The following is a 56,402-nucleotide window of genomic DNA, read 5'->3' on the forward strand; positions in this document are numbered from 1 at the left end:
CTTATAAATCAATATCTTACACTCAACTAACTGTTAGGGTCATTCAGATATAGCGACGGCTGCGTGATTGCCCGGTCGTACGATGCGAAGCCGTTCGTGAAGATGGGGGAGCCTTACTTCCAGGCGAAGGAAAAGCTACGCCGGCATGGGATCGTGGCGTTCTCCTCGAATTACGCGCTGTATGGCGACATGAGCGAGCGGGTCATGTCTCTGATCGAGTCGATGGTACCGGCGGCCGAGGTCTATTCGATTGACGAGTGCTTCGCCGATATCACCGGCATGACGGGTGGCCTCACTCAGTTCGGCCGAGATGTGCGCGCCAAGGTGCTACGTTGTACAGGAATCCCGGTCGGTGTTGGGATTGCCCGCACCAAGACCCTGGCGAAGCTCGCCAATCACACCGCAAAGCGCTTGCAGGCGCAGACAGGTGGTGTGGTCGATATCACCGACGACTTCAAGCGCGACTGGGTGCTGCGTAACACCGAGGTGAAGGAGGTGTGGGGCATTGGCCGGCGGATGACGGTACACCTTGAGTCCATGGGGATTCACACGGCGATGGAGCTGGCCAAGGCAGATCCGAGGATGTTGCGGGACAAGTTCAGCGTAGTTGTGGAGAAGACCGCTCGTGAGCTCGCCGGCACGCCATGCCTTGAGCTGGATGAGGCAGATCCGCCGAAGCAGGAGATCTGCTGCAGCCGGATGTTCGGCAAGCGTCTGACGGAGCTGACGCCGATCAAACAAGCTGTGGCCACTTATACGGGGCGGGCCGCCGAGAAACTGCGTGCTCAGGGCTCGGTGTGCAAGCGCATGCGGGTATCTATTCGCACCGGCATGTTCAACCCTAACGAGCTGCACTTTGCCAAAGGTGCTCTCGTTGACCTGCCGTACCCAACCAATGACACCTTGCTACTCACCAGGGCCGCAACGGGGGCCGTGGAGCGGGTCTACCAGGCCGGCTATCGGTACAGCAAGGCCGAGGTACTGTTGCTCGATCTGCGACAGCCGGGTGAGTTCACCGACGATTTGTTCGCGGTGACTCAGCCTGTGGCCAGTGGACGACTGATGTCAGCACTCGATGAGATCAACGATCGGTATGGTAGAGGAACCGTGCGTGCCGGGAGCGTCCCCCGCACCCCTGGATGGGGGATGCGCCGGGAGATGATGAGTCAGTCATACACGACGCGGTTTGATCAGCTTTGGACCGTTCATGCCCGCTGAAAGAATGTTCTGAATGGGCCCAAGATGGGACAAACCCACAGACATCGAAACTCTTTAGCCGGATCACTGACAGTTTTGGTTTTCTAGCATAATAGGATTACGCTTAGTGGCTATGTGCCGCAAGCTAAGAAGTTGAGATTAAAGAATGGCGATAGATAATCTGTGGCCGCCGGTGTCAGGCGTATTTTGGGCAACGCCCCCGTCTATATTGGATGGCGCTAGGTGGATAGCAGGCCTGGATGGGTCATCATTTTTCATAACAATTTTTGGGGCATTGGCAGGAGCGTTTGCAGGTGCTTGGGCAGCACAGCGGTCAGCAAAGAATGGAAAGCGGCGTGATGAATTGACAACTGAAATTCGAGTTGTGAATGCTGCAATTATTTTGAGTCATGCAATTTTTGATTCTGTTTTGTCGGCGAAAGTTCAATATATCGGCCCTGCGATGGATATCTACAAGGCAGGGCGAGAAAGGTATTTAAAGGAGCTAAGTTCGAGTCATTCTGTTGGTGAGAAGTCTGTTAGTTTCAATTTGCATCGTTTCCCTGAGTTGCCAATTGCAGTGGAGCAGTTACAGCTGCTTGTGCTGCAGCAGGGGTCCATACAGGCTCTGCGGGCGGTCGTACGATTAGTTGAGTACGGAGGGTTATTGCGTGAGGCGATTGACCTCAGGAATGAATATATTGGGAAATTTGAGAGAAAAGAATTTTCAATTGGTTTTACTTATCCTGAGATGTATTTTGGCCTGGCGACAAAGGATGGCTGTCATCAGCAGTTTAGTAGTACTATGGATGCGATAGAGATGTATGGTGATAATATTGTTTATTTTTCGCGCCGACTGTGTGAATGCCTTAGTCAATATGGTGGTATTTTAAAAAAGGAATTGAAAAAGATTTCTTCGGAACCGGTGGGTATTGTTGAGTTTGACTTTAAGAAGTTGGGCAGGGAAGGCCTTTGCCCTCCGCCCGCTGGTTATAAGGGCTGGGAGGAAAGTTTTGTTGAAGTGCACCGGCGGCCGCGTTGGTGGAGGCGGTTGATTGATTAGCAGATTGCAAAAAATGCCCAAGCCCCGTCAACTGGGACTTGGGCGCCTGTTCTTTTATTCACTGCCGTGCAAGGGGGCACAGAAAGATTAGGCTTCTAGTATGCGAATTATTGGTCCGTTGGATTTTCTGGTTCGGTAGGGTCCGGTGTTAAACCCAAAAGTTCAATGACTAGCTCCGCTAATTCAGGCTCGATCTCGGTAACCCATCTGTTTACAAGCGACAAGTAGAAGGCGTTGACGTCGTCGTCTGTAATAATCCACCGGATTTGATTGTTGTTAAGCGCCGCTCTGAACAATAGCTCCGCATCATCTTTTGTTAATTGATTCAGATAAGTTGTAGTATTCGATATTGCCCAGTGGGTAGTAGAAAAACTGCTGCTTTCTGCTAATTCCGAGATGGCTTGGATCACTGGCTCTCGTGGTCTTTCAGGTTCGGTAGCCGGTGGTGGCTGATCATCATTCACCTCTGGAGCTTGAGTTTCGGGGGTAAGAGGTTGAGTGGCGGCTTCCGGCGAAGGCTCTTGCAACTCCGCCCGTTGCTCTTCAAGGTTCTCGGGCTGAGATTGGAGATTCTTGTAATACTCAAGTACTTCAGCGATCGTTTTGAATACGGTTAATTTACCTTGGTTTTTCGTCTCGCTCCATTCATCTGAAAGAAACGATAGAGGGCGTATCGTTTTGTCTGTTGTTAAGGGTGAAGCATAGTCTCCATCTTTGGATACTATGAATAGATCTCCATCGGGTATACGGGCGAGAAGAGTCTCCCAGATGTAACGGTCGCCGATGTTGCCCTGCTTGCCAGGAGGGTTGCCTTTATGCATTCTTGTGATGGCCTGGTTGTACAAGTCATCGTCTTCGGCGTGGTGAGTAGCCTTTTCGAATAATTTCTTTATTTTGGTATCGACTTCGAGCTGGTTGCTAAGCGCGAGAGATGCTGCGTTAGCAATTAGAAGCTTCTTGGCTTTTCTGGCGCTTTTTATCGCTTCATCATACTGTCTCGCGGCTTCTGTGCCGCGCATATGATGAGGCACTCCTGTCGGAAGCTGGGCGTTATTGAAGTTATTTATAGCGACCTGCAGTTTTGACTCTCGATTGCGTTTAAGCTCATTTTCAACTTGCTTTGGGAGGTGGAGGCTGATTGCGTTTGGGCCAACAAGCTCAGTGAATTCATCGAGTGTCTCAAGCTTGTCTTCTGAAAATTCATAGAAGTTAAGTAGGATGTTAGTGTCAATGAATACCTGTAAAGCCGGCATCTGAGATGGTCCTTCAGCAAGATAGTTGGCCGACATGGCGAGCCTTGAGCTTAGAAGGGGAGCAGCATTGGTGACAAGACAGATTTTGCTAGAAAAAGGCTGGCTGATTTTTTGAGTGGTACAAAGTTGGTACAAGGCTTGGCGTTAAGGTTTGAAGGCCTTGAAAATAGGGGGGTTTGAAAAGACTATGCCCAATCCATCATCGGCGCAACGCTGAAGCGGCGGGACGGCTCAGGCCTTGTGGTGCTTGTGTTAATGGTCTGTTCTAGGGGCATTGGGGTCTAGGGCAACAATCGGAACAAGGACAAAGGCCGATGGCGCGGTCAGTGACCTCGCAGATCGGCCTTCAGGAAAAGTTGCCCCAGTTTACCAAGAGTGGCTGGCGCGTGCCTGCCCACTGCCAGGATGGCGACGCAATGTCGGTTTTACCTCTCAGCCCCGCAGCCAACCCGCCCTGATAGGCACTGCCATAAGGCTGCGATAGCACCGCTCCGCCAGATCGGTGACAGACTGGCCGATACGTCTCCAGATTGGCGAGAACCCTGAATAAACCAAGAACGAAACAATCACCGCGCCCACCATGTCGAGCGGAAAGTGCACCCCCAGAAACACCCGCGCCCAGGCCACGCTCAAACCGGTCAACAAAATGACCACACCCCACCCAGACAAACCATCCAGCAGCAAGGTCAAGCCCATGCAGGCAAACACGGTCATGTGATCGCTAGGAAATGACGAATCCGGCGCATGCAGCATCCAGTTATGCCCCAACCCGATCATGAACGGCCGTGGATGCGGCCAGACTGCCCAGATGGCCTGATTGACGACCAGCGCGATCACCGTAACCAAGGTCGCCTTGAGTACCAGCCTGCGTTCCCCACGGTGCCCCCACAGCCAGAACCCCAGCATCAACACGGGCAGCAGAAAGATCAGGCCCTTGGCAATGCCGATGGCGAGCAGGACTAGCCACTGCGGCGTATCACCGCCGCCGTTGATCAGCAGGAAGAGGGAGCGGTTGAGTGTTTCGAGTTCGCCCATGATGTATGTCCCCGCCGTGCGTTCAGACGCTGTTTCAATTCCAATTAAAGCCGCTTGCGCGCATTGCACAGCGGCCGACAAGCAAAAAAGCCGATGGCGCGATCAGAGATATCGCCATCGGCTTTCAGACATCTGTATCAGTCCGCGAGCTACTTCTGGTCGTTGGCCGCCGTCTGTTGAACCTGCTCCGCCTTGTCCTGCGGCAACAGGTCGAACTCATGCAACCCATCCTTGCGGTACGGGTCGCCAATCCAGCGTGGCGTTGGCGCGAACTGCGCGTTCACCAGGCTCTTGGCCGGCTCGTACTTGTCGTAGCTCAAGCCTGCCAGATCCGACAGCGTATGAATCAGGTGCGAGCTGCTGTAGGGGCGCTTGGCCATCGACTGCAGGTCCCGTGGGTGCTCGGCCTGCCAGCTCGGTGAAGTCCACAGCAGGAACGGCACGGTGTACATCGGCCGGGTCGGCGCGCCTTCGTTGCGGCCCAGGCGGTCGTGGTTGCCGGAGCTGTATACGTCTTCGCCATGGTCGGACAGGTACAACAGGAAGCCGTTGGGCGTGGCCGCCGAATATTGCTTGATCAGGCTCGACACCACGAAGTCGTTGTAGCGCACGGCGTTGTCGTAGAAGTTGTAGGTTTCCACCTGGTCATCGGTCAGCGCAGCCGGTGCACCCTTGCGATCGGTGAAGTGCTGATAGGCATCCGGGTAGCGGTAGCGGTAGTCCATGTGGGTGCCCAGCAGGTGGACGATGATGAACTTCTTCGGCGCCGGGTCCTTCAGGGCCTTCTCGAACGGCGGCAGCACCACTTCGTCGTACTGGCTGGCGTTCTGGTTGCGCTGGTTGTTCAGGTACACCGGCTCGTCCGTCTGCTGCGAGAAGGTGGTGAGCATGGTGTTGCGCTTGGTCATGGTCTGCTGGTTGGTGATCCAGAAGGTCTTGTAGCCTGCCTGTTTCATCAGGTTGATCAGCGACGGGTCGGTGAGGAAGCGGTCGGGGTGTTCTTCGTCACCGAAGGTGAGGATCTGCTGCATCACCTCGATGGTGTAGGGGCGCGGGGTGACCACGTTCTGGAATACGGTCAGGCTCTTGTCGGCGGCCAGGGCATCCAGGTTGGGAGTGGTGTCGCGGTTGTAGCCGTACAGGTGCATGTGCTCGCGGGTGGTCGATTCACCCAGTACCAGCACCAGCGTGCGCGGGGCTTCGCCACTGCTGTCCTGAAGGTTCTGCAGGGGCGGCAGGGCGGCGTTCTGGGCCAGCAGGTTCTGCATGTTGTTCAGCTGCTGCAGGTATTGGCGGTAGCCGACCACCAGCTGCCACGGTACTGCCGGTTCCATGCGCTGCTGGACCTTCTCCATGGCATCGGCGAAGTTGCGTTCCTGGGTGACCATCTGCTTGTAGAACGGCAGCACGAGGTTGGCGGCCAGCAACAGCACCACCACCGGAATGCGGCTACGCAGGCGCAGGGTGACCGGGCGCACGCGGGTCCACAGCAGCACGGCGCCCGCGGTGTAGGCCAGCAGGCCGAGCATCAGGCCAATGCTGAAGTACTGGCTGAAGTATTCGCCCGCTTCGGCGGTGTTCGACTCGAACATCACGAAGATGACGCTTTGCGAGAATTCCTGGTGGTAGATGCCGAAGTAGCTCAAACCCACCAGCGAGGCGGCCCACAACACCACGCCGATGATGGCGGCGAGGGTGCGGGTGAGGCGTGGCAGCAGCAGCACCGGGACGAACCACAGGGTGCTGAGGAACAGGGCATCGCGGAAACCGGCGAAACCGGTGGTGCCACTGAACAGCAGAAGCGCCTGGGTGACGCCGGAGAAGTACCAGAAGAACAGCAGGAGCCAGCCCAGGCCGGCCCAGTCCACGCGCTTGGGCGCGGATGGGGATGCGGTGTTTGCCACGTTTGCCTCGTAGAACCATGGCGGCAGCCAGAAAAGGAGGGGCTGCCGGAAAGGCAGAGAGGCTAGAGAGCGGATAGTGAAAATTACGTTAACGAAACATGGAAGAAATCTTAACAAAGCATTACGAGGGGGCGGGGAGGGGGTGGTTCCTATAAAGCGGCCCACGAATCTTGGCACTGTCACAGCCATTGCCGTGTCTTCTTGGCAGCCCTTTCGCGGCGTAAAACCCCACAAAGACTGCACGCTGGCTTGGTTTCAGCGCTATCTAGAGGATTGAGAACGGACAAGGAACTCCCGCTCGATCAAAGCGCTCAGCAAAATCAGCAAGAACCCGAGGTCGGTTTCAGGAAGCGCCTGGTCGCTCGCACACTATCGTTTGCCGCCACAAGTGCCATGCTTATGGGATGCCCTTGAGCCCAGTGCGCGCAGACGCACGGCCATCGGCAAGGAGGCCTCCGCGCCCACGCCACCGTGACGTGGCCGGTGTGCCGCAGCAGAACACGCCGGATACCTGCCCTCCACAACAATTCAGGCAGGGTCCGTGATGCCGAGGTCCGCTGTATGCCTGATGAACTGCTTCACCTGCCGGTAATCCAGACCATCCTGACCCGCGAGAAGGACACCCCCGGCGCACTGTTGCCGATCCTTCACGCCGTCCAGGACGCTATCGGTTTCATCCCCGAAGCTGCCGTCCCTGAAATCGCCCATGCCCTCAACCTCAGCCTCGCCGAGGTGCGCGGGGTGATCAGCTTCTATCACGACTTCCGCACCACGCCGCCTGCCCGCCACACCTTGCGCCTGTGCCGCGCCGAATCGTGCCAGAGCCGTGGCAGCGAGGCCTTGGCCGCGCAACTACGCGAACAGCTGGCGCTGGATGATCACGGCACCAGCGCCGACGGTGCCATCAGCCTGCGCCCGGTGTACTGCCTGGGCGCCTGTGCCTGCTCGCCGGCGCTGGAGCTGGATGGCCAAGTTCATGCGCGGCTCACCCCTGAGCGCCTGCGGGCGTTGGTGAACGGTTGCCTGGAGGGTGAAACATGCTGAAGTTGTTCATTCCCTGTGACTCGGTCGCTCGTGCAGTCGGCGCCGATCAGGTCGCCGATGCCATTAAAGCTGAGGCCGAGCGCCGCCAGTTGCCCATCGATATTCAACGTACCAGCTCGCGTGGCCTGTATTGGCTGGAGCCGCTGCTGGAATGTGAAAGCAGCGAAGGGCGTCAGGGCTTCGGCCCGGTCACTCCGGCAGACGTGCCGTCGTTGCTTGACGCCCTGGCCGGTGAGCCCGGCGGTCATTCGCTGGCGCTCGGCGCGGTCGAAGACATCGCCTACCTGAAATCTCAGCAACGCCTGCTGTTTGCTCGCGCCGGCATCACTCGTCCGTTGTCGCTGGACGACTACCGCGCCCATGGCGGTTTCAAAGGCCTGGAAAAGGCGGTGGCGATGGACGGCGCTGCGGTGGTCGCCACCGTGCTCGATTCTGGCCTGCGCGGCCGTGGCGGCGCAGCGTTCCCGGCCGGCATCAAGTGGCGCACCGTCCGCGACGCCGGGGCAGGGCAGAAGTACGTGGTGTGCAACGCCGATGAAGGCGACTCCGGCACCTTCGCCGACCGAATGCTGATGGAGGGCGACCCCTTCCTGCTGATCGAAGGCATGATCATCGCTGGCCTCGCCGTCGGGGCCGACAAAGGCTACCTCTATGTGCGCTCGGAATACCCCGACGCTATCCGCGTGCTCAACCAGGCGCTAGCCATCGCCCGCGACGCCGGCTACCTCGGCAGCAACGTGGCCGGCAGCAGCCAGGCCTTCGACCTGGAAGTGCGGGTGGGTGCCGGTGCCTATATCTGCGGCGAGGAAACCGCGCTGCTCGAATCCATCGAAGGCAAGCGCGGCATCGTTCGTGCCAAGCCGCCGTTGCCCGCGCTCGAAGGCCTGTTCGGCCTGCCGACCCTGGTGCACAACGTGCTCACCCTGGCCTCGGTGCCGATCATCCTGGCCGAGGGCTCGGCGTTCTACCGCGATTTCGGCATGGGCCGCTCGCTGGGCACCATGCCGTTCCAGCTGGCCGGCAACATTCGTCATGGCGGCCTGGTGGAACGCGCCTTTGGCCTGACCCTGCGCGAACTGGTGGAAGGCTATGGCGGCGGCACTGCCAGCGGCCGCCCGCTCAAGGCAGCGCAGGTTGGCGGGCCGCTCGGCGCCTGGGTGCCGCCCAGCCACTTCGATACCCCGCTGGATTACGAGGCCTTCGCCGCCATGGGCGCGATGCTCGGCCACGGCGGCGTGGTGGTGGCCGACGACGCCCTGAACATGGCCAGCATGGCGCGCTTTGCCTTGCAGTTCTGTGCCGAGGAATCCTGCGGCAAGTGCACCCCGTGCCGGATCGGCTCGACCCGTGGCATGGAGGTGGTCGACCGGCTGATCGCGACCAGTGATTTCACCGAGCGCCATGACCAGGCTCTGCTGCTGCGCGACCTGTGCGACACCATGCAGTACGGCTCGCTATGCGCCATGGGCGGCATGACCGCCTACCCGGTGGCCAGCGCCCTCAAGTACTTCCCCGCCGATTTCGGGCTGACCACCACGGAGGCCGCACAGTGATCAATTACTTCGACCCCGCTTCTGATAAAAGCAGCGACCTCGGCACGCCGGCTCGCGACAGCGATGTGCAGATCAGCCTGAACATCGATGGCCGCAGCATCAGCGTGCCGGCCGGCACCTCGGTGATGCGCGCCGCTGCCATGCTCGGTACCAGCATCCCCAAACTGTGCGCCACCGACAGCCTCGAGGCGTTCGGCTCATGCCGCATGTGCATGGTGGAAATCGACGGCATGCGTGGCTACCCGGCCTCGTGCACCACTCCGGTCAGCGAAGGCATGGTCGTGCGCACGCAAACCCCGCGCCTGGCCGACCTGCGCCGCAATGTGATGGAACTGTACATCTCCGACCACCCGCTGGACTGCCTGACCTGCTCGGCCAATGGCAACTGCGAACTGCAGACCGTTGCCGGCCAGGTCGGCCTGCGCGAGGTGCGCTACGGCTATGACGGCGCCAACCATCTGGCCGAGAAGAAAGACACCTCCAACCCTTATTTCGACTACGAACCCAGCAAGTGCATCGTCTGCAGCCGCTGCGTGCGTGCCTGCGAGGACATTCAGGGCACCTTCGCCCTGACCATCACCGGGCGTGGTTTCGATTCGCGGGTGGCAGCGGCCGGCGGCGACAACTTCCTGGCCTCCGAATGCGTGTCGTGCGGCGCCTGCGTGCAGGCCTGCCCGACCGCGACGCTCACCGAGAAGAGCCTGGTCCAGCTGGGCCAGCCCGAGCGTGCAGTGATCACCACCTGCGCCTACTGTGGCGTTGGCTGCTCGTTCCGCGCCGAGATGAAGGGCGACCAGCTGGTGCGTATGGTCCCGGACAAGAACGGCGGCGCCAACCACGGCCACGCCTGCGTCAAGGGCCGCTTCGCCTGGGGCTATGCCACCCACCCCGACCGCATCACCAAGCCGATGATCCGCAAGCGCCTGGAAGACCCGTGGCAGGAAGTCAGCTGGGATGAGGCGGTGACCTACGCCGCCAGCGAGTTCCGCCGTATCCAGCTCAAGTACGGGCGCGACTCCATTGGCGGTATCACTTCCAGCCGCTGCACCAACGAAGAAGCCTACCTGGTGCAAAAACTGGTGCGCACGGCGTTCGGCAACAACAACGTCGACACCTGCGCACGGGTTTGCCACTCGCCGACCGGCTATGGCCTGAAGCAGACGCTGGGCGAGTCGGCCGGCACCCAGAGCTTCGACTCGGTGATGCAGGCCGACGTGATCCTGGTGATCGGCGCCAACCCCACCGACGCCCACCCGGTATTCGGTTCGCAGCTCAAGCGCCGCCTGCGCCAGGGCGCACGGCTGATCGTCATCGACCCGCGGCGCATCGACCTGGTCGACTCGCCCCACGCCCGTGCCGAACTGCACCTGCAGCTGCGCCCAGGTACCAACGTGGCCATGCTCAATGCCCTGGCCCACGTGATCGTCAGCGAGGGCCTGCTGGCCCAGCGTTTCATTGACGCCCGCTGCGAGACCGAGGACTTCGCCCGCTGGCGTGCCTTCGTCAGCCTGCCGGAAAACGCCCCGGAAACCCTGGGGCCTGTATGCGGCGTGCCCGCCGAGCACATCCGCGCCGCTGCCCGGCTGTACGCCACCGGTGGCAACGCGGCGATCTACTATGGCCTGGGGGTGACCGAACACAGCCAGGGCAGTACTGCGGTGATGGGCATCGCCAACCTGGCCATGGCCACCGGCAACATCGGCCGCGAAGGGGTCGGGGTGAACCCGCTGCGCGGGCAGAACAACGTGCAGGGTTCCTGCGACATGGGCTCGTTCCCCCATGAGCTGCCCGGCTACCGGCACATCTCCAATGAGGGCGTGCGCGCCGAGTTCGAGCAGGCCTGGGGCGTGACCCTGCAACCTGACCCAGGCCTGCGCATCCCCAACATGTTCGAGGCGGCGCTGGATGGCAGTTTCAAGGCGCTGTACTGCCAGGGAGAGGACATCGCCCAGAGCGACCCCAACACCCAGCACGTCACCGCCGCCCTGCGCGCCATGGAGTGCGTGGTGGTGCAGGACATCTTCCTCAACGAGACGGCCAAGTTCGCCCACGTGTTCCTGCCGGGCAGCTCGTTCCTCGAGAAGGACGGCACCTTCACCAACGCCGAGCGGCGTATCTCGCGGGTGCGCAAGGTCATGGAGCCGCTGGCCGGCAAGGCCGACTGGGAGGCTACCGTGGCCCTGGCCAATGCCCTGGGTTACCCGATGAACTACCGCCACCCGTCCGAGATCATGGACGAGATCGCCCGCCTGACGCCGAGCTTCCACCGCGTCAGCTATGCCGAGATCGACCGCCACGGCAGCCTGCAATGGCCGTGCAACGACGCCGCCCCGGACGGTACCCCGACCATGCACATCGACCAGTTCGTGCGCGGCAAGGGGCGCTTCATGCTGACCGGTTATGTGCCCACCGACGAAAAGGTCAATGGCCGCTATCCGCTGCTGCTGACCACCGGGCGCATCCTCAGCCAGTACAACGTCGGCGCCCAGACCCGGCGCACCGCCAACACTGCCTGGCACGATGCCGACCGGCTGGAGATTCACCCCAACGACGCCGAAAGCCGTGGCATCCACGATGGCGACTGGGTCGGCATCGGTAGCCGTGCGGGGCAGACCGTGCTGCGCGCCAAGGTCAGCGAGCGGGTGGCCCCTGGGGTGGTCTACACCACCTTCCACTTCCCCGAGTCCGGCGCCAACGTGATCACCACCGACAACTCCGACTGGGCCACCAACTGCCCGGAATACAAGGTCACGGCGGTGGAGGTGGTGAAGGTGTTCCAGCCGTCGGAATGGCAAAAACGCTACCAGGATTTCAGTGACGAACAGCGGCGCCTGCTTCAGGAGCGCCGCACGGCGGAAAAAGCCGAGGTGCGCCGATGAGCAGTGACAACCTGGTCAAGATGGCCAACCAGATCGCCCACTACTTCGACAGCGAGCCTGATCGGGCGCTGGCGGTGCAGGGGGTGAGGCAGCATCTGAACAGCTTCTGGACACCGGCCATGCGTCGGCAGCTGGGCGAGTGGATTGCCGACCATGGTCAGGAAGGGCTGGATGCCAAGGTGGTGGAGGCCCTGGCATAGCGCTGGCCTGTGCCGGCCTCTTCGCGGGGCAAGCCCGCTCCTACAGGTAATCACCGGCCTTTAGGAGCGGGCTTGCCCCGCGAAAGGGCCGGTACAGAAAAAATGAAATGTCCGTCATTTATGCAAGACGAACCCCACCGCGATGCTACGCTCGCGGAAACACTCGTGACGGATATTTCCTATGGACATGAACTGGCACCAGGCCCTGCAAGAGAGCCTGAGCTGGCTTGCAATCGCCTCGTTCATCACCCTCATCGGCTTCACCGCCGCTGCTTCACTGGCCGTGCGCTACACGCGCTGGGGCAGCCAGTTCTGGCAGTTGGCGGGGCCGTACTTCACCTTCCGGCGCAGCTGGCGCCCGTTGCTGGTGTTCGGCCTGCTGCTGGTACTGACGTTGTTCTCGGTGCGCCTGAACGTGCTGTTCTCGTTCTGGTACAACGGCTTCTACAGCGCCCTGCAGGCACTCGACCAGACGGCCTTCTGGTACCTGCTGGGGGTGTTCGCGGTGCTTGCCACCATCCACGTGCTGCGCTCGCTGTTCGCCTTCTACGTAACCCAGGCGTTCAGCATCCAGTGGCGGGTGTGGCTGACCGAGCGCCTGACCGGCGACTGGATGAAAGGCGATGCCTATTACCGCGGTCGCTTCCTCGCCGAGCCGGTGGACAACCCCGACCAGCGTATCGAACTGGACGTCAGCGCGTTCGTCAGCAACTCGGTGTCGCTGGCCCTGGGCGCGGTCAGCGCGTTGGTCTCGCTGGTGGCCTTTACCGGCATCCTCTGGGGGCTGTCGGCGCCGCTGACGCTGGCGGGGTATGAGATTCCCCGGGCGATGGTGTTTGCGGTCTACATCTATGTGCTGATCGCCACCTGGATCGCCTTCCGCCTCGGCCAGCCGTTGATCCGCCTGAACTTCCTCAACGAAAAACTCACGGCGAACTTCCGTTATGCGCTGATGCGCCTGCGCGAGAACGCCGAGAACATCGCCTTTTACCAGGGTGCGCCGGTCGAACGGGCAACCCTGCTGGGGCGCTTCGGTGCGCTGATCGTCAACGTCTGGGCACTGGTGTTCCGGAACCTGAAATTCAGCGGCTTCAACCTTGGTGTCAGCCAGGTTGCCGTTGTGTTCCCTTTCATCCTGCAGGCACCGCGCTTCTTCAGCGGGGCAATCAAGCTGGGTGACGTGATGCAGACCGCCCAGGCGTTCGGCCAGGTGCAGGATTCGCTGTCGTTCTTCCGTGAGTCCTACGACACCTTCGCTCAGTACCGCGCCACCCTCGACCGTTTGACCGGTTTCCTCGATGCCAACGACCAGGCCAGCGCGCTGCCACGGGTGCTGGTCGAAGACCAGCCGCGGGCGCTGGACATCATCGGCCTGCAGGTACTGCGCCCGGACGGCCACGCACTGATCGCCGACCTCGACTTGCGCCTGCACGGTGGCCAGGCGCTGCTGATCAAAGGGCCGTCGGGCAGTGGCAAGACCACCTTGCTGCGCGCCTTGGCGGGGTTGTGGCCGTATGCCGAGGGCGAGGTCCGGCGGCCGTTGGGCACCCAGGCGTTGTTCCTGTCGCAGCGGCCTTACCTGCCGTTGGGCGACCTGCGCACGGCCATTGCCTACCCGGCCGACAGCCAGCCGGAGGATGAAGCACGCATGCAGCAGGCCCTGCGCGAGGTCAACCTGGCACACCTGGCCGAGCGGCTGGCAGTGAATTGCGACTGGTCGAACATTCTCTCGGTCGGTGAGCAGCAGCGCCTGGCGTTTGCCCGGGTGCTGTTCAACCGGCCGCAGGTGGTGTTCCTCGACGAGTCCACCTCGGCGATGGACGAAGGGCTGGAGCACGCGATGTATGCGTTGCTGCGCAAAGAGATGCCGGAGACCTTGCTGGTGAGCGTGGGGCATCGCAGCACCTTGGCCGACTTCCATACCCACCGGCTGGAAGTGGATGGGCAGGGCGGCTGGGCGCTGCGCCAGCAGGAGGTTCTGGCTTAGCGGTTGTCATTGCCGGCCTCTTCGCGGGTTCTGGCTTAGAGGCCGGCACTGGCAACAAAGATTCAGGGCTGGTGCTCGGCATCCAGCATCACAATCAGTTCAGCCCCTTCATTTCGCACATTCCCCACGTCCTTGCCCACCGCAAACCACTCGAACGCCTCCACCGGCAAGCATTGCTCCCGCGCCAGGCGTTCGGCCTCCTCGGCTGGTACTTCAGGGTCGATCCACGCCCGGGCATGCTCCGGGCTCAGCACCAGGGGCCGGCGATCATGGATATCGACCATCCCCGCATCGCTGGCGGCGGTGATGATGACGAAGCCATCTCCCTCGTTCGGCTCCATCCCCGCATGCACCTCGGCCAGCGCCGCCATGAACATCGGCGCCTGGCTTTTCAGGCGAATGAACCAGGGCTGCTTGCTCTTGGGGTCCTGTGGGTCGGCCACCCACTCATACCAGCCATCGGCCATTACCAAGGCTCGCCCTTGCGGCCAAAGGGCCTTGAAGAACTTGCCGGTGGTCACCGTCTCGACCCGCGCGTTGATCGGTGCCGGCCGTTTACCCGTGGCCCAGAACGGTGCCCAACCCCAATGGCAAGGGTCGATGCGCAGGCCATCGGTGGCGTGATGCAGGACCAGCACGCGGCTGCCGGGGGCAACGTTGTAGCGGCCGATCGGCACGTTGTCGTAGCCGCTGATCACGTCCTGCTCGGCGTCCAGTTCACGCAGGTAGTCGGCCAGGCCCTGGTACTGGGCGAAGCGTCCACACATGGCATGTACCCCCACTTGTCGAAATATCCTACGGCGAAATTGACCGGATACCCGCTACGGCGTTTACTGTATATATATACAGTTTACTATCAAGGCCGTCGCATGATTTCCATCCTGGGTCCCATCACCGGCGGCAGTGCTGCCGTGCCGCGCTACCTGTTCCGTGTCCCGGCGGGCTTTCCGTCGCCAGCCGCCGACCACATGGAGCAACCCATCTCGCTGGACGAGCTGCTCAACCTGCGCGCACCGCACATCTATCTGGTCAGGATAGACGGCGACAGCATGCAGGGGGCCGGTATCTTCGATGGCGACCTGGTGCTGGTCGACCGCTCGATCGAGCCGCGCCATGGCCATATCGTGATTGCCGCGGTCAACGGCGAGCCCTTGTGCAAGCGGCTGCAGCGCGTCGCCGGGCAAGTGCTGCTGCGCTCGGAGAACCCACGCTATGCGCCACGCTACATCATGGAGGGTGACGACTTCATGATCTGGGGCGTGGTGACCTTCAGTGTGCGCAGCCATGACCCGGCAGCCTGAGCCGGCTTAGCGCAGCCGCATCACCCCGACCAGAGTGGCACCGGTAAAGCCCGCCCCGACCAGGAAGGTCGCCTGGAACCCGGCGCCATCCCACAGCAGCCCGGCCACCACGCTGGCGACCAGCAGGGCCACCCCGGTCAGCAGGTTGAACAGGCCGAATGCCGTGCCGCGCAGGTTGGCCGGCGCGCTGTCGGCGATCAGCGCGGCGAAGATGCCCTGGGTGAAGCCCAGGTGCAGGCCCCAGGCCGCCACGCCCAGTGCCAGCCCGGCCCAGCCTGGCAGCAAGGCCAGCAACAGGTCGGCGGCGATCAGCAGGGCCAGCCCGATCATCAGCACGCCACGGCGGCCCACCCGGTCCGACAGCGCGCCGGCCGGGTAGGCCGACAGCGAATAGGCCAGGGCCATGAGTACCAGCACCGCGGGCGCCCACAATGGCGCAACGCCCATGTCCTGGGCGCGCAGCAGCAGGAATGCCTCGCTGAAACGGGCCAGGGTGAACACCATGGCCAGGCCGATCAACCGCCAGTAGGCCGGGCCCAGACGCGCCAACTCATGCAGTGTCAGCGGCGAGCGCACCGGCCGCGCGCCGGGCGCCGTCTCGGGCTCGCGGACGAAGGCAACGAGAATGTACACGGCGACCAACGCCGGGATCACCGCCACCCAGAACACCGTCTGGAAATGGCTCGCGGTCAGCCACATCAGCACGATCGCCAGCAATGGGCCGAGGAACGCGCCGACGGTGTCCAGCGTCTGGCGCAGGCCGAAGGCCGCGCCGCGCAGTTCGGGCGGGGTCACATCGGCCACCAGTGCATCGCGGGGGGCACCGCGGATGCCCTTGCCGATACGGTCGACGAAGCGCGCCGCCGTCAGCCATTCCAGCCCGGAGGCCATGGGGAATACCGGCTTGGTCAACGCGCCCAGGCCATAGCCCAGCACCGTCAGCAGCTTGCGCTTGCCGAGGCGGTCGCTGAGCGCGCCGGAGAAGACCTTGGTGATTGCTGCGGTGGCCTCGGCGATGCCCTCGATGAAGCCGACGGCGACCACCGAAGTGCCGAGCACGGTGACCATGTACAGCGGCAGCAGGGCGTGGATCATTTCCGAGGAAATGTCCATGAACAGCGACACGAAGCCCAGCGCCCAGACGCTGCGCGGAATCTTCGGCAGGACCTTGGCGGTGGTGCTGTGCTCGGTCTTTTCGGCGCTGCGCATCGGGAGTCTCGGCGCGGTTGTCACAGTTCGAAACTGTAGGACTTCGTACGCAGGATGCAAATCGGATGAAGGGCGGGAGGCAGCATTGGGCCAACTGTTTGAGATAATTACACACGAATTAACGGAGAATGACGAAATGCGCCGGGTCAGTTCTCGGCAAATACAGAACGGCCATGGTAGTGAAAGATTTTCCGAGAATTATCCGGCTGCTAGACCGCTGGCGGAATGCGGCGCGAAAAAATGAGCCAAGGCTTTACTACTGCACTAGAAGAGCTTTTTCTTGTTAAGTAAACGAACCCATTAAGCCGGCTCCTCGATACCAGGGCGCCAGCGGCGGACACCCGTCACCCCGCGCTCAGCGCGCCACGTGCAGCGCGGCTGGGAGCATGAGCAGGGCATCACTTGTCGTGGGCGCCGACTTGGAACATCCGTGGGTCGTACATGAAATCGTACATTTCAACCACCTGGATCTGGCTCACCGCTGGGTGGCTGGCGTTGATCACGATGTTGCGTTCCAGCGGCAGAAGGCAATTCGTAGTGGCAAAACGCCAAATAGCGGCCATCAAGGCTAATTCAATACATTGCGCTGCCCGAGCCACTGTTCGAAGTGGGTAAAAGTGTCGATGGCGGCCTGTACCGTGGTGGCCTGCGCCGGCCCTTCAGCCGATGCCTGGCCAAGCCGCTCGAGGAAGCTGCGCCAGTAGCTGCCGGTCAGCGGCCCGTATACATCGAGAAAGGCGGCACCGTTGTCGTGGCCGATGCCCAGGCGCTCGGCCATCACCCGCTTGAGCACCTGGCCACCCAGGGTCGAGCCCTCCAGCACGTACATCACGCCCAGCGCGCTGGCTTCGTCGTGGATGGCCGGCAGTGCCCGGCACAGTGGCAGGGCGTCGATGTCGGCTTTGCTCAGCTTCAGGGCCTGCAGGTCACGGGACAAGGACGCGGTCTTGCGGCGTTCTGGTCCCTGATAATCGCTCAGGTAATGTTCCAGGGGGGCATGAAAACCGTAGTAGGCCTGCAACAGGCGACGGTAGGCAGCACTGTCGAAGCCTGGGCTGAAGAAGGGCAGGCGGGCTTCCAGCGCCTTGTGGCAGTCACGGGTGCCTTCACGCAAGGCGAGCAGCAAGGGGCTGGTTGAGGTGGCGGGCATCGATCAAGGGCTCTGGTGGCATTTCGCCTAGGTTGGAGTGGCGATGCTAACCCGGCGTTCCGCTTTGGCGTGACTTTGTTGCAGTAAAAACGCGGCTGACGTGCTAAACCAGTCGGCCTGACTATCAATGAAGAACGCCATGGTGAAAGCCGTACACCTGACCTTGCTCTGCCACGCCCTGACCCAGGCTCAGAAAAGCGGGCGTCTGGCCCAGCCCGACGACGGCATTTTATCGCTGACCGTCGAGCCCTTACCGATCCCTCCCGCCACGCAGTTGATGGCAGCGCCGGAGCCGCGTGCGGCGCAGACGGCGCAGTGGCTCTCGTCGCAGGCGCAGATCGAGCCGGCCTTGGCCGATTGCGCTCTCGGCCAATGGCAGGGCTTGCCGCTCAAGCAGCTGCAGGCCGAGCAGCCTCAGGCGTTGGCGCAGTGGCTCAACGACCCGTTCAGCGCACCCCACGGCGGTGAGTCGTTCGCGCAGGTGTGCGAGCGTGTGGGGGCCTGGTTGATGGCCTTCGACAGGCCGGGCGAGTGGCTGGCGGTGACTCACCCTTGGGTGATTCGCGCGGCGCTGATGGTGGTATTGGAATGCCCACTGGCTGCCGCGCAGCGGATCGATGTGCTGCCGTTGTCACGGGTCGGGTTGAGCTTTACCGGGCAGTGGCGCTTGCGTCTGGGCTGAGCAAGCGCCGGTTGCCGGGTCAGAACGCCAGCTTGTAGCCGATCAGCAGCAGCATGGTCGCCAGGCAGGGGCGCAGCACGCGGTCGGAGATGCGCCCGGTGAGGTGGCTGCCCAGGTAGATACCGGGCAGCGAGCCCAGCAACAGGTAGCCCAGCAGCGACCAGTCCATGTTGCCCATGCCGGCGTGGCCGATACCGGCGACCAGGGTCAGGGGCACCGCGTGGGCGATTTCGGTGCCGACCAGACGGCGGGTGGCCAGGAACGGGTAGAGCAGGAACAGCGCCACGGTGCCCAAGGCGCCAGCGCCGATCGAGGTCAGGGTGACCATGACGCCCAGGACCACGCCGGTCAGCACGGTGAGGGTGTTCAAACTGCGGTCGCTGAGGTGGTAATGGTCACCCGCGTGACGGCTGGCGAACGCTTGCAGGCGCGACTTGAACAGGATCGCCAGCGCAGTGAGGATCAGCACCACCGCCAGGCCTTGCTTGATGATGGCGTTCAGCGCTGTGGTGTCGGTGTGCAGGGTGCTGAGGAACCACAGGGTCAGGGCTGCCGCCGGCACGCTGCCGAGGCTGAGCAGGCCGGTGATCTTCCAGTCGATGTTCTTGTTGCGCGCATGTACCCAGATACCACCGCCCTTGGTGATGGCGGCATACAGCAGGTCGGTGCCCACGGCAGTCGCGGGGTTGATGCCGAACCACAGCAGGATCGGGGTCATCAGCGAGCCGCCGCCGACGCCGGTCATGCCGACGATGAAACCCACAACCAGTCCGGCAATGGTGAAACCGAAAGATCCTACATCCATACGCTACTCGACTGCCCAGCTTTGCCCGTTATCGGATGGGTGCCAGCATATAGGGAGTTTTTATAGCCAAATAGACTTGTTCGTTATTAGGTTATAACCGGCGTCAGCGGTCGGTCATCACCACCATCACATGGGCATCGCCGCCATCCACGCTTTCCGACAGGTAGATGTGCCCCACCTGGCTGTCGAAATACGCCGTTTCCTGTGGCCCGATGCTGACCGCTTCGCCGGTTTCGAATTCGATGCGCACCCGGCCGCTCAGCACCACTGCGAACTCCTGGCCCGGGTGGCGGATAAAATCGTCGAACTGGCCGCGTTCGCGAGCGATGATGCGGGCGTAGGCAGGGGTCATGCGCCGTTCCGGAAAGGCCCCGGCGATCGGGTGGTAATCGTAGGTGCCGGTGGAATATCCGGCGGCGGCTGGCAACGAGTCAACCACCACGGTCACCGGCGCCGCCACGGCTTCCGCCACTGGGCCACTGGCACGGAACAGGTGGGCGATGTCGACATTCAGGGCACGCGCGGCAGCGGCCAGTTTTTCGTAGCTCACCGAAACCTGCGCCAGTTCCATCTTCGACAAGGTCGACACCGGCACACCACTGAGCTCGGACAATTGCTTGAGGGTCATCTGGCGTGCCTTGCGCACCTGGCGCAGGCGCCCGCCGACTTCGGCGCGGTCTAGCAAGGGCAGGGCAGCGGGGCGGGCATCAGGCATTCGCGGGTCTCGGCATACGTCATGGGTCGCGCATCTTAACTCGCGCGCTTGCATGTTTCGAAATTCTCATATATTAGAATTCTCATAAATGATAATTTGCGCAGCAGGAACGTGCATGACCCAGATCTACGACACCCTGATCATCGGCGCCGGTATCGCTGGCGCCTCGCTGGGCTATCGCCTGGCCGGTGAACGCCGCGTGCTGTTGCTCGAACGCGAAGCGCAACCGGGCTACCACTCGACCGGGCGCTCGGCTGCGATGTTCATGGAGGCCTACGGCACCCCGCAGATCCAGGCCCTGACCCGCGCCAGCCGAGCCTTCTACGAAGCGCCGCCAGCTGGCTTCTGCGAGCACCCGTTGCTCGAACCGCGTGGCTGCCTGTATGTCGCCAGCCATGAACAACGCGAGCTACTTGAGCACACCCACGCGCAGAACCTGGCCAACGGCACTGCGGTCAGCCTGCTCGACCGCGACGCGGCGCTGGCGCTGGTCCCCAGCCTGAACGCCGACAGCCTGGCCGGTGCGGTGCATGAGCCGGGTGCCATGGACCTGGATGTGCACGCCCTGCACCAGGGCTTCCTGCGTGGCTACCGTGCCGCTGGTGGCGAATTGCGCTGCAACGCTGAATTGCTCCGGGCCTGTTACGTCGATGAACTGTGGCAGGTGCAGCTGGCTGATGGCAGCCAGCTGCAGGCGCACACCCTGGTCAATGCCGCGGGTGCTTGGGCTGACCGGGTGGCCGAGCAGTGTGGTGTGGCCCGCGTCGGCCTGCAGCCGTGCCGGCGCAGTGCGTTCACCTTCCCTGGCCCGGCCGATCAGGACTTTGCCCGTTGGCCTGCGGTGATCGGTGTCGACGAGAGCTTCTACTTCAAGCCCGACGCCGGCCAACTGCTGGGCTCACCGGCCAATGCCGACCCGGTCGAGCCTCAGGATGCCGCGCCCGAGGAGCTCGATATCGCCCTGGGCATCTACAACATCGAGGCCATGACGTCGCTGTCCATCCGCCGCCCCAGCCACACCTGGGCGGGCTTGCGTTCGTTCGTCGCCGACGGCGACCTGGTGATTGGTTTCGACCCGCAGATGCCGGCGTTCTTCTGGCTGGCGGCGCAAGGTGGCTATGGTATCCAGTCGGCAGCCGGTGCTTCGCGCCTGGCCGCCGACTTGCTGCTCGGGCAAGCGCTGTGCCCGAGCCTGACCGCCCAGGGAGTGGCGCCCGAGCGCCTGTCCCCGGCACGTTTCCAGTAACCCTGAAAGGAGTTTGTCATGAGCAATCAGATCCAGCGTTTCCCCAGCAGCCTGCCGTTCCCGTTTTCCCGTGCGGTGAAGGCCGGCGGTTTCCTCTTCCTGTCCGGCCAGGTGCCGATGAGCACGGCTGGCGAGGTGGTGCGCGGTGACATCCAGGCCCAGACCCGCGCCGCCTGCGAGCGCATCGCCGAGAGCCTGGAGGCCTGTGGTGCGCGCTTCGACCAGGTGGTCAAGGTGACGGTGTGGCTGTCGTCGATGGACCATTTCGCCGGTTTCAACGAGGTCTACAAGGCGTTCTTCGGCGCCGCACTGCCGGTGCGTTCGACCGTGGCCTCGGCGTTGGCGCTGGGCGTGGATGTGGAGATCGAAGTGCAGGCATTCGTCGGCGAAGGCTGAGCCAGCCGCAGTTCGCGGCCAAGCCCTGTGAGGCCACAACAACAATAACCAGAGGTTCACATGCAAGAGCAACTGAAGATCGCCGGGGCCTTCGTCGGCGTGATCGTGGGGGCGGGCTTCGCGTCCGGGCGGGAACTGCTGTTGTTCTTCGTCGATTTCGGCCTCTGGGGGCTGTTGGGCGCCCTGATCAGCGCGGCGCTGTTCACCTTCCTCGGCATGGCCCTGGCCGGGTTGGGCAACCGCCAGCGCGCCACCTCGCACAAGGATGTGATCCAGGCCATCTGTGGGCGTCACCTGGGGCTGTTCGTCGATTGGCTGATTACTTTCTTCATGTTCGCCGTGACCGTGGTCATGCTGGCCGGTGGTGGAGCATTGCTGGAGCAGCAGTTCGGCATTCCGGCACGGACCGGCAGCGTGCTGGTGACGCTGCTGGTGGTGGCGATCGTGTGCCTGGATGTGCGCAAGGTCATTGTCGCCATTGGCGCGATTACGCCGTTGCTGATCCTGGTGGCCTCGGCGATTGCCCTGTACGCGGTGTTCACCCGTGGGCAGAGCCTTGCCGCGCTCGACCAGCTGGCCAGCCAGCAACAGGCCGGCACCCGGCACTGGTTGCTTGGGGCGTTTCTGTACGTGTCCTACAACATCGTTGCCGGGGCACCGATCCTGGCGATCCTCGGCGGCTCGGCCAAGGGCGAGAAGGCTGCCGTGTGGGGCGGCCTGCTCGGGGGCGCTGCGCTGGGCTTGCTGATGTTGGTGATGAGTGCCGGGCTGCTGTCGCGCCTGGACAGCGTGGCCGACTTGCCCATGCCGATGCTGTCGATTGCCAACGAAGTGTCGCCGCTGCTGGGCGTGGTGATGTGCCTGATCATCTTCGGCATGATCGTCAACACGGCGGTTGGCACTTTGTTCTCGTTCCTGTCGCGGCTGTTGCCAGCGGGCACGGCCAAGTTCCGCTGGGGTTCGGTGGTCACCGGAGTGGCGGCGTTCGTCTGCAGCCTGGTGGGGTTCATCAGCCTGGTGGGCGAGGTGTATCCGCTGTTCGGTTACCTGGGCTTCGTGCTGATGGCGGCGGTGTTGCTGGCCTGGGTGCGGCGGGGCAGGAGTGGCCAGGCGGCGGTCGCCTAGCGCGCAAACCCTCGTCGGCGAGCGCCGACGAGGGGCGCTGCATCAGATGCGGAAGCTGCCCACCAGCTGCTTCAGGCGCCCGGCCTGCTGAGCCAGGGCATCGCAATGCTGCAGGGTCTGGTTGAGGTTCTCCACCCCTTGCTGGTTGAGCGCGTTGATCTGGGTGATGTCCAGGTTCAGGCTCTCGACCACCGCCGTCTGTTCCTCGGTTGCCGTGGCCACCGACTGGTTCATGCCGTCGATTTCACCGATGCGCTGGGTCACGCTGGCCAGGCGCTCGCCGGCCTGGTTGGCCACCTGCACGGTCTGTTCGCTCGATACCTGGCTGGTGTTCATGGTGTGCACCGCCTCGCGCGAGCCTACTTGCAGGCTGGTGATCATGCGGTGGATTTCTTCGGCCGATTCCTGGGTGCGGTGTGCCAGGTTGCGGACCTCGTCGGCAACCACGGCAAAGCCGCGCCCGGCCTCACCGGCACGGGCGGCTTCGATGGCGGCGTTCAGCGCCAGCAGGTTGGTCTGCTGGGAAATGCCCTTGATCACGTCAAGGATCTTGCCGATCTCGTCGGTGCTGGCATTGAGGGTTTCGATCTGTTCGCACGACTCGCTGATGCGCTGGGACAGCGCGGTCATGGCGTTGATTGCCTGCTCGACCACCTCACGGCCGCCATGGGCCTGGTCACTGGCGCCGCTGGCGTGTTGCGAGGCATCGGCCGCGTTGCGGGCGATCTCTTGTGTCGCGGCGCCCAGCTGGTTGATCGCCGCGGCCACGCTGTTGGTGCGCATGCTCTGTTCTTCGGAGCCGATGATCGAGGCGTTGGAGGCGTTGACCACTTTTTCCGACAGGTCGTGCACCAGGCGGGTAGCCGAAGACACTTCGCTGATCGAGGCATGGATGCGTTCGACGAAGCGGTTGAACGAGCTGGCCAGTTCGCCGAATTCGTCCTTGTGCTGCACGTCGAGGCGGCGGGTCAGGTCGCCTTCACCTTCGGCAATGTCGCGCATGGCGCGGCCCATGGTGGTCAGCGGGCGCATCAGCACCGGGATCAGCAGGCCGAGCAGCACGGCGATGGCGATCACGGCGATGAGCATGGCGATGATCGCCGAGGTGCGGAACTGGCTGATGGCAGCGTAGGCTTTGTCCTTGTCGATCGACAGGCCGATGTACCACTGCGCCGATGGCAGGCCGGCGACCGGGGCGAACGAGATCAGCCGTTCTTCGCCGTTGAGGGTGACGTCCTGCATGCCGGCAGTCACGCGCAGGCCGCTGCCTGGGTAGATGTCCTTGAGATTCTTCATCAGCTGGTCTTTGTCCGGGCTGACGATCACCTGGCCATTGCTGTCGGCGAGGAAAGCGTGGCCGATGCCGCCGAAGTCGACCGAGTTGATGATCTCGACCAGGGTGTCGAGGGTCAGGTCGCCGCCCACCACGCCGATCAGTTCGCCGCTGCGCTTGCTTTTCACCGGTACCGCGATGGTCACCATCAGGCCACCGACGGCGCCCTGGTACGGGGCGGTGAGCACGGTCTGGCCGGCGCTTGCCGCACTGGCGTACCACGGCCGCTGGCGGGGGTCGTAGCCGGCCGGCATCTGCGTGTCAGGGCGCTGGGTGAACACGCCATTGGCCTGGCCCAGGTAAGTGAAAAGGAAATTTCGCGTGTAGGAAGGCTGCTCGATCAGCCCGCCCAGGGTCTCTCCTGCCCCTTGTTCGGCAATGTCCTGCGCCAGGTTTTCCAGCACCAGAATGCGCCCGCTCATCCAGTTCTGCACGCTGCTGGCGGTCAGCGCGCCGGCCTGCTGCACGGAAGATTCGATGTTCTGGCGAAGGGTGTTGCGTTGCAGATAATCGTTGTAGAGCGTGAACAGCGCAAAGGCCAGCACCACGACACCGCAGGCGCTGAGGAGGATCTTGTGGCGAAATTTCAGGTTCATGTTTCGAGACCTTGAGCCATGGAGGGGAGGGCGCCGCGCGCTTGTGGCACGATGGCGGGGCCTGTCTCCTGGTATATCGGCTTGCCCGGTAAAATGTTGAAACACTTACCTATTTTTTGCGGCCCCGGTCGACGGACGGTGAGCTAGCCGGCGGCCAGCAGGTCGATCAGCAGGCGTGCGCCCTGGCGCAGGGGCTGCTGCTTGCGCCAGAAGGCATGGATCGGCAGCTGCAGTTCGTTGCGGGTATTGCGAAACTGCAGGCGCACCAGGCGCCCGGCAGCGACCAGCGGCGCCACCCGGGCCAGTGGCAGGTCGCCCCAGCCAAGGCCGGCTTCGACCATCTGCAGGGCCAGGTCGAAGCTGTCGGTGGACCAGTGCGTGGCGCCGATCAGCGGGCGTGGATCGAGCAGTGGCAGGTCGCGGCTGCGGACCAGGATCTGGCGCACATTGACCAGGTCTTCGAGGTAGTGGATCCGGCCCTCGCGCAGGGCCGGGTGGGCCGGCGCCAAGGTGGCCACCAGCGACTCCATGCCGATGTGCTGGAAGCTGCGGCGGGCATCGACCTGCAGGCCGGCAAAGGCCAGGCACAGGTCGGCGCGGCCGCTGTCGAGCAGGTGCAGAGCTTCTTCCTGAGGGGCGCTGAGCAGCTGAATATCGAGCAGTGGGTAGCGTGCGCCGAGGCTGGCAATGGCCGCCAGCAGCGGGCGGTGGTCGATATCCGGCACCACGGCAAGGGTCAGGCTGCTTTCCAGCCCTTGGGAAAGCTCCAGCGCATGCACCTGCAGCAGGCCCAGCTGTTCGGCGATCAGCCGTGCATGGGGTTCCAGTGCCAGGGCCTGGGCGGTGGCGCGGACCTCGCGTGAGCCGCGCTCGAACAAGGTGTAGCCCAGTTCGGCTTCAAGGTTGCCGATGGCCATGCTCACCGCCGAAGGCACGCGCTGCAGGGCGCGGGCAGCGGCGGAAAACGAACCGCGGTCGAGCACGGCGAGAAACAGCTGGATGTTGTCGCTGGAAAAGTTCATGGCAGCCTCCTGTCAGTCAATCTGAAAGCTGCTGACTTTTTCTGTCAAGCGGATTGAATCATCCTTTCGCCTCATCGCATTTCGACACATGAGGTAACCCGTGCAGGGCGTCAAACGCAAACTGGTCTACGTGACCTTCTATGAACTGATCGGCCTGTGCATGTCGACACTGGGGCTGGCCTATCTGTCGGACACCCAGGCGTCACACACTGGGCCGCTGGCGGTGATGATCACCACCATCGCCATGCTCTGGAACTTGATCTACAACAGCCTGTTCGAGTCGTGGGAGAGCCGCCAGGCCAAGCGTGGGCGCAGTGTGGCGCGGCGGGTGGTGCATGCCGTCGGCTTTCAGCTGACCTTGGTGGTGTACCTGATTCCGCTGATTGCCTGGTGGCTGGACATGAGCCTGGTGGAGGCATTTCTGGTGGACCTGGCGTTCATCATTCTGATCCCGTGTTACACCTTCGCCTACAACTGGGCGTTCGACCGGATCTTTGGCTTGCCGACTTCGGCCATGGCTGCGGCCTAAGGCAGGCGAATCAGCAGCGGCTCCTGTGCTGTCGGCACCTGCCGCTGTTCGCTCTGCTGCTCCACCAAGGGTTGTGGCATGGTCGCCAGCAGGCTGTCCTCGACCTGCCCAGACAGGTAGTACACCCCCGCCAGTGCGCCGCTCTGGCGGTTCTCCATCAGCTCCTGCCATTCCTGGTTGAGTGCGACATTCAGGATCACCCGCAACTGCTCGATCATCTGCGGCTGGTCACGGTTATGGGCCATGATGCCGTAGCCTGTCGATACGATCGAAATCATCGCCCCGGCCACCTTGCCCACGGCGCTGGCCACGGCGCTGGCGATGCCGCGTGGGGCCAGCGTGGCGCCAATTTTCTCGCTGGCATCAGTCGCCACCGACGACAAGCCTGCGTCGGTTTTGCCAGGGCCTTTGGCGGCCTGCTTGTGCAAATGGTCGCGCAACGCCAGCCAGGCCGGTTGCTGCTCCAGTGACTTGGCCCGTAGCAACTCATACAGCGAGGCATTGCGGGCGGAGGGTGGCCCCAGGTGGATGGCCGGGATGCGGTTCAGGCGCTGGCTGATTTGCTCTGGGGCGGCATTGTAGCGCTGGATGATGGCGGGCAGTTGCTGGCCGAACAACTGTATGTACAGCTCGCAGGCACGATCGCGGATGCCCTCGGGGTTGATCTGTTCGGCCACCGGTTCGATGACCCGTTGGTGGTACTGCTCCTGCAGGTACAGCGCCAGGCGTTTTTCCGCAGGCTCGCGGCCCTCGCCGCTGTCGAGCTTGTACCAGGCGACCTTCATGGTAAGCCACTGCTGGGTCCAGTAGCCGGTGAACCAGGGGATGAAGTCTTTTTCGGTGCGTTGCTGCACTTGCTCCTTCCACACCCGCATCGAGCGCCGCGCATAGTCGTTGGCGGAGCCCGCGGCGCTGGCCGAAGCCTCGATCAGCTCCTGGTCGATGCGCTGCCAGGCGGCAGGGTCGAGCACCGCCGGTGGAGGTGGGGCAGGCGGGCGTCTGCCGGCGCAGCCGGCGATGGCCAGCAAAAGGCACAGCATGATTAACAGCCGCGGGCTCACTCGGCGGCCTCCCTGCAGATAGAGGCTGGGGGTTATCCGAGTATAGGGGCACGGTTTGGCGGCTGCTGTGCAGCCCATCGCCGCCCCGGTTTAATCGAGGTCGAGCTTGTCTTCGAGGCGGTCGAGGTGATCATGCATCAACGCCAGCGCCGCCCCGGCATCACCGGCTTCCACAGCATCGATGATCGCGGCATGTTCCTCCCAGGCGCAGTGGTCGCAGCAGGGCGACTCATAACGGGCGATGATCAATGAGGTCATCGGCACAAGGCCGTTGAGAAACCGCGCCAGCGGCTCATTGGCTGCGACCTGGGCGAGCTTTAAGTGAAACTCGCCACCCAGGCGGATGGCGGCGCAGCGCTCGCCGCGCTCATGGTGCTGGCGCTCGCGCTCGACCAGTTGGCGCAGCTGGCGAACCTGCGCTGGCCGGGCACGCTGGGCGGCCAGGCTGATCAAGGTGGTTTCGGCCAGGCGCCGGGCGCTGAGCACCTGGCGCGCCTGCTCGGGGTCGGGGGCGGCCAGGTGCGCGGTGTGGCTGGGGCGCTGCACCACGACTTGCTGATCCGACAGGCGCCCGAGCACCCGGCGGATCACCGTGCGGCTGACCCCGAAGGCATTGCCCAGGGCCTGTTCGGGCAACAGGCTGCCAGGCGGCAGGCGCTGCTCGAGAATCGCGTCGAACAGACGAGGGTAGATCTGCTCGGCCGACAGGCGGGTTTCACCGGCGGCGAGCAGGGCAGGCAGGCGGGGGGCGGCTTGGGCGCAGGCGGTCATGGTCGCTCTCCTGGGGTCATTGGCCGGGCTGGTCGTCCGGGATGTTGAGTTGAATGCCCATGCGCTGCCCCTCGGCGAGGATGTGCTGGCGCATCTGGGCACTGGCCTGGGAGCTGTTGCGTTCGCGTATCGCGCGCACCACGGCTTCGTTTTCCTTGAGCCGCGCGGCCAGGTGCTCGGGCGAGTTGTGCAGCATGCTGGCGCTCTGCTTGAGGGCATTGCCGGTCTGTTGCACCACGCTCTGGAAGATCGGGTTGGTGGTCAGTGCGAACAGTGCTTCATGGAAGGCGATGTAGGCCTTGACCCCGGCTTCGCTGTCTTCGGCTTCCAGGGCTTCGCGCATGTCCATCAGGGTCAGGCGCAACTGGCCGATGTCCTGGTTGTTGGCCGATTGCGCGACCAGGCCGACGATGAACGGCTCCAGGGTGTAGCGCAGCTCCAGCACGTCGGCCAGGCTGGCCGCTGCGGCGCTTTCGCCGGCTGGGTCCTGGGCTGCTGCCTCGGCATCCAGCACCAGCACACCCTTGCCCGGCAGCGAGCGCACCAGGCCGAGGGTTTCCAGCACGGTTACCGCTTCACGCAGGCTGGGGCGGCTGATGCCAAGCTGTTCTGCCAGCTCGCGCTGGCCGGGCAACATGTCGCCGGAGCGCCATTGGCCACGGGCCAGGGCCTGGCGCAGTTTTTCCACCACGGAGGTGACGACGGTCGATGAGCTGATCACGGTTTGCTCCTGAAAAGGCCGGCGAAAGTGCCGGCCACGCGGGCTCAGAATTCCTGCTGATGGGCGTTGGGTTGTTTGCGCGGCGCATGGGCGAAGCCGGGTTTGCCTGCGAGCACGTTGTGCGCGCGCTCAAGGTCGATATCCTTTTCCCAGCGGGCGATGGCCACGGTGGCCACGCAGTTGCCGATCAGGTTGGTCAGTGCCCGGCCAATGCCCATGAACCAGTCCACCGCCAGTACCAGTACCAGGCCCACCACCGGAATCGCTGGCACGGCGGTCAAGGTCGCGGCGAGGATCACCAGCGCCGAGCCTGGGATGCCGTGAGCGCCCTTGGAAGTCACCAGCGACACCAGCAGGATGGTCAGCAGGTCGGTCATTGCCAGAGGCGTGCCGGTGGCGTTGGCAATGAACACGATGGCCAGGGTCAGGTAGATGGAGAACCCGTCGAGGTTGAACGAGTAGCCGGTGGGGATCACCAGGCCGACGGTGGAACTGCCGATGCCCAGGTGTTCCAGCTTGCGCATGATCTGCGGTAGCACGGCGTCGGACGACGCGGTGCCGAGGACAATGGTCAGTTCCTCACGCAGGTACTTGATGAACGGCAGCAGTTTCAGGCCTGACACGCGCATCACGGTACCCAGTACGATCAGCACGAAGCCGGCACAGGTCAGGTAGAACAGTGCCACCAGGCCACCCAGGTGCTGCAGCGACTCCAGGCCGTACTTGCTGGTGGTGAAGGCGATGGCGCCGAACACACCGATCGGCGCCAGGCGCACGATCATGCCCATGATGCGGAAGATCACATGACTCAGCTCGTTGATCAGCCGCGAGATGCCCGTGGCCGAGTCGCCCACCAGGTTCAGCGCGCTGCCGAACAGCACCGAGAACAGCAGCACCTGCAGGATGTTGTTGTCGGCGAAGGCACCGACCACCGAGTTCGGGATCAGGTCCATGAAGAACGCCGTGGCCCCATGAATATGCTGGCCACGCTCGGCCAGGCTGCTGGCGTCGGCGCTGGACAGCTGGTCGAGGTGGATATTGGCGCCGCTGCCGATGCCGCTGCTGAAAGCGAACACCAGCCCGATGACCAGGGCGATGGTGGTCAGTACTTCGAAGTAAATGACCGATTTCAGGCCGATGCGCCCGACCTTCTTGAGGTCGCCGGCACCTGAAATGCCGCTGACCACCACGCAGAAGACGATCAGGCCGATGAGCATCTTGATCAGCTTGATGAAACCATCGCCGAGGGGTTTGAGTTGCAGGGAGACTTCGGGGAGGCTGAGGCCGCAGGCGATGCCGAGGGCAAGGCCGAGTACGACTTGCAGGAAGATCGAACGCGAGCACCATTTGAGCATGGGAGTGATCTCTGATCGGTGTCCTTGCTTCGGTGCCGCACGGGGCAAAAGAGCGCAGGACTTCTTTATTGTTGTGGTCTTACCGGTTTGTTCAGCGCCGGATCATAAAACCGTGAAAAATCCGACATTGCAAGGAGTGTTGGCCTTACCGGTCTGACCAGTTACGAGGCATTGGCAGCGATCAGGCTCTAGTTCGGTGCATGGGCCATTACTGCCGACCCAGGCGGTCCGACGAAATCAGCTCAGGACTGGACCAACGCCTGGTCAGCCGATGCAATCAGCTTGCCAGGATCGTAGGGCGGGGTGCCCCGTGCCGGGTAACCGACACGGGAGGCTGGCTTAGGCGTCGGCCGCGAACGCTCGTGGGTTGGTTTCGCTCATGCTCAAGGTCAGTCCGGCTATCAATGCTTCACGGGCTCGTTGGCGACTTTCCAGTAACAGTTCTGAAGCCCGCAGGTAGCGTTCACTGTCGTTGGACAGGTCGACCCGTTGCAGCACACCTGCGCGGCGCCAGGCAATTTGCCCCATGTGCTGCTCCAGGCTGGCGATGTAGCCAGGCGGGACCTCGGGCCCGGTGTAAGCGCCAGCCTCCGCGGCGCGGTCATTGAGCGTGTCGAAGTATTCCGAAGCGCCCTCCCATTGCCGGGCAAAGGCCTTGAACTCATGAGGCCGCAATCGTTCAAGCCAACGCTGCCAGAAGGGTTGATCGCTGGCCCAGCCATTGAGGTGTTGCGCGCTTGCCTCGGCCCACACTGCATGCTCCAGGGCCTGTAAGGTGTTGTCGCTCAGGCGCGCGAGATATTCATACTGCATGGTGACCGGCTGCGTAGGCAGCCGGAGCCGCTGCTGCAGGTGGATCCGTGCGAACAAGGCCATTTCCAGTTCATCCAGAAGGAAGTCCGGCTCGGTCAACAGCGCGTCGCTGAGGTCATCATGGATCGACAAAGCCGGTGCCGCCTCGCGCTCGGCGGCATTGCCGGCCTCGGCCAATGCCCTTCGTCTGGCACGCCGTGCGTTGTACAGCCCGCCGATCTGCTCATCGAGCAGGCGCTGGCGCATCAGGCTCGCGGCGCTTTCGATGGCGACCTGTTCATTGCTGGCCCCCGGTTGTGCATGGACCACCGATTGCCAAACGGTCACCTCGGTCTCGATCTGCTGGAAGAGCAGGATGGCCTGGTCGACGCATTGCTGGCCTGCATCTGTCAGCAGGTCGTTGATCTGCTGCTGCAACTGGGCAATACCTGTACCAGGCCGATCTGTATGCGCACCGTCGACCAATGCCTGCAGCACGTGGCGCATGCGTTGATTCATCGCGGCTGAACTCGTCTGGTAGGCCTGCGTACCGGGCATGCGTTGATACAAGTCAAACAGCGGTTGCCAGTTTGCATCCATCCAGTAACTGGAAACGTGTCCCCGCAGTGCGGGGGGCCAACCGGCTGACCAGTCTTCTTCGTTGGTGCTCTGCTGGGGCGCCAGGCCGGCGTCTTCGAGCCGTTGCAACGCCAGCTCGCTGAGCGGATTGTCGTCGAAGGCATGGTTCAGTTCATCGTCGCCTTCGCGTACGCGGCGGGCGAAGGCCGTATCGCGCAACACAGGCACATCGACCAGTTCGTTCAGGCTCAGATCGATGGCGCGCAGGTTCATGGGCTCCTGATTCATCAATGCGATCAGCCCCGCAGGCCATTCGAAAATCAGCGTACGCTCCAGATCAAGTTGTTCGAGTGCGCTCCAGCCGGTCAGGTCGGGCGCCAGTTCCAGCGGGTTGTAGCGCAGCGAAAGCAGGCGCAGGCGGTTCAAGCCGGCAAGCGCCGTGCGGCTTTCGTCGGTCAGCACGATTTCATTGCGCCCCAGTTCGAGGTGGGTAAGGCTGGGCCAGCGCTGCAGTGCCTGAAAATGCTCCGCGCCGAAGGTCAGGTTATTGAGGTCGGCCTGGAAAAAGCTCAGGGCCGGCAGTTCGGCTAGCCGTTCAAGAGTACTGACGGAGAGGTTCTGCAGACTTTGTGACAGGTTCAGGCGCTGAAGGTCATGCAGGCGAGTCAGCGTGGTGAGATCGGCCTCCCGAGAGAGATCGAGCAGGTTGTGCGAAAGGTCGAGCGATTGTATGTCGGCGAGTTCGCCCAGTGCTGCAGGAATTGTCCGCAGAGCGTTGTTTTCGAGGTCCAGGTTGCGTGCCCGAGGGAAGGCTCTGAGAAAACTATCCAACTGAGTATCGGCACGATCCGCCAGCCCGCTGATGCGCAGTTGGCGAACATGGGGAAGGGCTACGCTCAGCGTTGGCAGCGTCCCTAGGTCTGCCGCATCGATCTCTACAATCACGAAGTTGAGGGCGCCGGTCGGGTCGACGGGGTTCTCCCGTCGCCACGCCTGGCGTATGAGCTGGGCCTGCAGATCACGAGCCGTGCGCTGCTGGCCTCGGGCAGCCTCGACCCAGCCTTGCAGCTCGCTGTCGAGGCGTTGGTAATCGGCGCGCAGCCCTTCGAGCAAGCGGGCGAATGCGCCAGGCCGATCGCCTGCTTCATCCCGCAGCTGCTGGCGCAACCATTCGCGTTCCTCCAGGTTGCCGGTCGGGTACAGCTGGTCGAACAGTTCATCGTCGCTCAGCCAGCCGCGACCGCGGCCACTGAGCCTGTAGCCCGGCTTGCCGGCCAGCCAGCTCGGTGGGTTGTAAAGTGGACGAACCGGCGCCATGCCCAAGTCGCCCGCAGTGGTTTCGCGATCCTGGCATGCCAGTTCGAACAAGGCATCGCGCAGCCCCGTTACATCATGGATGTCCAGCTTCAGAGCGTTGCGTTCGCTATCGGGCAGGGCCCGCAGGATGGATGCCAGCAGCTCATCGCGGTTGCCCAGGACCTGGCCTGAGTCGTCGGCGGGCTCATAGCCCAGGTCGCTGCGCTGCACCTGTTTGCTGGTCGTACCATTGCCCGCCACGTCGATCAGGCGGCCATTGTCACGAAGTTCCAGGCTGATGTCGCCAGTCCATCCAGGTAGCCGAGGCAGGTTGGCGAACACCAGCCGGTCGCGGTCAGCACCGCTTCCCTGCGCTTGCCGGAGCTGAGCTAGCGCGCGGTTGAGGCGCGCGTCACGCAAGTACAACCGCGCCTGTTCGGCCAGGCGCAAGGGCAGCCGGCCACTCTGCTTGAGCGCGGCCAGGTCCTGGCTGGAAGCGGTTGCCAGAATTTCACTGCGTATTCGGGGGCTGAGTGAAGGAAAGTCTCGGGCCAGCACACTGTTATCGGCGAGACCGGCATTTTGGGGCAGCGTAGCGCCAAAGGCTTCGAGGCTGTCCAGGAGCAGGGCCGGCAAAGGGCGATGATCCTGCAGCAGTCGGCGCACAGCGGCGTCGTCATAGCCGCTGCTGCGCAGGGCATGCATCAGCGCGGTATCGTCCAGGCCGGCGCTTGCCGGGCCAAGGCGGCGTGCCAGGCCAGGGCTCTGCCAGGCCAATGGCCGCTCGTGCTCCAGCAACCATGTACCTTCGCCATTGCCCACCAGCCTGGGCTGGTGACGATGGTACTTGCCCGGTGCAAGTCGCCAGCGCCCCTTGCCCGCGGACTCCACGGCGTATGCCTGATCTTCGTGCAGCCACCAGCGCTGCCCTTCCCAGGTGTGCAAGCCGCTGGCGGGCAGTGTCGTTTGCGCTGGCCAGGGGCGGGGCCGGGCGAACGCCGACAGGCCGCCATGCCACAGGCGTTCGCTGTCGCCTTCGCCGACGCGTTGCCAATCATGCAATGGCCCGGTCGGTTCGACGAAATGCCCGGCGGCGCCAATGGCGGCGAACTGCGCAAGGTTCTCGAACACGGCGAACAAATGGCCGATGGCCTGGTCGCTTTCGCCTTCATTGGCTGCATGCACCCCTTCGAGAAACTCGTCCACCACTTGCGCACCGCCCACCACCAGCATCACCTCGGCGAGCCCGGGGACGAAGAAGCTCGCGACATTCAGAATATTCAGGCCAGCCGCCAGCCAGCCTTCGACGGTTGCGCGTAGCGCCGCCGCGTCGCGCTGCTCGGTCGGCACCACGATATGGGCTGCATCCTGGCGTTTGCGTTCAAGCATTGTGCGTGTGCGCTCGGCGAAACAGTCTTTGCGCCAAGGCGTTGCGCTCCATGGCAACCTGGCGTTTTTATCCAGGGTCTCCTGCCACAGATGGCGAGGGTTGGGAAACAGCCGAGAGATCCAGCTGAAATGCTCGCCTTTTTCCAGACTTGGAGTGACTGGCTGCAGCGTGGCATAGGGGAAGCGAGGAAACAGCGTCTCGCGTAGCCGCTTGGCGAATAGAGGCTGTTGGTCATGGCCGACATAACGCAGGTAAAAGCGCCGTTGCTCGTCGTGCCAGAGCATTTGCGTCATGGCTTGGCCCAGCGCTGCGAGCGAAGGGTACTGGCGCAGCGCCTTGGTTGGGTGGCCAGGCAGGTAAAGCAGGCACACTTCCTTGTTGGCCTGCGGCCGCATGCGGATCAGCAACGGACCATTCAGCGGGCAGTCGAGCAGGGTGAGGAAACAGCATTCCAGTGCTTGCAAGCTACCATCGGGGCGCGGGAGCGAAAACGCGCCTGCCAGTGCTGCCTCGCCCAAGGACTGACCGTGGCTGTCGATGTGCCCATGCAACTTCGCCAGGCTGATTTCGGCGGCAAAGGCGGCCTTGTCCTGTCGTATTTGCATTTGCCGCGTGAGGTCGGTGTCGAGCAGATCAGTCAGGTGATCCTGATAGCGGCGTCCGAGGTCCAGATTCCGGACTGCCTTGACGAAGCGTCCGGCATCGATGTCGGTACTAGCCGCTGCGTCCTTGTTCAGATACAGCCTTACCTGGTCGCCCTCGTCGAAGTTCAGCATGGCTGCCTCCAGCCATGACCTGTTGCGTCCTTGGGTGATGTCCCAGAGCCAGCCCTGGCCAACATCAGGCAGCTCCCGCTCGGCAAACCAGTATGCCAGCGCATCTTCCAGTTGCGGGCGGCAAAATGCTTCAGGTGCCTGCACGCCTGCCAGATGCATGCGAAGCTGACGGGTGGCACGATGGCTTTCCCGTACGCGTAATTCCAGTTGCTTGCGTTCTGCAGGCGTACGGGTTGTCAACCATTGCGGTGCGCGTCGTTGTATGAGCGCCAGGTGTGGCGAAGGCTGTGTGGGCATGAGCCGCTCTCCATTGTCGGGCGGCCAGCGTAGGGAGGGACACAGAGCGATTGGGTTATCGGGTTACAGCCCGGTCGACGGCGGTATGCATTTGATCGCGGCTAGCTCCGGGTGTGCCACCAGTTTGTCGATATGCAGCGAATCGTCGTTCATCCAGCTTTCGCTGAGAACCCGATAGTGCTCCATGTCACGGCAGCGTAGGCGCAGGCTGTAATCGAAGTGGCCACTGATCAGTTGGCATTCGTGAACTTCCGGGCACTTCAGCATGGTGGCCTCGAAGGCTTTCTGCGCGACGCGCCCGCTCTGGTTGGACAGGGCCACCAGCACCAGCAAGGACAGGCCAGGGGCGAGTTTCTGCAGGTCGATGATCGCGCCGTAGCCGCGGATCACCCCGCGGCGTTCGAGCTTGCGCACCCGCTCCAGGCAGGGGCGCGGGGTGAGGTGGACCAGGGTCGAGAGCTTCTCGAAGGTGATGCGGCCGTCGTGGCGCAGTACGTCGAGGATGGCTTCGTCGATGCGGTCCAGCGGTGGGGCGTTGGCGTCCTTGGTGTCCATGCGCGGGGCTTCTTTCGAAAGAGGGCATGGACAGGGTAGGCGCAAACCGGAGCCGCTGCGCGACCCCGGGTTGTATCAGGCACAGGCGCTTTCTGCCTTGTGCATCGCGCGCGCCCCCACTACCCGAGGTTGCAGCAGCGCATAGAGGTCCTTCGGGTTGTCCAGCTTCGGCACCAGCGTAATGTCCTGGCCGATCCCCAGCATGCGTGCGCTATCCAGCACGTAGCGCAGCGCCGAGTAGTCTTCCAGGGCAAACCCGACCGAGTCGAACAAGGTCACTTGCTCGGCATGCTCGCGGCCTTGCACAAGCCCCGCGATCACCTGCCAGAACTCGATCACCGGCGAGTTGCCAGGCAATTGCTGGATCTCGCCCTCGACACGGCTCTGTGGCTCGTATTCGACGATCACCCGCGCCTGTTCGACGATGTCGCGGTGCAGCTCGGTCTTGCCCGGGCAGTCGCCGCCCACGGCGTTCAGGTGCATGCCCGGCTCGATCATGTCCGGCGTGAGGATGGTCGCATAGGCCTTGTCGGCGGTGACCGTGGTGACGATGTCGGCACCGCGCACCGCTTCGGCAACCGAACTGGCGACACTCAGCTTTAGCCCGGGGCGGCCGGCCAGATTGGCCACCAGTTTGGCAGAGGCCGTCGGGTCGATGTCGTACAGGCGGATTTCGTCGATGCCCACCAGGGTATTGAAGGCGATGGCCTGGAATTCGCTTTGTGAGCCATTGCCGATCAGCGCCATGCTGCGGCTGTCTTCACGCGCCAGATAGCGTGCCGCCAGTGCCGAGGTGGCGGCCGTGCGGATCGCGGTGGTCAGGGTCATCTCGCTGAGCAGCAGCGGTGTGCCAGTGTCGACATCGGCCAGGGTGCCGAAGGCCATCACCGTGGGCAGGCCGTGACGGGTGTTCTTCGGATGGCCATTGACGTACTTGAAGGCGTACAGGCTGGCGTCGGACACCGGCATCAGTTCGATAACCCCATCGGGCGAGTGGTTGGCCACCCGTGCACACTTCTCGAAGGCCGGCCAGCGCAGGTAGTCCTGACGGATATATTCGGCCATCTCAACCAGGCAGGTGGGCAGGCCTTTACGGTTGACCAGGCGGGCGAGGTCTTGCACATCGATGTAGCGGGTCATGACGGGTCTCCTTGCGGCGACGCTCCAATAAGGGCTGTGGAGATATTGTCAGACGCGCAGCGTTGCGATGCTGGCTGAAGCAGGGGCTGGCGACAGCGGGGCTGGCTGATTTTGGCCAAGCGGCAGCAGAATCGGCTGAGGCAAACCTCTACCCGCCATCAGGCAATCTTTTTCAAGGCGTGGTAGGGCTGTTCTGTTGCCCAACTCCTCAACTGGCCGTACATATGAAAACGGCACCTCGAAAGGTGCCGTTTTTACTCACTTATGCAGCTCTTCGGCTGCATACAGCGTGTTTTCCAGCAGGCAGGCGCGGGTCATCGGCCCGACACCACCCGGAACCGGCGTGATCCAGCCGGCGCGCGGCAGGGCGGTCTCGTAGACCACGTCGCCGACCAGCTTGCCGTCTTCCTGGCGGTTGATGCCGACGTCGATGACGATGGCTCCTTCCTTGATCCACTCACCCTTGACCAGGCCAGGCTTGCCGGCTGCCACGACCACCAGGTCGGCGCGGCCGACGTGGCCGGCCAGGTCCTTGGTGAAGCGGTGGCAGACGGTCACGGTGCAACCGCCCAGCAGCAGCTCCATCGCCATCGGGCGGCCCACGATGTTGGATGCGCCGACGATCACCGCATTCATGCCATAAAGGTCCTGGCCGGTGCTTTCCAGCAGGGTCATGATGCCTTTGGGCGTGCACGGGCGCAGCAGCGGGATACGCTGGGCCAGGCGGCCGATGTTGTACGGGTGGAAGCCGTCGACGTCTTTGTCGGGGCGGATGCGCTCGAGCAGCAGCGACGCATCCAGGTGCACCGGCAGCGGCAGTTGCAGCAGGATGCCATCGACGGCCGGATCGTCGTTGAGGCGGTCGATCAGCTCGGTCAGCGCTTGCTGCGTGGTCTCGCTGGGCAGGTCGAAGGCCTGGGAAATGAAGCCGACCTCTTCGCAGTCCTTGCGCTTGTGCGAGACATAGACTTGGGAGGCGGGGTCGGTGCCGACCAGGATCACCGCCAGGCCCGGAGTGCGCAGGCCTTGCTGGCGACGCTCCTCGACACGTTGAGCGATCTGCTTGCGCAGGTTGGCGGCGATCGCCTTGCCATCGATTAGGTGTGCAGTCATAGACGCGTGATTAACCATCGAGAAAGGAACAATAAAGAGGGCGTATTCTCGCACGACATCGCCCAAGGGCAAAGGCGGGTGGTCGGGCAAATCCCCTAACCCCTTAAATAAATTAAATTTTTTCGAGAAAGGTGTTGACGACCTGGAGGCTCGCCTATAAGATTCGCCGCACTTGTCGGGCACAGCCTAGCACTGGTTGGCGAGGTCGGGCAGAATGAGTGGTTTAGCAGTTATCTGTTAAAGGCTTGTTCGGTTAGGCTTCAAGCTTAAGCGCCCGTAGCTCAGCTGGATAGAGCATCCGCCTTCTAAGCGGATGGTCGCAGGTTCGAGTCCTGCCGGGTGCGCCATTTAGGCAGCTTGGGCAAGCAAGTAAGGCTGTAATGCAATATGGTGGGCGTAGCTCAGTTGGTAGAGCGCTGGATTGTGATTCCAGTTGTCGTGGGTTCGATTCCCATCGTCCACCCCATATTCGACGAAGGCGCCTTTGATTGAATGATCTGGCGCCTTTGTTTTAAGCGTTACGCGGACGTGGTGAAATTGGTAGACACACTGGATTTAGGTTCCAGCGGCGCAAGCTGTAAGAGTTCGAGTCTCTTCGTCCGCACCATGCTTCTGTAAGGTTGTATCGCAACACTGAAACACCGCAATATGGTGGGCGTAGCTCAGTTGGTAGAGCGCTGGATTGTGATTCCAGTTGTCGTGGGTTCGATTCCCATCGTCCACCCCATATTTTTTGAAGGCGCCTTGATCGTGAGATCGGGCGCCTTTGTTGTTTCTGGGGTGTTTCGCCTGAGCCTTGCAGTGTCTGCGAGATTGAGCGCCGCCCGCGCGGCGCATCGCGAGCTTTGCTCGCTCCTACATTTGTTTCTGGCCAGTTATTCCTGAGGGAAATGCGCGCGAACGCTCTGGCGCCAGGCGCGATATCGCGTCGTACGAACAAGGCGGTCGCGCGCGCCTGCCACAGGCGTTACTGGCCCGAAAAAAACGTAGGAGCGAGCAAAGCTCGCGATGCGCCGCGCGGGCGGCGCTCGTTCTCCCGGGCGCTGGAAGGCTCAAGCTGAAATCGTCGCAGCCATAACTCCATCTCGCCCCTTGTAATCCTCTGGTGACACCCCAATAAAAGCTGTTAGATTTCAGCCGGTTGAAACACCGGCCCATTTGGCCGGCAGAGGAACACCCCGATGATTGCAAAAGAAGCCCGCCAGGCCTTGGCGCTGCAGCGCTTTGCCGAAGCCAATCCGCAACTGCTCGAGGAAATCCGCGAGCTGGACACGCGTGAGCAGGCCCAGCAGATCGAGTGGGCATTCGAGGATGCCGCCGATGAGCAGGGTATTCAGCCCTGGGAGCTGGCGCTGCAGCTGATTGCCGAAAGCCCCGAGCAACTGCAGGCCATGCGCCTGGAGACCCATCGCGAAGTGGCTGAGGCGTTGGGTGTGGAGTGGGAGGAGTACTGCCAGTTCAATGAGATCGATCCTGAATAAGCAGGTCGCTTTCAAGCTGACGGTTGTTTGACAAGGTATTTCGGTTGTGTGCCACCCATTGGGAGGTATGCAGCCCTCTATATATAGAGGCTTGGCACTTCACCGTGCGGGCCATGCAAGTTAATCGACCGGCGAGGTTTCCCGTCGTCCCGGGTGGGGTGACTTCTGGTGCGTGACTCACTAGAATGCTTGCCCTTGATTCTGGAGTCGGGCTATCGCCGGCTAACGTCTGTGCAACGAGGAATATCCATGCAAGTTTCTGTTGAAAACACTTCCGCTCTCGAGCGCCGCATGACCATCGCCGTTCCGGCCGAGCGCGTCGAGAACGAAGTCAACAAGCGTCTGCAACAGACTGCCAAGCGCGCCAAGGTCGCGGGCTTCCGCCCAGGCAAGGTGCCGATGAGCGTGATCCGTCAGCGTTTCGAAGCCGATGCCCGTCAAGAGGCGTTCGGTGACCTGGTCCAGGCTTCCTTCTACGAAGCCATCGTCGAGCAGAAGCTGAACCCGGCTGGCGCTCCGGCCGTCGAGCCGAAGTCCTTCGAGAAGGGCAAGGACCTGGAATTCGTTGCCATCTTCGAAGTGTTCCCAGAGTTCACCGTTGCCGGCTTCGAGTCGATCAACGTCGAGCGCCTGAGCGCCGAAGTGGCTGACGCCGACCTGGACAACATGCTGGAAGTCCTGCGCAAGCAGAACACCCGCTTCGAGGCTGTCGAGCGCGCTGCGCAGAACGACGACCAGGTCAACATCGACTTCGTCGGCAAGGTCGACGGTGAGGTGTTCGCCGGTGGTTCCGCCAAGGGCACCCAGCTGGTACTGGGTTCCGGCCGCATGATCCCAGGCTTCGAAGATGGCCTGGTTGGCGCCAAGGCTGGCGAAGAGCGCGTTGTCAACGTGACCTTCCCAGAGGACTACCAGAACCTGGACCTGGCTGGCAAGGCCGCCGAGTTCACCATCACCGTCAACAGCGTATCGGCCCCTGCGCTGCCAGAGCTGAACGAAGAATTCTTCGCCCAGTTCGGCATCAAGGAAACGACCCTGGAAGGCTTCCGCACCGAAGTTCGCAAGAACATGGAGCGTGAGCTGCGTCAGGCGATCAAGACCAAGGTCAAGAACCAGGTCATGGACGGTCTGCTGGCCGCCAACCCGATCGAAGTGCCAAAGGCCCTGCTGGAAAACGAAGTCAACCGTCTGCGCGTCCAGGCTGTTCAGCAGTTCGGTGGCAACATCAAGCCTGAGCAACTGCCGGCCGAGCTGTTCGAAGAGCAAGCCAAGCGCCGTGTGGTGCTGGGCCTGATCGTCGCCGAAGTGGTCAAGCAGTTCGACCTGAAGCCGGACGAAGGCAAGGTTCGCGAAATGATCGAAGAAATGGCTTCGGCTTACCAAGAGCCTGAGCAGGTCATCTCCTGGTACTACAAGAACGACCAGCAGCTGAACGAAGTTCGTTCGGTTGTGCTGGAAGAGCAAGTTGTAGATACTGTTCTGCAGAAAGCGACTGTGACCGACAAATCGGTCTCGTACGAAGATGCCGTTAAGCCAGCACAGGCTCCTGCCGACGCTGAGTAACAGGCTTCTCTCGTAGGAAACCCCCACAAGCCAGCCTTCGAGCTGGCTTGTGCGTTATCAAGCCATGACTATTTGGGAGTGAGCGCAGGACATGTCCCGCAATTCTTATATTCAGCAGAGCTCTGACATCCAGGCCGCAGGCGGCCTGGTCCCGATGGTTATCGAGCAGTCCGCCCGTGGCGAACGTGCCTACGACATCTACTCGCGCCTGTTGAAGGAGCGAGTGATCTTCCTGGTTGGCCCGGTAGAGGATTACATGGCCAACCTGGTAGTGGCGCAGCTGCTGTTCCTTGAGGCGGAAAACCCGGACAAGGATATCCATCTGTACATCAACTCCCCAGGCGGTTCGGTGACTGCAGGCATGTCGATCTACGACACCATGCAATTCATCAAGCCGGACGTCTCGACCATCTGCATCGGCCAGGCCTGCAGCATGGGTGCGTTCCTGTTGGCCGCGGGTGCCAAGGGCAAGCGTCACTGCCTGCCGAACTCGCGCGTGATGATCCACCAGCCACTGGGCGGTTTCCAGGGCCAGGCTACCGATATCGAGATTCACGCCCAGGAAATCCTCAATATCAAGGCGCGCCTGAACGAGCTGCTGGCCTACCACACTGGCCAGGAACTCGAGACCATCAAGCGTGACACCGAACGTGACAATTTCATGAGCGCCTCGCGCGCGGCCGAGTACGGCCTGATCGACTCGGTGTACGACAAGCGGCAACTGGCCTCCTGAACCCAGGTGCCAGAGCAGGTAGGTGCGGAAAGCGCCTACCTGCGGACTTGAAAAAGCCCGCAATTGCCTTCATCTTGTGTTGCAAGCCTACCGGATTGGATCGATCGAATGACTGACACCCGTAACGGCGAGGACAGCGGCAAATTGCTTTATTGCTCCTTCTGCGGCAAAAGCCAGCACGAAGTGCGCAAACTGATTGCCGGGCCCTCGGTATTTATCTGCGACGAGTGCGTCGACCTGTGCAACGACATCATCCGTGAGGAGGTGCAGGAAGCCCAGGCCGAGAGCAGCGCGCACAAATTGCCTTCGCCGAAAGAAATCAGCGGCATCCTGGACCAGTACGTCATCGGTCAGGAGCGCGCGAAGAAGGTGCTGGCGGTGGCGGTGTACAACCACTACAAGCGCCTGAACCAGCGTGACAAGAAGGGCGACGAAGTCGAACTCGGCAAGAGCAACATCCTGCTCATCGGGCCTACCGGCTCGGGCAAGACCCTGCTCGCCGAAACCCTTGCACGGTTGCTGAACGTACCGTTCACCATTGCAGACGCCACCACCCTGACCGAAGCCGGTTATGTGGGTGAGGACGTCGAGAACATCATTCAGAAACTGCTGCAGAAGTGCGACTACGACGTGGAAAAGGCCCAGATGGGCATTGTCTACATCGACGAGATCGACAAGATCTCCCGCAAGTCGGACAACCCGTCCATCACCCGTGACGTTTCGGGCGAGGGCGTGCAACAGGCACTGCTGAAGCTGATTGAAGGCACCGTTGCTTCGGTTCCGCCGCAGGGCGGCCGCAAGCACCCGCAACAGGAATTCCTGCAGGTTGATACCCGCAACATCCTGTTCATCTGCGGTGGCGCCTTCTCCGGCCTGGAAAAGGTCATCCAGAACCGCTCCACCAAGGGTGGCATCGGTTTCGGCGCCGAAGTACGCAGCAAGGAAGAGGGCAAGAAGGTTGGCGAATCGCTGCGTGAAGTCGAACCGGACGATCTGGTCAAGTTTGGCCTGATCCCTGAGTTCGTCGGTCGCTTGCCGGTTTTGGCGACCCTCGACGAGCTGGACGAGCCTGCGCTGATGCAGATCCTCACCGAGCCGAAGAATGCCCTGACCAAGCAGTATGCCAAGCTGTTCGAGATGGAAAGCGTGGACCTCGAGTTCCGCACCGACGCCCTCAAGGCCGTCGCGCGCAAGGCCCTGGAGCGCAAGACTGGCGCCCGTGGCCTGCGTTCGATCCTGGAAGGCGTGCTGCTCGACACCATGTACGAGATTCCTTCGCTGAAGGATGTCAGCAAGGTGGTGATCGACGAGAGCGTCATCGAAGGCACTTCGCAGCCGCTGATGATCTACGAGAACAGCGAGCCGCAAGCCAAGGCCGCGCCCGACGCCTGATTTCAGGTAAATGCCGGGTGATGGCAGCAAGCAAGAAAGGGGCCTACGGGCCCCTTTCTGCTTTTCCTATGCAAGCGCTTGTAATTTCCCAAGCGTGCCCCCACATTAGGTCCAAGCATCATTTCCACCGGTTTCCGGCCATAAGGCCGCTGTAGAGGCGAAATCATGAAGACCACCCTCGACTTGCCTCTTTTGCCATTGCGCGATGTCGTCGTCTATCCGCACATGGTCATCCCACTGTTCGTGGGGCGTGAGAAGTCTATCGAAGCCCTCGAGGCCGCGATGACGGGCGAGAAGCAGATCCTGCTGCTGGCCCAGAAGAACCCGGCCGATGACGATCCAGGCGAAGACGCCCTGTATCGGGTCGGTACCATCGCTACCGTATTGCAACTGCTGAAGTTGCCCGATGGCACTGTCAAGGTGCTGGTCGAGGGCGAGCAGCGCGGTGCGGTCGAGCGTTTCACCGAAGTTGAAGGGCACATCCGTGCCGAAGTCTCCCTGATCGACGAAAGCGACGCTGCCGAGCGCGAGTCGGAAGTCTTCGTGCGCACGCTGCTGTCGCAGTTCGAGCAGTACGTGCAGCTGGGCAAGAAAGTCCCCGCCGAAGTGCTGTCGTCGCTGAACAGTATCGAAGAGCCTGGTCGCCTGGTCGATACCATGGCCGCGCACATGGCGCTGAAAATCGAGCAGAAGCAGGAAATCCTCGAGATCGTCGACCTGGCGACCCGTGTCGAGCACGTGCTGGCACTGCTGGATGCCGAAATTGACCTGCTGCAGGTCGAGAAACGTATCCGTGGCCGGGTCAAGAAGCAGATGGAGCGCAGCCAGCGCGAGTACTACCTGAATGAGCAGATGAAGGCCATTCAGAAGGAGCTCGGCGATGGCGACGAAGGCCACAACGAAGTCGAAGAGCTGAAAAAGCGCATCGAAGCCGCCGGCCTGCCGAAAGATGCCTTGGCCAAGGCCCAGGCCGAGCTGAACAAGCTCAAGCAGATGTCGCCAATGTCTGCCGAAGCCACCGTGGTGCGCTCGTACCTCGACTGGCTCGTGCAGGTGCCGTGGAAGGCCCAGAGCAAGGTGCGTCTGGACCTGGCCAAGGCCGAGGAAATCCTCGATGCCGACCACTATGGCCTGGAAGAGGTCAAGGAGCGGATTCTCGAGTACCTCGCCGTGCAGAAGCGGGTGAAGAAGATCCGCGGTCCGGTACTGTGCCTGGTTGGCCCGCCTGGCGTGGGCAAGACTTCGCTGGCCGAGTCGATCGCTGCCGCGACCAATCGCAAGTTCGTGCGCATGGCCTTGGGCGGCGTGCGTGACGAGGCCGAGATTCGTGGTCACCGTCGTACCTACATCGGTTCGATGCCTGGCCGCCTGATCCAGAAGATGACCAAGGTCGGTGTGCGTAACCCGCTGTTCCTGCTCGACGAGATCGACAAGATGGGCAGCGACATGCGTGGCGACCCGGCTTCGGCGCTGCTGGAAGTGCTCGACCCGGAGCAGAACCACAATTTCAACGACCACTACCTGGAAGTCGACTACGACCTCTCGGATGTGATGTTCCTGTGCACCTCGAACTCGATGAATATTCCGCCGGCGCTGCTCGACCGCATGGAGGTCATCCGCCTGCCGGGCTACACCGAGGACGAGAAGATCAACATCGCGGTCAAGTACCTGACGCCCAAGCAGGTCAAGGCCAACGGTTTGAAGACCGAAGAGCTGGACATCGACGTCTCGGCGATTCGCGACATCATCCGTTATTACACCCGCGAAGCCGGTGTGCGTGGCCTGGAGCGCCAGATCGCCAAAGTCTGCCGCAAGGTGGTCAAGGAACATACCGGGCAGAAACAGGTCAAGGTCAAGGTCACCAGCGAGCAGCTCGAGCACCTGCTTGGCGTGCGCAAGTTCCGTTACGGCCTGGCCGAGCAGCAGGATCAGATCGGCCAGGTCACCGGCCTTGCCTGGACCCAGGTGGGCGGCGAATTGCTGACCATCGAGTCGGTTGTCATCCCTGGCAAGGGCCAGCTGATCAAGACCGGCTCGCTGGGTGATGTCATGGTCGAGTCGATCACTGCCGCGCAGACCGTGGTCCGCAGCCGCGCCCGCAGCTTGGGGATTGCCGCCGACTTCCACGAGAAGCACGACGTGCATATCCACATGCCCGAAGGTGCCACGCCGAAGGACGGCCCGAGCGCTGGTATCGGCATGTGCACCGCGCTGGTGTCCGCGCTGACGCAGATTCCGGTACGCGCCGACGTGGCCATGACCGGTGAAATCACCCTGCGTGGGCAGGTGCTGGCCATCGGCGGGTTGAAGGAAAAACTGCTGGCCGCACACCGTGGCGGGATCAAGACAGTGATCATTCCCGAGGAGAATGTTCGCGATCTGAAGGAAATTCCGGAAAATATCAAACAGGATCTGCAGATCAAACCGGTCAAATGGATTGACGAAGTCCTGCAAATTGCGCTGCAATACGCCCCGGAGCCCTTGCCAGATGTGGCTCCGGAGATTGTCGCTAAAGATGACAAACGCGACGGCGATGCTAAGGAAAGAATCAGCACGCACTAGTAGTTTTTGGCTGGGGGGCTTTCCTTGACAGTTTTTTCTGGGCCTTGCTATAAAGCGGCACGCTATTGTCAAGCTGCCACCCGGCACACGTTTCATAAGCTTTTCTTTACATACTTAGAAACAAACTCAATAGAGAAATAAGGGGACTTAGAGTGAACAAGTCGGAACTGATTGACGCTATCGCTGCATCGGCTGACATTTCCAAGGCTGCCGCCGGCAAAGCTCTGGACGCTGTGATCGACTCCGTAACTGGCGCCCTGAAAGCAGGCGACGACGTCGTTCTGGTTGGCTTCGGTACCTTCTCGGTCAAAGAGCGCGCCGAGCGCACCGGCCGTAACCCACAAACCGGTAAGGCGATCAAGATCGCTGCTGCCAAGGTTCCAGGTTTCAAGGCAGGCAAAGGCCTGAAAGACGCCGTCAACTAAGTCGTCTCTTTCAGCCGGACCTGGCCTGGCCAGGTCCGAGCACGCTGATGGCGGGCCGCAAACGTTCCCGCCTGACACGTTTGCTAAGAAAAGGCGCATCCTCGGATGCGCCTTTCTTTTATCAGGATTCTACCCACGCTCCGCGGTTGTCGACGCAGTGGTACAGCCGTTTCTGGGGGACGCATGCTGCAAAATATCAGGGACAATTCACAAGGTTGGATTGCCAAGACCATCATTGGCCTCATCGTCGTGTTGATGGCGTTGACCGGCTTTGAAGCCATTTTCAAGGCCGCCACCCACAGCCAGGACGCGGCCAAGGTGAACGGCCACACCATCAGCCTGAACGAGCTGAGCCAGGCCGCCGACATGCAGCGCCGCCAGCTGATGCAACAGCTGGGCAAGGATTTTGACCCAGCGCTGCTGGATGAAAAGCTGCTGCGCGACTCTGCGCTCAAGGGCCTGATCGATCGAAAACTGCTGCTGCAGGGTGCCGAAGACGCCAAGTTCGCCTTCTCCGAAGCCGCGCTGGATCAAGTGATCCTGCAGACGCCGGAATTCCAGGTCGATGGCAAGTTCAGCGCCGATCGTTTCGACCAGGTGATCCGCCAGATGGGCTATGGCCGCATGCAATTCCGCGACATGCTCGGGGAAGAGATGCTGATCGGCCAACTGCGTACCGGTATTGCCGGCAGCAGCTTCGTCACCGACCAGCAGGTCGACGCCTTTGCCCGCCTGGAAAACCAGACCCGCGACTTCGCTTCCTTGACCTTCAAGGCCAACCCGGCAGCGGTCAAGGTCAGCGATGACGAGGTCAAGGCGCATTACGACCAGCACGCCAAGGAGTTCATGACCCCGGACCAGGTGGTCATCGACTACATCGAGCTGAAAAAGTCGGCGTTCTTCGACCAGGTCAAGGTCACCGACGAAGAACTCAAGGCCCAGTACGAGAAGGAAGTCGCCAACCTCGCCGAGCAGCGCCATGCCGCGCATATCCTCATCGAGGTCAACGACAAGGTCACCGACGCCCAGGCCAAGGCCAAGGCCGAAGAGATCGAGCAGCGCCTGGCCAAGGGCGAAGACTTCGCCAAGCTGGCCAAGGAGTTCTCCCAGGACCCAGGCTCTGCCAGCAATGGCGGTGACCTCGGCTTCGCCGGCCCGGGCGTGTATGACCCGGCCTTCGAAGACAGCCTGTACAAGCTCAACGACGGCCAGGTATCGGCCCCGGTGCGTACCGAGTTCGGTTACCACCTGATCAAGCTGCTGGGCAAGCAGGCGCCGGAAGTCCCGAGCTTCGCCAGCCTGAAGGACAAGCTGACCCGCGACCTGAAGACCCCGCTGGTCGAGCAGCGTTACGTCGATGCCAGCAAGCAGCTGCAGGATGCCGCCTACGAGGCTTCCGACCTGGCCCAGCCGGCCCAGGACCTGAACCTCAAGGTGCAGACTTCCGCTCCGTTCGGCCGCGAAGGCGGCGAGGGCATCACGGCCAACCGTGGCGTGATTCAGGCTGCGTTCTCCGAAGAAGTGATGGATGAAGGTGCCAACAGCACCGCCATCGAGCTGGACCCGGAAACCACCGTGGTGCTGCGCGTCAAGGAGCACCGCAAGCCGGAGCAACTGCCGCTGGAGGCCGTGGCCAAGAACATCAGCGAACACCTGGCCAAGGAGAAGGCGACTGCCGAACTCAAGACCAAGGCGGACAAGCTGATTGCCGGTCTGCGTGACGGCTCCATCGCTGCCGCTGGCGCTCACGACGGTCAGGAATGGAAGACTCACGAAGCCGTGACCCGTGGTCAGGACGGTATCGATCCGGCCGAGCTGCAGGCGCTGTTCCGCCTGGCCAAGCCGCAAGCCAAGGACAAGCCGGTGTACGGCAGCGTGGTCCTGGCCGACGGCAGCCTGGTCGTGCTGCAGCTCAAGGGCGTCAACGAAGGTGCCACCGCCAGCGACGACGAGAAGCAGCAGATCCGCCGCTACCTCGCATCGCGTGCTGGCCAGCAGGACTTTGCGGCTTACCGCAAGCAGCTGGAAGGCACTGCCGACATCACCCGCTACTGAGTGATGGATGCATGACGAAACAGGCCGCACGATGCGGCCTGTTTCATTTCTACCGCCCGTACCGGCCTAACGTTTCTTGCCTTCGTAATTGTCCAGCGTATCCCGCGCAATCTCTCGCCCCAGCGCAATCAGTTCCGGCGCCTTGTAGAACTCGAAGAACCGGCACACCCGCTTGGGCACGTTGATCAGCACATCCGGCGGATAGCCGGCAATCTTGTACTGTGCCAGTGACGTCTGCATCACCTCGAAGCTCTGGTTGATCAGGTCGAGCAGCGAGGCCGGCCCGACGTTGTCGATGATGAACGAGCCGGTCGCCGACTTCGGTGCGCCTTCACGTTCGGGCGCAGCGGCGGGTTGCTGTGCCTCGGGGTCGGCAGTGTCGGCCAGCCACGGGTTGGGCGGTGCCAGCCCTTCGGCGACGATCTCCTGCTCGATGCGAATCAGCTCTTCGGCCGGCTTGCGCCGAAATGGCAGGCGCGAGCCCAGTGAGCTGAGCAGGGCGTCGAAACGCATCTTGAAGGCGGCGGGCCGCTCGATCACCGGCAACTGATACTGCTTCTGGTTGGTGGCGTTAAGATTGACCGCGATGATCAGGTCACAGTGGCTGGATACCACCGGGACGATCGGCAGCGGGTTGAGAATGCCGCCGTCGACCAGCATGCGGTTGCCCTGCATCACGGGTGTGAACAGGCTCGGTATCGCCGCCGAGGCACGCATGGCCTGATGCAGGCAGCCTTCCTGGAACCAGATTTCCTGCTGGTTGGTAAGGTCGGTCGCTACCGCTGTGTAAGGTATGCGCAACTGCTCGATGTTCATGTCGCCGACAATTTTGCGAATCTGGCCGAACACCTTGTCACCGCGGATGGCACCAAGGCGAAAGCTGACGTCGACCAGGCGCAGCACGTCCAGGTAGTCCAGGCTTTCGATCCAGTTGCGGTATTCCTCCAGTTTGCCTGCCGCGTAGATACCGCCAATCACCGCGCCCATGGAGCAGCCGGCGATGCAGGCGATGTCGTAGCCGCGCCGTTCGATTTCCTCGATCACGCCGATATGGGCATACCCACGAGCGCCTCCCGATCCCAACACCAATGCCACGCGTTTGCTCATGAGCTTTCCCCGGCTGGTACAACCATGGTCCTACAATGCACTCATCGCGGCCTGTGCTTCAATCCAGACTGCGCTGAACTACTCTAAGCAAAGCATATCGAGCCTGGCACTTTTCAGGTGTACAGGCGTCGAACAGCCACTCTTTTGACCTTTGAGGTATTACTGATGAAAGCCTGGATCTGCCTTCCATTGATTGCCCTGGCCCTTGCAGGCTGCGCGGGCAAGACCGCCTACCGCGAAAGCTGCGCGACTCAGCTGGATGGCGCCTGGAAGGAGCTGGACCTGGCCAAGGCCGAAGGGTTCGCCGGCACCGTCAGCTATTCCAAGGCCCTGTCGCTGCTGACCGGGGCCAAGACGCAGCAGCAGTTCGAAGGGTACGAAGGGTGTACCCACAAAGCCGAAAAGGCCCGCTTCTACATTCGTGAGTCGCGCGCCGGGCGCTGACCAAGGAGCATCACATGTCCGTCATGCTCGATCATGTCGTTGCCCAGTTGCTGGCCTTGCAGGTGCGTCTGCTGGCCTGTCGCGAGCGCCTGGACGCCAATACCGACAGCGAGGCCCTGCACGACCTGCGGACCACTCTGCGGCGCCTGCGCAGCCTGCTGCGGCCGCTGCAGGGGCTGCCGGGTGTGGAGCAACTGGAGGAGGCGGCCAAGTCTTTGGGTACCTTGACCACGCCTCTGCGTGATCGTGAGGTGCTGGCTGCCGAACTCATCGGGCGCGGCTATGCCGAAGCCGGGCAGTTACGCCTGGCGGAGCGCGACAGGACCTTTGCCAGCGTTGCCGCCAGCCCGCAGCTGACCCGGGTGCTGGCGATCGTCGATGCGTTCCCGCTGTTCTTGCGGGCAGCGGAACGAGAGGGGCTGGCCAAGTCGCTGGACAAGCGTGTCGACAAGCGCCTGGTCAAGCAGTGGCACAAACTGCGCGAGGCCCTGCAGGACCCCGCCCATGATCGCCATCGCTTGCGCCTGCTGATCAAGCGTGTGCGCTATGGTGATGAGGCCTATCCGCAGCTCGATCATGCCGGCAAGAAGCTGCAACGCCTGTTGAAGAAGGCCCAAGGCGATCTGGGTGATTGGCATGACCGCCTGCAGTGGTTGCTGCAGGCCAAGGACCACCCCGACCTGGCACCTTGCATGGTCGACTGGGAGCAGGAACTGCACGAGGCCGAGCGCACATCCGATGACACCCTTGATGCGCTGCAGGCCGCGGTAAAGCGGCGTCAGCCCGGCAAATGACCGATATGCGGGCTGATCGGCCGGGGTTTGCTGGCTAGTATTGGCGGTCCTTTTGCTACAGGTAAGAGCCAGGAGCCGGCCGATGAATTTCAACCAACTGCTCGAAGCCGTTCGGGAAAACCCTGACGCGGTCAGAATTCCGCCCAGCTGGGCTCAGGGGCGCGCCGTGTTCGGCGGCCTGATGGCGGCCCTGGTTTACGAAAACATGCGCCTGAAGCTCACCGATGATCGCCCGGTGCGTTCGCTGGCCATCAGCTTCGTCAGCCCGGCGGCAGCGGATGTGCCCATTCGTTTCGAGGTCGAAGTGCTGCGTGAGGGCAAGGCGGTCAGCACGCTGCTGGGTCGCGCCATTCAGGATGGTCAGGTGGTTACGCTGGTGCAGGGTAACTTCGGTGCGGGTCGGCCATCGGTGGTCGATGTTGCGGCGGCGCCCGCCGTGGAGATGAAACCGCTTGAACAAGCGGCCGCGGAGTTGCCTTACATCAAGGGCGTCACTCCGGAGTTCATGCGCCATGTCGCCTTGCGTTGGGCGGTTGGCGGTCTGCCGTTCAGCGGCAACTCGTCGCGTCACATGGGTGGTTGGGTGCGCTTGCGTGATGTTGCCCAAGAGCAGGTCAACGAGGCGCACCTGCTGGCGCTAGTGGACGCCTGGCCACCGAGCCTGTTGCCGTTCCTCAAGCAGCCGGCAGCGGGCAGTACGCTGACCTGGACCATTGAATTCATCCAGCCGACGGCGAAACTGTCCACGCTGGACTGGTGCTATTACCGTGTCGAGACCGAACATGCGCGTGACGGCTATGGCCATGCAGCGGCAGCATTGTGGAGTGCAGAAGGGGAGCTGCTGGCCTTGAGCCGGCAAACGGTCACGGTGTTCGCCTGATCATCAGCGCCGATGCTTGTGCCGTTCGCGCCACGCCTTCCACCAGGCACCGCTGAGAACGAAGCGTGGGAACGTGATGAACTGCTCGGTGAGCAGCCTCTGCACGGCGTCCTTGCGGTTGGCGAACGGTTCCGGCTGTTCGGCTTCCAGGCGATGCCCGTGGCGTTGCAGGCCCAGGCCCGCGATCAGGGCAATGACGCCGACGGCGATCTGGCCCAGGTCCAGGGCGAACAGGCCTGACAGCACCAGCAGGGCACCGAGGATGAACAGCGGTACGGCAATCAGGTGCAACACAAGGTTGGTCGGGTGCCGGTGATTGTGGTGGTAGCCACGCCATTGCCAGGCGTGCAGGTTGGTCAGTCGTTTGCTCATGGGCAGGTCCTCGCGATGTTCGTCGCGCTGTACGTTACAGGCATGCCCAAAGCTTAGTGCGGCCCCGGTTACGGGGCCAATCGAGGGTGGCTATGGCGACTATAGCTTGAGCTGGCCAATGGCTTTGCTCAGCTCGCCGGCCAGGGTCGCCAGTTGGCTGCTGGTGGTGGCCGAGCCGACGGTCTGCTGCACGGTCTGTTCGGTGACATCGCGGATGCTCACCACCGCGCGGTTCATTTCTTCGGCCACTTGGCTTTGCTGCTCGGCGGCGACGGCGATCTGCGTATTGCTCTCGCGCATCTGGGCGACCGCGCCGGTAATTTCGGCCAGTGCCGCGCCGGCCTCCTGGGCCTGGCGGACGCAGTCGTCGGCCTTGTACGAACTTTCCTGCATGAACTCCACTGCGTCGCGGGTGCCGGCTTGCAGGTCGGCAACCATTCGGGTGATTTCGTCGGTGGAGGTCTGTACGCGCTTGGCCAGGTTGCGCACTTCATCGGCAACCACGGCAAAACCACGGCCCAAGTCGCCAGCGCGGGCGGCTTCGATGGCCGCGTTGAGTGCCAGCAGGTTGGTCTGCTCGGCAATGCTGTGAATGACCCCGACCACGCTGTTGATCTTCTGGCTGTCGTCGGCGAGCTGACGAATCATTTCGGCGGTTTGCTGAACGCCGCTGGAAAGCCCGGAGATCGAATCCTGTACCCGGCTGACCACTTCCTTGCCGCTGCCGGCAAGGGTGTCGGCAGTCTGCGACAAGTCCCGAGTGGCGCCAGCATGCTGGGCAATGTGGTGCACGGTGGCCGACATTTCGTTGATCGCCGTGGCCGCCTGGTCGGTTTCGCTCTGTTGGCCGAGCATGCCGTGGCGCACGTCGTTCATGCTCGCGGCCAGGCGCGCGGCCCCGGAGTCCAGCTGCGCGGCGGTGTGGGCGACGGTGCTGACCACGCGGTGGTAAGTGGCTTGCATGGCGTTGAAGGCGCCGGCCATCTGGCCGACTTCGTCACCGCAGGCCAGGGGCACGCGGGCCGACAGGTCGCCGGTCCTCTCCACGTGCAGCATGACGTCCTTGAGGGTATTGAGCTGGCTGAGCAGGAAGCGGATCAGCAGCTGCGAGGCACCGAGCATCGCCAGCATCAGAATCAGCACGCAGAAAGCGTAGTTGCTGAAGCGGTCGAGGAACACCTGGCGCAGGCTTGGCGCGGCTGCCAGCACGGCCAGTTGCTGGTCGCCATGGCGCAGCACCTGGGCGCCGCGCAGCGGGTTGTCGCCGAGGATCCAGGCGGCCGGCAGTGCTACCCAGCCTTGTGCATTGGCCAGGGCTTCGAGATCTTCACCCGCGTAAGTCGGGGTCTGGCCGGGTAGCCAGGTGATCAGGTTGGCCTGGCGGGGCAAGGCCTGCCCGGTGGGCCAGGCGGCCAGCAGTTCGGCCTGTGCTTGCGCCTGGGCCTGGGCGGCATCGGCGCGGGCGCGTTGCTCCAGGTGCACCGCGTACAGTACAAGCAGCAAGGTCGTGACGAAGGCCACCGCGTTGACGGCCCAGAATTTGTACTTCAGGGAAATATTGCTAAGCCAGGCACCCATGGGTAGGTCTTCTCTGAGTTGAGCGGAAACATTATTGGCAAGGTGCCATCATTGTGCCCGCGCACTCGAGAACGCTTCATGACATGCGTCAAGGAAGCTGGAAGAAGGCCTTGGCCGTGGCACTGGTGTGCTGGGCGCAGTGCTCGATACTCTCGTTGCGGTGTAGCGCCACTTCGCGCAGCACCTCGGTCAGGAATGCCGGCTCGTTGCGGCCGTTCTTCGGCTTCGGCCGCAGGCTGCGTGGCAGCAGGTAAGGCGCATCGCTCTCCAACATCAGCCGGCCCTCGGCAATATTTGCCACCAGCGGATGCAGGTGGGTGCCACGACGCTCGTCACAGATCCAGCCGGTGATGCCGATGTGCAGGTCCATGTCCAGGTAGGCGAACAAGGCTTCACGCTCACCGGTAAAGCAATGCACCACGGCGGCTGGCAGGTGGTCGCGGTAATCCTTGAGGATGGCCAGCAGGCGCTCGCTGGCATCGCGTTCGTGCAGGAACACCGGCAGGCGCAGCTCGGCCGCCATCGCCAACTGGGCTTCCAGGGCCTTCTCCTGCAGTGGGCGAGGGGAGAAATCACGGTTGAAATCCAGCCCGCATTCACCCACGGCACGCACCCGTGCTTCAGCCAGGAGTTGGCGCAGTTGCCGCTCGCTGTTGCCATCCCAGGACTTGGCATCGTGAGGGTGCACGCCCGCTGTCGCGAACAGGTGCTGGCCGTCGCCATCGAGCTGCTGGCAGAGTTCCAGCGCCTGCTCGCTGACCTCCAGGCTGGTGCCGGTCAGGACCATCTGGACCACGCCGGCCTCGATGGCGCGCTCGACGATGGCGGCCTGCTGGCCGTGGAAACTGCTGTTGGTCAGGTTGACGCCGATATCGATCAGTTGCATGGTGCTACCTCGTGCCGCGGGGCGGCCAGCATAGCAAAAAGCGTGATATTCGGAAAAAACCAAGAACTTCAGGCGTTTGCCGTGGTCTTTTACCGTCATTTCTCACGACCGCGCATACCACCATGGCTGCCGCCCACCGACCACGGACACGAATTCGCATGCTGCGATACCTGCTGACCCTGTTGCTGATGCTCGGGCTGACCACGGTCGGTCCGGCCTATGCACGGCTGTCGGGGCCACAGCAGAACGTGCCGGTGAACTCGGCCCGTGACCTGCAGCAGATCCGCAGTACCAAGGTGCTGCGTGTGCTGGTCAACCAGAGCCGCAACAGCTCCGGTGAGATCAAGGGCGAGCCGGTGGGTATCGAGTATTACCGCCTGCGTGGGCTTGAGCATTACCTCAATGCCCGGGCCGGCGATGGCCAGCAGATCCGCCTGAAGATCATTCCACGGGCCAAGGAGCAATTGCTCGGTGCCTTGCAGCGCGGTGAGGGTGACCTGGCCGCACCGGGCGAACTGCTTGACCCGGCCGTGACAGGTGGGGTCAACAGCAGTGCGCCGGTGCTGGACCAAGTGCCGTTGCTGCTGGTCGGGCGCAAGGGGGAGCGCAGCTACACCCGTGCCGAGCAGTTATCCGGGCGTACGGTGGCATTGACCAGCGCCAGCGCGGCAGGGGCGGTGATTCAGCAGCTCAACCAGCAGCTGGCGCTGCGCAAGCGGGCGCCGATCAAGATCGAATGGGTCGATTCGACCCTGGCGGTGGAAGATGTGCTGGAGATGGTGCAGGCCGGTATCTATTCACTGACCATGGTGGAGCGCCCGATTGCCCAGCGCTGGGCCAGGGTCATGCCTAACCTGCGCCTGGACAGCCGGGTGCAGCTGGGGCAGGCACAGGCCATGCGTTGGTATGTGCGGCGTGATGCGACCATGCTGCTGGCCACGGTTGACCGCTTTCTACAGGGTTATCATGCACCGGAAAACCAGGATGCGGCCTTCGAGCGCATCTACCGGCGCCAGTACCGTGTGCACAACCCATTGGCGCGCAAGGACCGCCAGCGCTTGAACGCGCTGCGCCCGGTATTGCAGAAGCACGGTGAAGCGCAGCAGATCGACTGGTTGAACCTGGCGGCCCTGGCCTTCAAGGAGTCCACCCTGAACCCCGCGGCACGCGGCAGCGGCGGAGCACACGGCCTGATGCAGATCACCCCGTCGGCAGCGCAACGGGTGGGAGTCAGCGACACCGGCTCGGTCGATGGCAATGTCCAGGCCAGTGCGCGCTACCTGGCGCTGATCCGTCGCAAGTTCTTCGCCAGCCCGCAGATCAATGAGCGCGAGCGCATGGCGTTTGTGCTGGCGGCCTACAACCTTGGCCCGGAGCGGGTCCAGGCCATGCGCGCCGAGGCCCGCAAGCGCGGCCTCAACGGCAATCAGTGGTTCTTTCAGACCGAGCGCATCGCCATGGAGCAGGTCGGCATGGGGCCGGTCAATTTCGTCAACAGCGTCAACAAGTACTTCCTGGCGTTCAATCGCGAACGCCCGGCACTGGAGCGTGTGGTCAGTCGCTGACAAATCGATTTTGTCGATTGTTATGTTGGGTTTTTTGCGATTTTAATATCGAATGAATTGATTATTATAGCGCCCATCCCAACACAACATCCCAGTTTCAAGGACGCTTCGAAATGAACAACGCAATCAGCAAACTGCTCTCCACCCGCGCTGGCCTGGGCCTCAGCGTGATCCGCATCCTCGTCGGTGTGATCTTCATGGCGCACGGTGCGCAGAAACTGTTCGGCCTGTTCGGTGGCTACGGCCTGGAAGGCACCGGCCAATGGATGGAAAGCATCGGTCTGGCGCCGGGCTACCTGATGGCCCTGTTGTCCGGTAGCGCCGAGTTCTTCGGCGGCCTGGCCCTGGTGATCGGCCTGTTGGCACGCCCGGCAGCACTGGCGCTGACGGTGACCCTGGTGGTGGCGATCTTCTCGGTGCACATCAACAATGGCTTGTTCATGTCCAACAACGGCTATGAGTTCGCCCTGGCGCTGCTGGCCGGCACCGTGGCGG

General features: G+C 62.4%; 47 protein-coding genes, 4 tRNA genes and 2 pseudogenes (1 of these 53 running past the window's edge). 29 read left to right on the forward strand and 24 right to left on the reverse strand.

The window, feature by feature from the left end; translation table 11 throughout:
• Window positions 1-51: 51 nt before the first annotated feature.
• Together BGP85_RS00300 and BGP85_RS00305 are read left to right on the forward strand one after the other, a co-directional pair.
• A pseudogene (locus tag BGP85_RS00300) lies at window positions 52-1,218 on the forward strand (Y-family DNA polymerase); the annotation flags it as partial.
• 145 nt (window positions 1,219-1,363) lie between these two features.
• The gene (locus BGP85_RS00305; protein ID WP_146048955.1) at window positions 1,364-2,260 is read left to right on the forward strand and encodes a hypothetical protein; all 897 of its coding nucleotides are present in this window, start codon (window positions 1,364-1,366) and stop codon (window positions 2,258-2,260) included.
• Between the two features lie 107 nt (window positions 2,261-2,367).
• On the opposite strand, the gene BGP85_RS00310 is transcribed toward BGP85_RS00305, so the two are convergent.
• The 3 genes from BGP85_RS00310 to BGP85_RS00320 form a co-directional block, all read right to left on the reverse strand.
• Window positions 2,368-3,549 carry a PIN domain-containing protein gene (locus tag BGP85_RS00310; RefSeq protein ID WP_258035880.1) on the reverse strand — a complete coding sequence of 394 codons (1,182 nt, stop codon included), beginning with the start codon at window positions 3,547-3,549 and terminating at the stop codon, window positions 2,368-2,370.
• Between the two features lie 396 nt (window positions 3,550-3,945).
• Window positions 3,946-4,548: a phosphatase PAP2 family protein gene (locus tag BGP85_RS00315; RefSeq protein ID WP_103448199.1), complete on the reverse strand. Its 603-nt coding sequence runs from the start codon at window positions 4,546-4,548 to the stop codon at window positions 3,946-3,948.
• 149 nt (window positions 4,549-4,697) lie between these two features.
• Window positions 4,698-6,452 carry a phosphoethanolamine transferase CptA gene (locus BGP85_RS00320; RefSeq protein WP_103448198.1) on the reverse strand — a complete coding sequence of 585 codons (1,755 nt, stop codon included), beginning with the start codon at window positions 6,450-6,452 and terminating at the stop codon, window positions 4,698-4,700.
• Window positions 6,453-7,013: 561 nt separating this feature from the next.
• Between BGP85_RS00320 and BGP85_RS00325 the strand changes: the two genes are divergently transcribed.
• From BGP85_RS00325 to BGP85_RS00345, 5 genes are all read left to right on the forward strand, one after another.
• A complete protein-coding gene (locus BGP85_RS00325) occupies window positions 7,014-7,496 on the forward strand; it encodes a formate dehydrogenase subunit gamma (protein ID WP_103448197.1) in 483 nt (160 codons plus the stop codon).
• Complete coding sequence (locus BGP85_RS00330; protein WP_103448196.1) at window positions 7,490-9,049, forward strand: formate dehydrogenase beta subunit; 1,560 nt, start codon at window positions 7,490-7,492, stop codon at window positions 9,047-9,049. The genes BGP85_RS00325 and BGP85_RS00330 overlap by 7 nt, the downstream gene beginning before the upstream one ends.
• Window positions 9,046-11,928: a formate dehydrogenase subunit alpha gene (fdhF, locus tag BGP85_RS00335; RefSeq protein ID WP_103448195.1), complete on the forward strand. Its 2,883-nt coding sequence runs from the start codon at window positions 9,046-9,048 to the stop codon at window positions 11,926-11,928. Before BGP85_RS00330 ends, fdhF begins: the two co-directional genes overlap by 4 nt.
• Window positions 11,925-12,128 (forward strand): formate dehydrogenase subunit delta, encoded by a 204-nt coding sequence (locus tag BGP85_RS00340; protein ID WP_103448194.1) that lies wholly within the window; start codon window positions 11,925-11,927, stop codon window positions 12,126-12,128. Before fdhF ends, BGP85_RS00340 begins: the two co-directional genes overlap by 4 nt.
• Before the next feature lie 181 nt (window positions 12,129-12,309).
• Window positions 12,310-14,115, forward strand: coding sequence for an ABC transporter ATP-binding protein/permease (locus BGP85_RS00345; RefSeq protein ID WP_103448193.1), 1,806 nt, complete (start codon window positions 12,310-12,312; stop codon window positions 14,113-14,115).
• Window positions 14,116-14,177: 62 nt separating this feature from the next.
• Here BGP85_RS00345 and BGP85_RS00350 read toward each other — a convergent pair whose 3' ends face one another.
• Window positions 14,178-14,882: an SOS response-associated peptidase family protein gene (locus BGP85_RS00350; RefSeq protein WP_103448192.1), complete on the reverse strand. Its 705-nt coding sequence runs from the start codon at window positions 14,880-14,882 to the stop codon at window positions 14,178-14,180.
• A gap of 102 nt (window positions 14,883-14,984) precedes the next feature.
• On the opposite strand from BGP85_RS00350, the gene BGP85_RS00355 reads away from it, so the two are divergent.
• Window positions 14,985-15,416: a LexA family protein gene (locus BGP85_RS00355; protein ID WP_103448191.1), complete on the forward strand. Its 432-nt coding sequence runs from the start codon at window positions 14,985-14,987 to the stop codon at window positions 15,414-15,416.
• A gap of 6 nt (window positions 15,417-15,422) precedes the next feature.
• Here BGP85_RS00355 and BGP85_RS00360 read toward each other — a convergent pair whose 3' ends face one another.
• From BGP85_RS00360 to BGP85_RS00370, 3 genes are all read right to left on the reverse strand, one after another.
• Window positions 15,423-16,625, reverse strand: a complete 1,203-nt coding sequence (locus BGP85_RS00360) for an MFS transporter (protein WP_103448190.1) — start codon at window positions 16,623-16,625, stop codon at window positions 15,423-15,425.
• A 398-nt stretch (window positions 16,626-17,023) separates the two neighbouring features.
• Window positions 17,024-17,188, reverse strand: a complete 165-nt coding sequence (locus tag BGP85_RS00365) for a hypothetical protein (protein ID WP_181004510.1) — start codon at window positions 17,186-17,188, stop codon at window positions 17,024-17,026.
• A gap of 5 nt (window positions 17,189-17,193) precedes the next feature.
• Complete coding sequence (locus tag BGP85_RS00370; RefSeq protein ID WP_103448189.1) at window positions 17,194-17,775, reverse strand: biliverdin-producing heme oxygenase; 582 nt, start codon at window positions 17,773-17,775, stop codon at window positions 17,194-17,196.
• Between the two features lie 142 nt (window positions 17,776-17,917).
• On the opposite strand from BGP85_RS00370, the gene BGP85_RS00375 reads away from it, so the two are divergent.
• Window positions 17,918-18,457, forward strand: coding sequence for a histidine phosphatase family protein (locus BGP85_RS00375; protein ID WP_103448290.1), 540 nt, complete (start codon window positions 17,918-17,920; stop codon window positions 18,455-18,457).
• 19 nt (window positions 18,458-18,476) lie between these two features.
• On the opposite strand, the gene BGP85_RS00380 is transcribed toward BGP85_RS00375, so the two are convergent.
• Window positions 18,477-19,262, reverse strand: a complete 786-nt coding sequence (locus BGP85_RS00380; RefSeq protein ID WP_103448188.1) for a sulfite exporter TauE/SafE family protein — start codon at window positions 19,260-19,262, stop codon at window positions 18,477-18,479.
• A 103-nt stretch (window positions 19,263-19,365) separates the two neighbouring features.
• Window positions 19,366-19,977 carry a helix-turn-helix domain-containing protein gene (locus tag BGP85_RS00385; protein WP_103448187.1) on the reverse strand — a complete coding sequence of 204 codons (612 nt, stop codon included), beginning with the start codon at window positions 19,975-19,977 and terminating at the stop codon, window positions 19,366-19,368.
• 115 nt (window positions 19,978-20,092) lie between these two features.
• On the opposite strand from BGP85_RS00385, the gene BGP85_RS00390 reads away from it, so the two are divergent.
• Genes BGP85_RS00390 through BGP85_RS00400 form a run of 3 tightly spaced genes read left to right on the forward strand, consistent with a single transcriptional unit; the run spans window position 20,093 to window position 22,744 of the window.
• Window positions 20,093-21,223: an NAD(P)/FAD-dependent oxidoreductase gene (locus BGP85_RS00390; RefSeq protein ID WP_103448186.1), complete on the forward strand. Its 1,131-nt coding sequence runs from the start codon at window positions 20,093-20,095 to the stop codon at window positions 21,221-21,223.
• Window positions 21,224-21,241: 18 nt separating this feature from the next.
• Window positions 21,242-21,619, forward strand: a complete 378-nt coding sequence (locus BGP85_RS00395; protein ID WP_103448185.1) for a RidA family protein — start codon at window positions 21,242-21,244, stop codon at window positions 21,617-21,619.
• A gap of 60 nt (window positions 21,620-21,679) precedes the next feature.
• A complete protein-coding gene (locus BGP85_RS00400; RefSeq protein ID WP_103448184.1) occupies window positions 21,680-22,744 on the forward strand; it encodes a YkvI family membrane protein in 1,065 nt (354 codons plus the stop codon).
• A 42-nt stretch (window positions 22,745-22,786) separates the two neighbouring features.
• Here the strand turns inward: BGP85_RS00400 and BGP85_RS29480 are convergent, their stop codons facing one another.
• The 3 genes and pseudogenes from BGP85_RS29480 to BGP85_RS00410 form a co-directional block, all read right to left on the reverse strand.
• The gene (locus BGP85_RS29480) at window positions 22,787-23,527 is read right to left on the reverse strand and encodes a methyl-accepting chemotaxis protein (protein WP_371922750.1); all 741 of its coding nucleotides are present in this window, start codon (window positions 23,525-23,527) and stop codon (window positions 22,787-22,789) included.
• Between the two features lie 114 nt (window positions 23,528-23,641).
• A pseudogene (gene mcpA / locus BGP85_RS29485) lies at window positions 23,642-24,673 on the reverse strand (methyl-accepting chemotaxis protein McpA); the annotation flags it as partial.
• A gap of 143 nt (window positions 24,674-24,816) precedes the next feature.
• Entirely contained in the window at window positions 24,817-25,695 is an 879-nt protein-coding gene (locus tag BGP85_RS00410) for a LysR family transcriptional regulator (protein ID WP_103448182.1), read from the reverse strand.
• A gap of 100 nt (window positions 25,696-25,795) precedes the next feature.
• On the opposite strand from BGP85_RS00410, the gene BGP85_RS00415 reads away from it, so the two are divergent.
• Entirely contained in the window at window positions 25,796-26,224 is a 429-nt protein-coding gene (locus BGP85_RS00415; protein WP_103448181.1) for a PACE efflux transporter, read from the forward strand.
• Here BGP85_RS00415 and BGP85_RS00420 read toward each other — a convergent pair.
• The 8 genes from BGP85_RS00420 to folD form a co-directional block, all read right to left on the reverse strand.
• The gene (locus BGP85_RS00420) at window positions 26,221-27,285 is read right to left on the reverse strand and encodes a hypothetical protein (protein ID WP_103448180.1); all 1,065 of its coding nucleotides are present in this window, start codon (window positions 27,283-27,285) and stop codon (window positions 26,221-26,223) included. The genes BGP85_RS00415 and BGP85_RS00420 overlap by 4 nt on opposite strands.
• Before the next feature lie 90 nt (window positions 27,286-27,375).
• Window positions 27,376-28,056: a GntR family transcriptional regulator gene (locus tag BGP85_RS00425; RefSeq protein ID WP_103448179.1), complete on the reverse strand. Its 681-nt coding sequence runs from the start codon at window positions 28,054-28,056 to the stop codon at window positions 27,376-27,378.
• 16 nt (window positions 28,057-28,072) lie between these two features.
• On the reverse strand, window positions 28,073-28,777 hold the full coding sequence (locus BGP85_RS00430; protein ID WP_103448178.1) for a FadR/GntR family transcriptional regulator: 705 nt from the start codon (window positions 28,775-28,777) through the stop codon (window positions 28,073-28,075).
• A gap of 44 nt (window positions 28,778-28,821) precedes the next feature.
• Complete coding sequence (locus tag BGP85_RS00435; RefSeq protein WP_103448177.1) at window positions 28,822-30,132, reverse strand: C4-dicarboxylate transporter DctA; 1,311 nt, start codon at window positions 30,130-30,132, stop codon at window positions 28,822-28,824.
• Between the two features lie 339 nt (window positions 30,133-30,471).
• Complete coding sequence (locus BGP85_RS00440; RefSeq protein WP_103448176.1) at window positions 30,472-35,262, reverse strand: dermonecrotic toxin domain-containing protein; 4,791 nt, start codon at window positions 35,260-35,262, stop codon at window positions 30,472-30,474.
• A gap of 63 nt (window positions 35,263-35,325) precedes the next feature.
• A complete protein-coding gene (locus tag BGP85_RS00445; RefSeq protein WP_103448175.1) occupies window positions 35,326-35,817 on the reverse strand; it encodes an Lrp/AsnC family transcriptional regulator in 492 nt (163 codons plus the stop codon).
• A gap of 75 nt (window positions 35,818-35,892) precedes the next feature.
• On the reverse strand, window positions 35,893-36,957 hold the full coding sequence (locus tag BGP85_RS00450) for an ornithine cyclodeaminase (RefSeq protein ID WP_103448174.1): 1,065 nt from the start codon (window positions 36,955-36,957) through the stop codon (window positions 35,893-35,895).
• Window positions 36,958-37,215: 258 nt separating this feature from the next.
• Complete coding sequence (gene folD / locus BGP85_RS00455) at window positions 37,216-38,070, reverse strand: bifunctional methylenetetrahydrofolate dehydrogenase/methenyltetrahydrofolate cyclohydrolase FolD (protein WP_103448173.1); 855 nt, start codon at window positions 38,068-38,070, stop codon at window positions 37,216-37,218.
• A gap of 270 nt (window positions 38,071-38,340) precedes the next feature.
• Between folD and BGP85_RS00460 the strand changes: the two genes are divergently transcribed.
• The 11 genes from BGP85_RS00460 to BGP85_RS00510 all read left to right on the forward strand — a co-directional run bounded on the left by BGP85_RS00460 (window position 38,341) and on the right by BGP85_RS00510 (window position 48,281).
• Window positions 38,341-38,417 (forward strand) — tRNA-Arg (locus tag BGP85_RS00460).
• Window positions 38,418-38,460: 43 nt separating this feature from the next.
• A tRNA-His gene (locus BGP85_RS00465) sits at window positions 38,461-38,536 on the forward strand.
• 56 nt (window positions 38,537-38,592) lie between these two features.
• Window positions 38,593-38,677: transfer RNA gene (locus BGP85_RS00470), tRNA-Leu, on the forward strand.
• A 44-nt stretch (window positions 38,678-38,721) separates the two neighbouring features.
• Window positions 38,722-38,797: transfer RNA gene (locus tag BGP85_RS00475), tRNA-His, on the forward strand.
• Between the two features lie 454 nt (window positions 38,798-39,251).
• Entirely contained in the window at window positions 39,252-39,551 is a 300-nt protein-coding gene (locus BGP85_RS00480; protein ID WP_103448172.1) for a DUF6388 family protein, read from the forward strand.
• Between the two features lie 249 nt (window positions 39,552-39,800).
• Entirely contained in the window at window positions 39,801-41,114 is a 1,314-nt protein-coding gene (gene tig, locus BGP85_RS00485; RefSeq protein WP_103448171.1) for a trigger factor, read from the forward strand.
• 91 nt (window positions 41,115-41,205) lie between these two features.
• Window positions 41,206-41,847, forward strand: coding sequence for an ATP-dependent Clp endopeptidase proteolytic subunit ClpP (gene clpP, locus BGP85_RS00490; protein ID WP_003250240.1), 642 nt, complete (start codon window positions 41,206-41,208; stop codon window positions 41,845-41,847).
• 108 nt (window positions 41,848-41,955) lie between these two features.
• Window positions 41,956-43,239, forward strand: a complete 1,284-nt coding sequence (clpX, locus tag BGP85_RS00495) for an ATP-dependent Clp protease ATP-binding subunit ClpX (protein ID WP_103448170.1) — start codon at window positions 41,956-41,958, stop codon at window positions 43,237-43,239.
• Between the two features lie 165 nt (window positions 43,240-43,404).
• Window positions 43,405-45,801 (forward strand): endopeptidase La, encoded by a 2,397-nt coding sequence (gene lon / locus BGP85_RS00500; protein WP_103448169.1) that lies wholly within the window; start codon window positions 43,405-43,407, stop codon window positions 45,799-45,801.
• 152 nt (window positions 45,802-45,953) lie between these two features.
• Window positions 45,954-46,226, forward strand: coding sequence for a nucleoid-associated protein HU-beta (hupB, locus tag BGP85_RS00505; RefSeq protein WP_103448168.1), 273 nt, complete (start codon window positions 45,954-45,956; stop codon window positions 46,224-46,226).
• Between the two features lie 183 nt (window positions 46,227-46,409).
• Window positions 46,410-48,281 carry a SurA N-terminal domain-containing protein gene (locus BGP85_RS00510; RefSeq protein WP_103448167.1) on the forward strand — a complete coding sequence of 624 codons (1,872 nt, stop codon included), beginning with the start codon at window positions 46,410-46,412 and terminating at the stop codon, window positions 48,279-48,281.
• Between the two features lie 66 nt (window positions 48,282-48,347).
• Here BGP85_RS00510 and BGP85_RS00515 read toward each other — a convergent pair whose 3' ends face one another.
• Window positions 48,348-49,388, reverse strand: a complete 1,041-nt coding sequence (locus tag BGP85_RS00515) for a patatin-like phospholipase family protein (protein ID WP_103448166.1) — start codon at window positions 49,386-49,388, stop codon at window positions 48,348-48,350.
• A gap of 165 nt (window positions 49,389-49,553) precedes the next feature.
• On the opposite strand from BGP85_RS00515, the gene BGP85_RS00520 reads away from it, so the two are divergent.
• The 3 genes from BGP85_RS00520 (at window position 49,554) to BGP85_RS00530 (ending at window position 51,506) form a co-directional block, all read left to right on the forward strand.
• Entirely contained in the window at window positions 49,554-49,832 is a 279-nt protein-coding gene (locus BGP85_RS00520) for a hypothetical protein (protein ID WP_103448165.1), read from the forward strand.
• Between the two features lie 14 nt (window positions 49,833-49,846).
• The gene (locus BGP85_RS00525; protein ID WP_103448164.1) at window positions 49,847-50,626 is read left to right on the forward strand and encodes a CHAD domain-containing protein; all 780 of its coding nucleotides are present in this window, start codon (window positions 49,847-49,849) and stop codon (window positions 50,624-50,626) included.
• 82 nt (window positions 50,627-50,708) lie between these two features.
• Window positions 50,709-51,506 (forward strand): acyl-CoA thioesterase, encoded by a 798-nt coding sequence (locus tag BGP85_RS00530; RefSeq protein ID WP_103448163.1) that lies wholly within the window; start codon window positions 50,709-50,711, stop codon window positions 51,504-51,506.
• 3 nt (window positions 51,507-51,509) lie between these two features.
• On the opposite strand, the gene BGP85_RS00535 is transcribed toward BGP85_RS00530, so the two are convergent.
• The 3 genes from BGP85_RS00535 to BGP85_RS00545 all read right to left on the reverse strand — a co-directional run bounded on the left by BGP85_RS00535 (window position 51,510) and on the right by BGP85_RS00545 (window position 54,342).
• On the reverse strand, window positions 51,510-51,878 hold the full coding sequence (locus tag BGP85_RS00535; protein WP_103448162.1) for an Mpo1-like protein: 369 nt from the start codon (window positions 51,876-51,878) through the stop codon (window positions 51,510-51,512).
• Between the two features lie 99 nt (window positions 51,879-51,977).
• Window positions 51,978-53,456 (reverse strand): methyl-accepting chemotaxis protein, encoded by a 1,479-nt coding sequence (locus BGP85_RS00540; protein WP_103448161.1) that lies wholly within the window; start codon window positions 53,454-53,456, stop codon window positions 51,978-51,980.
• 88 nt (window positions 53,457-53,544) lie between these two features.
• Complete coding sequence (locus BGP85_RS00545) at window positions 53,545-54,342, reverse strand: TatD family hydrolase (protein WP_103448160.1); 798 nt, start codon at window positions 54,340-54,342, stop codon at window positions 53,545-53,547.
• Window positions 54,343-54,500: 158 nt separating this feature from the next.
• Here BGP85_RS00545 and BGP85_RS00550 point away from each other — a divergent pair, with 158 nt between their 5' ends.
• Entirely contained in the window at window positions 54,501-55,907 is a 1,407-nt protein-coding gene (locus tag BGP85_RS00550) for an MltF family protein (protein WP_103448159.1), read from the forward strand.
• A 113-nt stretch (window positions 55,908-56,020) separates the two neighbouring features.
• Window positions 56,021-56,402 carry the 5' portion of a DoxX family protein gene (locus BGP85_RS00555; protein ID WP_103448158.1) on the forward strand. 53 nt of this gene lie beyond the right edge of the window, so the window shows 382 of its 435 coding nt (coding positions 1-382); it begins with the start codon at window positions 56,021-56,023; its stop codon lies off the right edge, out of view.

Origin of the sequence: Pseudomonas putida, assembly GCF_002906855.1 — a bacterium.
GTDB classification, from domain to species: domain Bacteria; phylum Pseudomonadota; class Gammaproteobacteria; order Pseudomonadales; family Pseudomonadaceae; genus Aquipseudomonas; species Aquipseudomonas putida_N.

Excerpts from the sequence above, each read along its gene's own strand:
- BGP85_RS00305 (WP_146048955.1), top strand. The coding sequence starts at position 1,364 with ATGGCGATAGATAATCTGTGGCCGCCGGTGTCAGGCGTATTTTGGGCA.
- BGP85_RS00310 (WP_258035880.1), bottom strand. The coding sequence starts at position 3,549 with ATGTCGGCCAACTATCTTGCTGAAGGACCATCTCAGATGCCGGCTTTA.
- BGP85_RS00315 (WP_103448199.1), bottom strand. The coding sequence starts at position 4,548 with ATGGGCGAACTCGAAACACTCAACCGCTCCCTCTTCCTGCTGATCAAC.
- BGP85_RS00325 (WP_103448197.1), top strand. The coding sequence starts at position 7,014 with ATGCCTGATGAACTGCTTCACCTGCCGGTAATCCAGACCATCCTGACC.
- BGP85_RS00330 (WP_103448196.1), top strand. The coding sequence starts at position 7,490 with ATGCTGAAGTTGTTCATTCCCTGTGACTCGGTCGCTCGTGCAGTCGGC.
- BGP85_RS00340 (WP_103448194.1), top strand. The coding sequence starts at position 11,925 with ATGAGCAGTGACAACCTGGTCAAGATGGCCAACCAGATCGCCCACTAC.
- BGP85_RS00345 (WP_103448193.1), top strand. The coding sequence starts at position 12,310 with ATGGACATGAACTGGCACCAGGCCCTGCAAGAGAGCCTGAGCTGGCTT.
- BGP85_RS00350 (WP_103448192.1), bottom strand. The coding sequence starts at position 14,882 with ATGTGTGGACGCTTCGCCCAGTACCAGGGCCTGGCCGACTACCTGCGT.
- BGP85_RS00355 (WP_103448191.1), top strand. The coding sequence starts at position 14,985 with ATGATTTCCATCCTGGGTCCCATCACCGGCGGCAGTGCTGCCGTGCCG.
- BGP85_RS00360 (WP_103448190.1), bottom strand. The coding sequence starts at position 16,625 with ATGCGCAGCGCCGAAAAGACCGAGCACAGCACCACCGCCAAGGTCCTG.
- BGP85_RS00365 (WP_181004510.1), bottom strand. The coding sequence starts at position 17,188 with ATGGCCGCTATTTGGCGTTTTGCCACTACGAATTGCCTTCTGCCGCTG.
- BGP85_RS00370 (WP_103448189.1), bottom strand. The coding sequence starts at position 17,775 with ATGCCCGCCACCTCAACCAGCCCCTTGCTGCTCGCCTTGCGTGAAGGC.
- BGP85_RS00380 (WP_103448188.1), bottom strand. The coding sequence starts at position 19,262 with ATGGATGTAGGATCTTTCGGTTTCACCATTGCCGGACTGGTTGTGGGT.
- BGP85_RS00385 (WP_103448187.1), bottom strand. The coding sequence starts at position 19,977 with ATGCCTGATGCCCGCCCCGCTGCCCTGCCCTTGCTAGACCGCGCCGAA.
- BGP85_RS00390 (WP_103448186.1), top strand. The coding sequence starts at position 20,093 with ATGACCCAGATCTACGACACCCTGATCATCGGCGCCGGTATCGCTGGC.
- BGP85_RS00395 (WP_103448185.1), top strand. The coding sequence starts at position 21,242 with ATGAGCAATCAGATCCAGCGTTTCCCCAGCAGCCTGCCGTTCCCGTTT.
- BGP85_RS00400 (WP_103448184.1), top strand. The coding sequence starts at position 21,680 with ATGCAAGAGCAACTGAAGATCGCCGGGGCCTTCGTCGGCGTGATCGTG.
- BGP85_RS29480 (WP_371922750.1), bottom strand. The coding sequence starts at position 23,527 with ATGCGCACCAACAGCGTGGCCGCGGCGATCAACCAGCTGGGCGCCGCG.
- BGP85_RS00410 (WP_103448182.1), bottom strand. The coding sequence starts at position 25,695 with ATGAACTTTTCCAGCGACAACATCCAGCTGTTTCTCGCCGTGCTCGAC.
- BGP85_RS00425 (WP_103448179.1), bottom strand. The coding sequence starts at position 28,056 with ATGACCGCCTGCGCCCAAGCCGCCCCCCGCCTGCCTGCCCTGCTCGCC.
- BGP85_RS00435 (WP_103448177.1), bottom strand. The coding sequence starts at position 30,132 with ATGCTCAAATGGTGCTCGCGTTCGATCTTCCTGCAAGTCGTACTCGGC.
- BGP85_RS00440 (WP_103448176.1), bottom strand. The coding sequence starts at position 35,262 with ATGCCCACACAGCCTTCGCCACACCTGGCGCTCATACAACGACGCGCA.
- BGP85_RS00445 (WP_103448175.1), bottom strand. The coding sequence starts at position 35,817 with ATGGACACCAAGGACGCCAACGCCCCACCGCTGGACCGCATCGACGAA.
- BGP85_RS00450 (WP_103448174.1), bottom strand. The coding sequence starts at position 36,957 with ATGACCCGCTACATCGATGTGCAAGACCTCGCCCGCCTGGTCAACCGT.
- folD (WP_103448173.1), bottom strand. The coding sequence starts at position 38,070 with ATGACTGCACACCTAATCGATGGCAAGGCGATCGCCGCCAACCTGCGC.
- BGP85_RS00480 (WP_103448172.1), top strand. The coding sequence starts at position 39,252 with ATGATTGCAAAAGAAGCCCGCCAGGCCTTGGCGCTGCAGCGCTTTGCC.
- tig (WP_103448171.1), top strand. The coding sequence starts at position 39,801 with ATGCAAGTTTCTGTTGAAAACACTTCCGCTCTCGAGCGCCGCATGACC.
- clpP (WP_003250240.1), top strand. The coding sequence starts at position 41,206 with ATGTCCCGCAATTCTTATATTCAGCAGAGCTCTGACATCCAGGCCGCA.
- clpX (WP_103448170.1), top strand. The coding sequence starts at position 41,956 with ATGACTGACACCCGTAACGGCGAGGACAGCGGCAAATTGCTTTATTGC.
- lon (WP_103448169.1), top strand. The coding sequence starts at position 43,405 with ATGAAGACCACCCTCGACTTGCCTCTTTTGCCATTGCGCGATGTCGTC.
- BGP85_RS00510 (WP_103448167.1), top strand. The coding sequence starts at position 46,410 with ATGCTGCAAAATATCAGGGACAATTCACAAGGTTGGATTGCCAAGACC.
- BGP85_RS00515 (WP_103448166.1), bottom strand. The coding sequence starts at position 49,388 with ATGAGCAAACGCGTGGCATTGGTGTTGGGATCGGGAGGCGCTCGTGGG.
- BGP85_RS00520 (WP_103448165.1), top strand. The coding sequence starts at position 49,554 with ATGAAAGCCTGGATCTGCCTTCCATTGATTGCCCTGGCCCTTGCAGGC.
- BGP85_RS00525 (WP_103448164.1), top strand. The coding sequence starts at position 49,847 with ATGTCCGTCATGCTCGATCATGTCGTTGCCCAGTTGCTGGCCTTGCAG.
- BGP85_RS00530 (WP_103448163.1), top strand. The coding sequence starts at position 50,709 with ATGAATTTCAACCAACTGCTCGAAGCCGTTCGGGAAAACCCTGACGCG.
- BGP85_RS00535 (WP_103448162.1), bottom strand. The coding sequence starts at position 51,878 with ATGAGCAAACGACTGACCAACCTGCACGCCTGGCAATGGCGTGGCTAC.
- BGP85_RS00540 (WP_103448161.1), bottom strand. The coding sequence starts at position 53,456 with ATGGGTGCCTGGCTTAGCAATATTTCCCTGAAGTACAAATTCTGGGCC.
- BGP85_RS00545 (WP_103448160.1), bottom strand. The coding sequence starts at position 54,342 with ATGCAACTGATCGATATCGGCGTCAACCTGACCAACAGCAGTTTCCAC.
- BGP85_RS00550 (WP_103448159.1), top strand. The coding sequence starts at position 54,501 with ATGCTGCGATACCTGCTGACCCTGTTGCTGATGCTCGGGCTGACCACG.